This is a genomic window from Pseudorhizobium halotolerans (genome assembly GCF_902153235.2).
GTDB classification, from domain to species: Bacteria; Pseudomonadota; Alphaproteobacteria; order Rhizobiales; family Rhizobiaceae; genus Neorhizobium; species Neorhizobium flavum.
Window position 1 is genome coordinate 1 of record NZ_CABFWE030000004.1, and the last position, 57671, is coordinate 57671.

Genomic DNA, 57671 nt, shown 5'->3' on the forward strand with positions numbered 1-57671 from the left:
ATTGAGTTCGAGCGCTTGCAGAAAACATAGACCCGAGGGGGTCTACGAAACTCGGGGCTACTCAGTCGAGACTTTGGGCCAAGGCCTAGAAGGTTTAAAATTGACTATCTTCAACTAGTCATGCTCTAGGTTAGAAGGCGGATGAGAAAATGAGGTCTAAATGAACTCTCTTACGGCAGCATCTTTGTTCGTCCTGCTTATGATATTCTTCAGAGGAGCACATAAGTTTTCGCCAATGAGACTGTGGTTATTCACGTGGCTTATTGCCTTTACAGCCAATGCGATGCTTGGGTGGGATTACATATTCAACGACGAGATCATGCTCCTCGTCGTTGCCTCTGTCTTCATGTTTGTTCTTGGCGGTTTCTCCTTCGGTATCAGGGCGTCAACGCGACAATCCCCGGATCTAAATAGGGCCTCTGTTCTACTCATCTCAGTGAGCGGGAGGTGGGCCAATTTTTTGGTTCTTCTATCGCTAGTCACCTGCTTTCCGCTTCTAGATCACGGTCTGCGCTCGTTCTCGTCGCTGTCGCTCTTAGACTTCGTGGGAAGTGGTGACAGGTTGTTCTCTATAATGAAACAAAATCAGGCTACTTTATATGAGAGCGCGTTCCCCGTTTCATTCAAGCTAGTTACTATGTTATTGGTCATCGCATCATTTTTTGTCCCTATTAGCTTCATCTCGCCGCAGCGAGTGCCATATCGAAAAAGAAATCTGCTGCTACTTGTGACGGTGTCGTTACTGTTCAGCGCAGTTTCCAATGTGAGATCTATGCTGCTGGTGCCACTGCTAGTCGGATGGTTCTCCTTTATGGCTAGTTGTGTGGTAGCCGGCAACACACGATTGCTTACGTCCCCGAGGGTTATTGCTCTTGGTTTGATAGCTGCGTCGTCCTTCATAGCTTGGGTAGTAATCGCTCAGAGCGCTAGACTGGAGGATGCGAACTTTGAGAGGGTGGGTAGAACCTTGAACCATATTCGCCCGTGGTTTGCAGGCTACATCCCGGCATTATCGGTATGGTATGAAAGCAGCTTTACGGACATCGACTTAACTATCGGATCTAGTTTGCTTAGGGGCATTCTTGGGCCGTTGGGTCTAGTTAGCGGGGAGGGGTTTGACGAAAGGATTGGCGCCTACGACATCGGTAACGGACAGGTGTCCAATGCCATGACCATCTTTCGCGTCTTAATACTGGACTTTGGCCTCGTAGGAACTGTGATAGCCTGCTACCTTTGGGGATGGAGCGCGGAGTTTACCTATTACAAGGCTCTTACAAGAGCAGGGTCATGGGTTGTGGCACTAGCTGCCCAATACTGCGCCGTGTTCTTCTCACTTAATTATTGGTTCTTTGCATACGGCGCCCGAGTTTTCGGCTTTTTAATGGCTCTGATTTTTGTCACCATCTTGGTGAAATGGGCAAGAAAAACTGCGGCAGGGAAGGTCTACCCTCTGAATAGCCCCTAGAATTGTAGACGCCTTCTTCCCTAAAACTGAGGCAAGAAGGCCTTCATGGGCAAAGGCAATTTCAAGGAAGATGGCCCAAGTTATATCCAGTTGTGAGTTCGCTCCGGCGGCTTTTTGAAGTGCACCCCAATTTTGGGCTAGCGGGAGCTGGAATTTTCCGGGGTCATGGCTTAGTTCGGCGGGGGTGCAGATGAGCCGTTCATGAGCGATATCGGCACCTTGTTGCCGATCGCGCTGTGTGGCCCGAACTCGTTATAATCTCTACGAAACTCAAGGCTACTCAGTGCGGGGTAGTGGATTGCCTCTATTTAGGTTACACCACTTGCATGATGACGATATTCTCCCGGCTTTTGCATTCAGTGTTACATCTAGGGCACTGGATTTTGCACCGCGCAACCTTGGCAGCGGTGGTCGTGATTTTTGACAATGATAATGTGCTGCTCGTCCGCTCGCGCTATCGGCATGGCTGGCACTTGCCGGGTGGCTTCCTTGATCCGCCAGAAACGTTTGAGGCCGGCGCACGCAGGGAAGCTCTTGAGGAGCTCGGTTACGAGCTGCTTGATGTGAAGCTCGTAAATATAGACGTCTCCCGAACTAGCCTCATCTGTAACAACTACTGTGGCGTGTTCTTATGTTCAGCCTTCCGCAAGGCTCGTGACAGAGCGCCCAATTGGGAAATCCAAGAAGCCCGTTGGTTCAATGTCTCGACCCTTCCTGATGCCATAGATGCATTTGCCTGGAAATGTGTTTTCCAAGCTTATGATTTGTCCAAGGGAGGTTCGGGTTAGCTGCACAGCCTCTAGATCAGCAGTCCAGTTAATCAAATAATGCCGCCCCACATCAAGAGGGAAACCTGCATCGCGACCAATCGCCATTTTGCGCGGTGACAATATTCTCTCCCGACACAAGGTTGAGCCAGGCGGCTTTCCCGAAGCTGGACGAGTTAGTCGCGGAGTTTGGCCGACCCGCGCCGCCTTCGCAATCGGATCACTAGCGAGGATAGCAACTGTGGACGAGGTCATAAACCCATGCACACGCGAACCTCATGTTAGCGTGCCAGAAACTCATGCCCTAGGAACTCAGCCGCGCCAGTTCCTCATTTCGTAACCGGGATCGCCAAGACGGCTCACCATCGGGTACGCGATAGCCAATGTACCACGTTTTCTAATGGGTCTAATGGCCTCAGCCGCGACCAAACTCATCGACGATGCGGATGATGTCGTCCTCGCCGAGATAGGAACCGGTCTGCACCTCGATCATCTCGAGCAGGATCTTGCCCGGGTTGGCGAGGCGATGGACCTCTCCCTGCGGGATGTAGACGCTTTCGTTCTCCCGCACTGTCTTCACCTCGTCGCCAATCGTGACCTCCGCCGTGCCCTTTACACAGATCCAGTGCTCGGAACGGTGGTGATGCTTCTGCAGAGACAGCTTCTTGCCCGGCGAGACGAACAGGCGCTTCACCTGGAAGCGGTCGCCGTTGAGAATGGAGGTATAGCCGCCCCAGGGCCGGTAGGAGGTCGGGTGGGTTTCGGTGAATGGCGACGTCGCCTTGTCGGCGGCGAGCTTCCTGACCATGCGGCCGACATTCTGGCTCTCCTCCAGCCGCCCGACATAGACCGCATCCTCGCTGGCGATGACGACGACATTCTCCAGTCCCTGCACCGCAAGGTGGCTGGTCCGCGACATGACGAGGGAGTTTTTCGTATCCATCAGCGTCGCGTTGCCGGAAACCATGTTGCCGGCCTCGTCCCGCGTGCCGAGCTTCCATACCGCATCCCAGCTGCCGAGATCGGACCATGTGAAGGACGAAGGAACGACGGCGGCGTTCGAGGTCTTCTCCATGACGGCGTAGTCGATCGAGATGTCCGGGCTCCTGGCGAAGGCTGCAGCATCGAGACGGATGAAATCGAGGTCCGTGACCGCGTTCGCGACGGCTTCGCGAGCCGCTTCGGCCACCTCCGGTGCGTGAGCCTCCATTTCCTCCATCAACTTGCCGGCCGTGAACATGAAGATGCCTGAGTTCCAGTAGAAACCCCTATCCGCCAGCATGCGCTCCGCTTCCTCAAGCGGCGGCTTTTCGACGAAGCGCCTGACGGCATGGGCGCCGCCTCCAAGTGATTCGCCGGCTTCGATATAGCCATAGCCGGTGGCGGGCTCGCTCGGAGTGATGCCGAAGGTCACGAGCCTGCCGGCGACCGCGGCGTCCCGTGCAGACCGGATGGCATCGAAATAGAGCTGATCGGCAAGGATCTCGTGGTCCGATGCGAGCACCTGCATGACGGCATCAGGACCATGGCGATCAAGGATCAGGGCGGCAGCGGCGGCGATTGCGGCGGCCGTGTTGCGGGCGACCGGCTCCAGCAGCGTGCCCGCCAGTTCGACGCCGGCTTCGCGGGCCTGCTCCGCAACGAGGAAGCGGAAATCCTCGTTGGTGACGACAATCGGCGGCTCGCAGAGTGTGGCGTCTGCCAGGCGCGCCAAAGTCGCCTGATAGAGCGTCCGGTCACCCACGAACTGGATGAACTGCTTGGGAGCACTTGCGCGCGACAGTGGCCACAGGCGCGTCCCCTTGCCACCCGCCATGATCACGGGGATGATTTTTACCATGTCGATCTCGTGGGATTTCCTGCTGATAAGCTTGCCCTAGTCTCTCTTTGCTCGACTTGGCTATCCTCGTGTTCTGCCTATCATGCAATTTGTAGCCTAAGACGCCCGAATTTAGTTTTTGTTAGGAGATTCCAGCTTCTATTGAGAGATCGCAGGCAGGACCATGACATGCGCGTGTTGAAGATGGAGAATAAAATCGACTGTGTGTGGGAAACTCCCAGTTGGGCACTTCGGATCATAGCTATCTTGTTCTGCTTTATATCCTGGACGATCATCGCAGTTGCCCTGACTTCAGCCTGAATGGTCGGCACGGCCCGTGAGTACGATCCAAATCGTTCTCAAGATGATCTTTGCATCCACAGATGCGCCGACATGGTCCTTATGTATCGCACGTCTAATCCCACGCGTTCAAGATAACTTAGCGAGTTACGCCTGCAAACTTACCACAGGTGGCGGACCTGGCTGACGAATTCTGATCCCATCACTCCGACTGTTGATTTGGTCGGAGGCGATATGACCCGAGCTTTCAGCGATGATCTGCGTAGTCGCGTTCTGGCTGCTTCATGGGACGGGATGTCGGCGCGCTCTGCAGCGGACCGATTGGGGATTGGTATTTCAACGGCCATCGCTGGATCGCGAGTGCGCGGGCTGGACGGTTGACACCTTCGAAACTGGGCCGACGCGGAGGCTCACGCCTCGATGCCCAAGAGGGCGATCCTCCAGCTTCTTCACTTCCGAGTTGCCGAGAACCGGCTCGTCAGACGGCTGCAGCACCTCCCTTGCTTAAGAACCTGTGTACCGGCAGAGCAGATTTGACGTACGGCCAGGGCGGCGAGCGGTCCAAGATACCGTCTCGCATGGTTCGGACTCTGCTCAGTGATTGTCAGCTTCTGCTCGTTGTTCACCGCCTGCGGCGGACGTCATCCGACTGCAATTCAATGGGTCGGTACTCGTTAGACATAAGCATATGCCTAAGCCTATACTTGAGCCTTTCTGCTTACGCCAATTGTTTGGGCGACTGGATGGCACGATTATTGGTCCACACCTGATGCGCTCTGGTTAAGACAGCCGGTTAACCCCTTTTTCCTAAGTACATTCGGAGAAAGATGAATCAATACACTAGCTTGCTAGAAATTGTGCGAGAAAGACGCATTTACCATGTCAAGGACATTTGTGGACTCTTTGGCCGCACTGTGTTAATCGAGAATTAACTTATTTAACACCCCCGCCCAGGTCTGAAGTATGACACTCCAGCTTAATACGCTCACAGAAGACGATATTGGTAGTGGTAGCGACGAGAGGTCAGTGGGAGCACGCCTTAGTACTGCCCGAAACCTGTGGGTGCGTCGATACAGCCGTAAAGCTTATCGGTCCATTAAGCGCGTTTTAGATGTGGTGCTTGCTCTGACAGCAATCGGATTTCTGTTGCCTTTGTTTGCTATAATATGCCTTGGCATATTAATTCTGGATGGTCGGCCTGTATTGTATGGACAGGCCAGAATTGGCCATAGGGGACATACCTTCAAATGCTGGAAATTCCGCTCCATGGTTCGGGATGCCGATGCTCGCCTGACAGAACTTCTGGAGTCTTGCCCGAAGAGCCGCCAAGAGTGGTCCACGCTACAAAAGCTCTCGAACGACCCACGGATAACGTTGCTTGGCACCTTCCTGCGAAAGAGTAGTCTGGATGAACTACCTCAGCTATTCAACATCGTGCGGGGGGATATGAGCATTGTGGGGCCGCGGCCAATCGTGCATTCCGAGATCAGGCGCTACGGTCGGAGTATTCGGCTCTATCTTGCGACCCGTCCGGGGCTGACAGGGTTGTGGCAGGTCAGCGGGCGCAATTCGCTTAGCTATCAAGAGCGCGTGGCACTGGATGTACGTTATATTCGGACGATGTCGGCGCAACTGGATGCAGAGATCATCTTTAGAACGGCAGCCATCGTCCTTACGGGCCGTGGCGACCATTCAGGCTGAAGTCGGAGCTACTGCGTTCATTGTCCAGGACAGGGGCGAGGCTAGGAACGCCGCTACCTGGAGAACGCAAACGGGTGTCCGACCTGGGGTCAATTTGAATCGCCTTGTCGGATATGCACATGATGCGGGACCGATCTTCAGCTTTCTCCTTAGAAATTCAACTCTCCCAACGAAACCTAAACCGGCAATGCCCCGCATCGGATCGGTCATTGGTATCATTTGCATTGCAAGTCTCGGCGCAACCTTGATTTGTACCTTCGGCTGCGGCCGTGTTAGCGGATGAAGTCAAGGTAATTCAGTCTCGATTGCTACGCTCGCTGAATGACACTTGATATCCTGCATAGCTTTTTCTCAAGAGGACTGCTTTATGTCACTCGTTTTAGAAATCACAATCACGATCACACTGGTTTGCGTGATCCTCGTCATCTATCCCTACGGAATCTACCCTCTTCTTCTCCGCTTACTGAAGACACAGGCCGTTGCAGCACAACAGGGTTACAAACTTTCTACTACCCTTGTCTTCTGCGCGTATAATGAAGCCAAGGCCATGCCAGATAAGATCGCCAATATCGCCTCGCTCAAGGACAGACATCCGGACTTGGAGGTGCTTGTTTTCGATGACGGATCAGACGACTCAACTTACCTGCAACTGGCCGCACATCCGGAGCTTTTGACGGTGATCCGAGGCGACGGACGTAATGGGAAGGCGCACGGAATGAAGCTTTTGGCAGCGCGGGCACAAGGTGAGATTATGATCTTTACCGACGCCAATGTGACGATCAAGGAGGACGCGATCGATCACTTGATGGCCTATTATGCTGATCCGAAGGTGGGGGGGGTTTGTGGCTCGCTGCTCTACCTGGGCGAAGACAGTTCGGCCACGGCGGCAGTAGGCTCACTTTACTGGCGGCTAGAAGAATATCTGAAGAAGGAAGAGTCCCGCACCGGTAACGTGATGGGCGCGGACGGATCAATATTTTCTCTCCGTCGTAAGCTATATCCGAGCTTCCCCGACACGGTACTTGATGATCTGACAGTGTCCATGGCTGCGGTTTTTTCGGGCTACCGGCTCATTAAGGCGGAGGACGTGATCGGCTATGAAAGCCTTGTCACTAGACGCGGCGAGGAGTTCTCCCGCAAGGCCCGCATTGCCGCCCGCGCCTTTCACACCCATCTCTTTCTCGCGCCGCAACTGGCGCGGATGACCGGCCTCGACAAGTTCAAGTATCGCTCCCGCAAGATGGTGCGCTGGTTGGGCGGGATCTTTCTCACAGTTGGTGCCATCGCCGCAGCAATTGCCGCGGCCCTCATCTCGCCGTTGCTATTAATGATCGGTCTGGTTGCCACGCTCGCACTCGTCTTCATCGGGCTGCGGGCTCAGAAAGGACCGCTTGCCTCGGTGATGGAGATAGTCATCGCGCTCTACGCCACCGTCCTTGGCGTTTTCCGTGCCCTGCAGGGGCAGACTTTTGCGGTTTGGAACCCTGCAAAGTCGCGGTGATGGACTGAGACCTTTAGGAGCAAGCCATTAGCAGGAGTGTATCCACTGCTTCTGATCCCGCCGCTTTGATCGTCTCCGCAGAGCGAGTGGCCGACGCGTCCGTGAATCTAAGAAAGTTACGATTCAGCTCATGCAATATGTTGCCGCAATATCCGCACGTTATGGCGCTCTTGCCATCCAGTTCCTGCTCGTGCTCCTTGTGACGGATGCACTGCCCCAAGATGAAGCCGGCAAGTATTTTGTTGCCTTCGGCCTCGCAACCACGCTCTACTGCTTACCAGGTTTGGGGCTGCCGGATGGCTTGATCAAGACTGTAGGTCTGCAGCTGTCAAACGGTTCACGATTTTCGATCAAAACAACGCTATGGCGCACCATTTCTTACAGTTTTATCAGTGGGGCTGCTCTGCTTGCGACCGGTTTTTATTTAGGAATTGTACTTGGAATCGATCCACAATACGCTCTTCTGACTACTATTTGGTGCCTTTCATTTGGTTTCCTCTTTGTTGTGACGCAATGCCTTGTTTCTCTTCGTCGTGCCGGACTTGCAGCTTTCTTTTTCTACACTTCGACCAATATCTTCAGTTTCTTTACGTCAATACCCTACCTAATCCTTAAAGCCGATCCGCAACTCAGCGTTCTACTGGCGCTAAATGTCGTTGCCGCGAGCCTTTCCCTTGTGTTTGCGCTGGGTGCACTGTGGCGGCATACACGGCGACTGCCACACACCAGCGGCAGCGCTGAGCTGCGTTCCGTTCTGCAGGCTGGATGGTTCATCGCCGTCTCCCGATTTCTTCAGAGTGCCCTCTTCTGGATACCCGTCTGGGTCGCAACACTCTGTCTCGGTGAGGCCGAAGCTGCGGTGATCGGGACCGCTGGACGTCTGGTGGTCGCGGTGGCTGCGGTAGTGGCCGCTCTAAGGTTCTCGGTTCGCCCCGCCATTGTCGCAGCTGCGGCCGCCAATGATTGGCGGGCGATCGAAAACACTGGCCGGAAGATTGCGCTGTTCGCTTCTGCCTCAACCGTCGCCGCGATCGTTGGCACCTGGTTCTCGGGACAGTGGGCCATTGCGCTTCTATTCGGTTCAGATTATGAGGCTGTCTGGCCGGTGTTGATGGTGCTTCTTTTCGGGTCGCTGGGAGAAACCATCGGTGGCCCCGTCGACGAAGTGCTTAAGTTGACAAGTCATGGAAAGATCGTCGTCTTCGGTCTGGTCGCGACGGCCGCCACCGAAGCGGTGCTTGCTGTTCTGCTGTCGCCGCTCGGACTGCTAGGTATTGCCTCTGCGCAAGCCGCGGCTTTCTGGTTGATGTATTCCTTCCAGATTTTCTACCTGAACCGAGTTGAACGCGTGCTGATATTACCATTCTACCGCAGCTAGAAATGAGCCGCGAGCCGAGGGCGTTCAGGCTGTGTAGTTCGGCGGCAAGGTGGTTGCGAGCGGCTAGTGAGGAATACCTTTGCACCCGCGGGGGATCATACCGAACGCACTGGCTGGATCACGCGACACAGATGCGTTTCGCCGACATCCGCGCCACCGTACGCCGCCTCGATGCCTGTGAGCCTGCTCTTCGACCAACTGTCATTGATAATGAGATCGAGCGCCTAACTGACGAGATCAAGGAAAACTAGAGCGGGTCCTGTGATCGATGAATCGATTGTGAGGTGACTGGCCGAGCGGAAGCTGATTCAGCATCCACAGCAGAGAGGTGGATGATGCTCAGGCATTGAGCGATGATCTTCGGATGGGTTTGTTGAAAGCGTCTGCGGCGGGCATTTCCGCTCGATAGGCGGCCGCCCGGTTCGGAGTTGAGATTTCGACGGCGATCCGCTGGATCGCACGAGCCAAGGAAGGTGAGCCCACCCCGGCCGCAAGGCTGAAGGCGACCGTCGGCGCTTGACGCACAGGAGGCATTGCTCGTCGCACTAATAGAAAAAGAATAAGGACGTAACGCTCGATAAAATGGTCGAGCGCTTGTCCGTACCTTCACCGGAGCACTGCCTTACCGAAATGACCGCACCGTTCATACTACGGTGCGTGGCCGCTGTTATGACCCGGATTGAACAGGATTTGCTCTAGGAGCAAAGCGAGACAAGTCAGCGTCTGGCGATGATCCCAGGTGTGGGTGTCCTGTCGGCGAAGATCATCGTGGCGACTACGCCGGATGTCGACAACTTCGACTGAGCAAGGGATTATGCTACCTAGCTCGGGCTCACGCCCATACAGCACTCCACCGGAAGCAACCACAGGGTGGGCGGGATCTCGAAGATGGGCAATCGATACATCCGGCGCTTGCTATCTCGGCGCGATGGCGCAGAACATGCTCAGAACGTCGGCTCAAGCGCGCTCCGGGATTGGACTGGCTGTCCAGCATGCTGATGCGCAGAAACTAAGGTTGTCGCCATCGGCTTGGCGTGTCCTGGTTCTTCGCTTTCATTGTTCGCCATCACCTCACTTTGCCCTGACCATTCCTTAAGCCTGTCAGGCGGGACTGCGGTTCGTAGCGAGACCCGTCCCTGAGGCAAGGGCCTCGACACGGCTTACAAAAACTTTGCATTATCCGGTACATATATTATCAATCGGCCCGTGCCAATTGTGGAGCATTTTTCGCGTCGTGCTGAAGCAACTTGCGTCAACTAACCTTGGGTTCAAGTCACGCAAGGGATGTCCTCTAGTGAAAATCGTTTACGTTTCTGTCCTGTCCCGCGAGCAGATGAAACAAAGAGTGCGCCATGTCGATCAAAGTCCTCGTCGCTGCAAAAGCTTTTCCTCCGGTCGTTGGAGGAGTGGAAAGCTATAGTGAGTTCATCGCACGTGCCTACAAACGTGCCGGCCTGACACCGGTGGTTCTAACGGCTTTCGGGGGCCGTGTCGGCTGGCATGAGCGCGACTATCCAGAAGGTCGCATTCGCGTACTCAACGTGGGGATGGGGCCGCAGCCGATCGTGTTCCTCAAGATGCTGATGGCCTCCGCATCGCTGCGCCTAACGCAGGATTTCGATTTTCTCCACGCGACAACTTGGCGGGCGGCACTGACAATTCTACCCGTTCGGAAGAGGATACCTTTCGTTTTAACCGTCCACGGGCAAGAGGTTTTGAACTATCCCTCCTTCCTAAGGAGACCGATGATCTGGGCGCTGGTAGCCGCAGATCTCGTTGTCACTGTGTCTCATGTGAGTATGGAAGCGGCACAGAGCGCCCTCTTCGGAGCCCGGCCCAAGGGCGTCTGGCAGGTAAATTTCAACGGTCTGTCCTACCTTGACGAGGCGGCCACTTTTGTAAGGACGCCGGCGGACCCTAGCCGGATCCGTATCACCTCTTTCGCTCGGCTTGCAGCGCGAAAGAACATAGAAGGGTGTCTTTACGCGCTTGCCCGATTAAAGGCCGAAGGCATCGACAATTTCCACTACACGATTGGCGGGACCGGCCCCTTGAAGGCGAAGATCGAGCTGCTGATCGAGGAACTTGAGCTAGGCAACCTTGTGACCATGATCGGTTATGTCAAGGAAGAGGACATCCCGGATCTATATCGAGAGACGGACGTCTTTCTGCACCCTCAGACCGCATCTGTGACTGGGCGCGACCTGGAAGGGTTTGGGCTCGCTATCGCGGATTCGATTTCATTCGGTGCAGCGGCCGTGGTCGGCAAGGATGGGGGGCCGAGAGATTTCGTCGCTCATGGGGAGCGTGGTCTGGTCGTCGATGGGAATGATACTTCAAATATTGCCGACGCACTGCGCTCGCTTCTGATGGACACTTATCTGTTGGAGCGGTTGTCCTCCAACGGACGTGATTGGTGCCTCAACAATCTTTCCTGGGACCGGCATGTGACACAGCTTCTTTCATCTTTGCCTTTTAAGGAGTATTCACAGGCTATGAAGGAAGAAGAAGTTGATAAAATCGGACCGCAATGTTGATTTGCACTTCTATAGTGCGTAACTCAGTCGTGCTGCATTACTCAATTTCTTATGTTAATGGGATGGAAACGTTTTAATCGCCTTGCAGAGAGGCAGGAATAGCTGCTTTATAAGCTGCTATATTTGCCATGCCTATCGTAGCCCGGAATATTGTGGATAGTGAGCGTCAGGTGAACTGTTTTTGCTGATCGGGCAAATCGGGCGATGTTCTGGCATTCGAGCCAGCATCAATGCTGACTTTAATGCTCGTTCTCGTCGTTCAGCTTAGCGCTGTAACGATAACAAGTCTCGCTGGCCTCGAAGGTACGGCAGGCAAGTGCGATGCTCACCCCGCGCGATGCCACTGCTTTCCCAGCCATCTCTCGGCGTTGAAACGGCCGTGTATTTTTTCCGAGAGCCTCCTTCAGCAGTTCTGCCTGTATGCTCATCTCGGCATACATCTTCTTCAGCCGCCGGTTCTCATCCTCCAGAGCCTTCATCTGGCTGATCATCGAAGCGTCCATGCCGCCATACTTCGAACGCCACTTAATGGGATGGACTGTTCCCCCAACCCGCAGTCACACTGGTCGCGCCAACAAGGGAGGTTGTCATGGCAACGTTGCGGTTCTGGGAATCGATATCGCCAAGAATGTGTTCCAGCTTCCCGGCGTAGACGCCGATGGTCAGGTTGTCCTGAGACGACGAGTGATGCGCGATCAGCTGCTACAGGTGACCGAGGCTATTCCACCATGCCTAATCGGGATCGAATCTTGCACGGGTGCCTTTCACTGGCAGCGGCATTTTGAGACCCAAGGTCACACGGTGAAGATCATCGCTCCTCAGTATGTGAAGCCCTTCGTGAAAGGCCAGAAGAATGACGGCAACGATGCCCAGGCAATCTACATTGCCGTTCAACAGCCGCATATGCGCTTCGTGCCGAAGAAATCGATCATCCAGCAGGACATCCAGGGCCTCCACCGCGCCAGGCAGAGGTTGGTCAATCATCGTGTCGCCCTAATCTCGCAGATACGGGCCTGCTCCTCGAGCGCGGTGTGGCGATCGCGAAGTCGGCATCGATCGCCCAGCGAACGATACCGGAGATCATCAATAATCCAATGATCGGTATCACCGAGCTGACACGCGATATCATCGGCACCCTCTATGCCTTCCTTCTGCAGCTCAACCAAAAGATCAGATACTTCGACAAGCAGATCGATGCCGTCTTCCGCGAGAGCGACGTTTGCCAGCGTATAGCGAAGATACGTGGCGTCGGCCCAAGACTGCAACGGCAGTCGTTACCGCTTTTGGGGATAGGCCCGACTTCAAGAATGGCAGGCACCTGGCGGCATGGATGGGCCTTGTGCCGCGACAACATTCCAGCGGGGATCGGCGTGTACTGCTTGGCATCAGCAAGCGAGGCACTCAGCATCTGCAAACACTCCTGGTCCATGGCGGGAGGTCAGTGGTGCGAACGGCACAACGGAAATCGGACCCTGCTAGCCGATAGGTCAACGAGCTTAGGGAAAGGCGTGGTTACAACCGTGCAGCGGTTGCCGTCGCCAACAAGAACGCAAGGGTAATCTGGGCCTTGCTTTACAACGGCGGCGAGTACCGAGCCTCTCCTTGAGAACAGGCATGCGAAGTGCAGGCTGAAGGTTGAAATGGAATGAACGGTCGGACCGGCACATACGGAACCTTTCTTCTATAATGGCCGACAAGGTCTCCCATTTGTTGAGGCGTATGTGTGCGGATGTCCCATTTGGGCGCTTCGGAAACGATGACGCCGTATAGATGTTTGCAATCGACCAGAGTCAGACCGCTTCAACGTCAAGCTTGCAACGGAGGAACAGTCCATAGATGTAAAAGCTAGCAGTGCTCATCCCGTGCTCTCGGCACAACTCTGGCACAGGAACGCCGCCTTCTACGTGGCGCAGGATGGCAAGGATTTGGGGTTCGCTGAATCTGCTCGTCTTCATCAAAGTCTCCCCGATCATAAAGCCCGAGAAAATTCTACTTTTGAAGCCCGTTAATTACCGGGGGGATTACCCGCGCCCTAGCGCTTGCGCTCAACGCGTGAAAAGGTTAGTAGAGTACGAAATTTCTTCTGGAGCTAAACTACATGACTTTCGTGTCTCGGGCCGCAGCGTTCCTCAAAAATAACGCAAGTCCAACTGTTTTTGGCGCCACAAAAGCCGTATATAATACTCTTTTTCGTCCCGAAAAATACTCTGGAGAATTAAACTTTTGGAGAATGCAGTACCTTCGGGAGGGGGGGGTGCTAACAAATGGTAAGTACGAAACTATCATGCTGCAGATGGCAAAACCTCTCACCATTGACGACTTATCTGGAAAAGTTGTGTGTGATTTCGGATGTGGCCCGCGCGGAACGCTTACTTGGCTAAGCAGTCGGTCACACTGTGTCGGCATCGACGTTCTTTCCGATAGGTATTACGATACTTTTCCTGAGGTTATTGCCAACAATAATATGACATATATTAAATGCCACGAAGATTTTATTCCAATGCAGTCAGAGGTCGTTGATGTCTTATTCACAATGAATGCTCTAGACCATGTTAAATACCTTGATACTACCTGTGGCGAGATTGCACGTATATTGAAGCCGGGCGGATATTTAATTGGATCCTTCAACCTTTATGAGGAGGAAACTGTGACGGAGCCGCAAACATTAGATGAGGGCATTCTTAATAAACTTCTGTTCGTTCACTTTGACCAATTAAACGTCAGATTGGCTCCTAAATTCGAGGTAGATTTCTATGATGGTTTTTTCGATCGCCCTGTGCCGCCTAACTATTCCGGTCCAATGATCTTGTGGTATGTGGGAAGAAAGAAGTTATAGTCCCTTGCTGCGCGGGCTAGGCCTAAATGAGGTATGGTGTTCGGAAAAGGCCCGGTAAGCTAATGTGTCACAACCTAAGCTGCGTCGAAATCAGGCCGCTGGCTACAGCTGTTATAGCGGCGGGGGACGGTTAGCGGCTGGGAGTATTTCTCACGGAACGTCAGTTACACAGCCACCGGGGAGAGCATTCCCATGAAATCGAATCGTGAATTCGGCCGGACCGGGCTTATCGTTTCACCTATTGGCTTAGGCTGTAGCCGCCTGGGTTCCGTTCTTGGGGCGTCTGCCGAGGAGGCCGAAAATGTCCTCAGGACGGCACTTGACGCTGGCATAACCTTTTTCGACACTTCAAATGTCTATGCGCAGGGAGGGAGCGAGCGTCTCGTTGGGCAAGCGGTAAAGGGACGCAGCGACATTCTCATCTGCACCAAGGTGGGAAAGTACTTGCCGATGACCACACGCCTGCTACTGCCTTTGAAGTCTCTCATCAAAAGCGCCGTCGGCGGTAACAAATTCTTGCGCGAAGGGGTCCGCCAGACCCGCTCGAAGGGCCTGCCAAGCACCTGGGAACCGGCGCATCTACGTCGGTCGGTGGAAGCCAGTCTACAACGTCTGCAGCGAGATGTGATCGACGTCGTCATGCTACATAGCCCTGGGACCGATACGATCCGGAAGGGCGAGGCCCTCGGTGCACTGGCTGATCTCCAGCTTGCGGGCAAGGTCCGCGTCATAGGCGTCGCGGTAGATGACGTCGATACAGCCCTAGCCGCGTTGAGCGATAAGCGGATAGAAGCACTGCAGATCCCGCTACACCCCGGCCGGTCAGACTATGATCAAGTGCTCGCCGCCGCGTCAGCGCGAGGAGTAGCCATTGTGGCACGTGAGGTTCTAGGTGGACCCAAAGCGGTCAACAAACAGTTACTCGATGGCGCGCGCGTCAGCACGCGAATGGTCGAAGCCGTTGCGACGCCGGGGGTCGCGCTGGCTCTTGTGGGAACGACCAAGCCACACCATTTGACCGAAGCGATCTCAGGCATTTAAGAAAGCTTCAACGCCTACGCTCCCATCTTCTTCCAGTTGATTTGAGGCCAGCCCCATGAAGATTGCCGTCGTCGGCTGCGGATATGTTTTCGACATATACATGCGTACTCTACGCGCCCATCCGGAGCTTACCATCATCGGCGTGTTTGACATCAATTCCGAAAGGAGCCGGCGGGTTGGCAATTTCTACAAGCTCCGCATCTATGGTAGCTATGAGGCAATGCTTGCCGATAGCGAGGTGGACGCCGTCATTAACCTAACCTCGATCCAAGCTCACTTCGCGGTCACAAAACAGGCCTTGGAAGCGGGTAAACATGTCTATTCGGAAAAGCCGCTTACAAAGAGCCTTAACGATTCCGCTCAACTGTTCGACATAGCGCGTGAGCATTGTGTTCGTCTCTATGCGGCACCGTGCAACATCTACAGCGACATGATACGCACGATTTACGAGGCGGTAGGAAGTGGTGCAATAGGTAAACCGAGGCTTATTTATGCCGAACTTGATGATAATCCGATCCATTTGCTTGACTTCGACAGGGTCATCAGCCCCACGGGCGCCCCGTGGCCACTTGAAGAGGAGCTGCGCGAAGGTTGCACCTACGAACACCTCGGCTATCATTTGGTGTGGATCTGTGGCCTGCTTGGCCCTGCTGTAGCCGTAACGGCTTATTCAAGCGAACTGGTAGAGAGCAAGGTTTCGACGTTGCCACCATACCTGGGTACCCCAGATTACTCGGTCGCCTGTCTCCATTTCCGGAATGGTGAAAGCGCGCGAATAACGTGCAGCTTTGTCGCTCCGCGCGACCACCGACTGCGCGTGATCGGCGACAAGGGTGAACTGGCCGGCGACAGCTACCGTCACTACCGGTCTCCGGTATACCTAGAACAATATACCAAAATGAGCCTCAATGCGCGGAAGTTTCAGACCTTACGTGCTCACCCCATGTTGGGTCGCTTGTTTGGCGTCGGCGGCAAGCGGCTCCCATTGGTACACAACTGGAAGTCGCATGCGGTTTTGAAGGACCAGGCTCAGTCAGCCACGTTCAAACAACGGCTTCTAGAATGGGTTCGACGCAGGGAAATCTATGCACAAGATAAATTTATTGGAATCGCCGAAATGGCTCGGGAAATACGAGAGGACAAGCCTCAGTTCCTGTCACCGGATTTCCTACTCCATGTCAACGAACTGACACTTATTGTTCAAGCGGCAGGACCAGGTGGCATCGCCACCAAACCAACCACTACCTTTGCGCCGCTAGGCGATATCCCAGGGACTCTCACGTCACCGGCAGGACATGACGCATCCTGTTGGGTACATCTGGCCTTGTGTTAATCCGAGGGTAACTCTAGTTGTCGAGAAGGCAGCCAAGTCTCTCACAGTCTAAAAGATCCCCCGCATCCTAAAGGATCCATGAAGCGGACGCAACTGCACACGAGCTTAGCGCAAAGGCTTAGGGTTTAGACTCAATCATAGCCAGAACGCGACGAGGGTGGCCAAGGCGACTGCGGAGAGGAAGTTTCTGGCAAGCTTGTCGTAACGCGTTGCGACGCGTCGGAAGTCTTTCAGTCGGCAGAAGGCGTTCTCGATGAGGTGGCGGCTCTTATAGCGTTCGGCGTCGTATCGGATCGGCCTTGTGCGATTTGAACGGCCAGGTATCACGGGGACGATTGCGGACTGGCGCAGTCGCTTTCGCAGACTGTTGGCGTCATATCCCTTGTCCGCAAGGAGATATCGCGCACCCTTCAGACCAGCCAGCAGGTGTGGCGCGACCGGGCTGTCTGCCGCATTGCCACCGGTCAGCATGAATGCGAAAGGGCGACCGATCACGTCGGTGAGGACGTGGATTTTGGTGGTTTGCCCGCCGCGCGAAGGTCCGATAGCCTGATTTTTCGCCCCCCTTTGCCGCCATGGGCCGAGCGGTGCGCCTTGACGTAGGTGCTGTCGATGGAGGTGCTTTTGGTGACCGCGCCAGACGTCGCGAGCGCCTCGACCAATTCAGTCCAGAACCGTTTGCGAGACCAACGATTGAAGCGGTTGTAGACCGTGGTCGAAGGGCCATAGTCGTCCGGGCAATCGCACCACCGGCAGCCGACCTTGAGAACGTGGATGATGCCGGAGATCACTCGACGATCATCGACCCGGCGAGCCCCACCCTTGTTCCTCGGCAACAGGGGCTCAATGACCGCCCATTGCTCGTCCGACAGCCAAAACAAGCGACCCATTCAAGCCTCCAATCCATTGATTGGGAATCCTGAATCTGATTTGCCGCAGCAAATCAACATGATCAATGGGTTTCGACCCTAGGCAGCTCCTCTAATTAGAATAGGGGTTGATTTCTTCGGCTACCGATGGCTTGCTTGCCTCTCAGTTCACAACCTAGTCCGAAAGGTTAGGCTCATGATCTCTAGGTCTTTGGGAGTATCACTCCTAGTAATATCGCTCGCAGCATGCACCACTGTGAAGAACGCAGGCTTTCGCACGAAGCCAATAAGCCCCGGATGCGTTGCTCTCTTCGATGGCGATGAACCAGTTCTCTTGGAACGCGAAGATGACGACCATAGCCTTTGGGCTGTTGGCAAACGTTGCCCGAATACGTTACCCGGTGACGATAGAGTTCACCTATGGAAAAAACGCGGTATCACTATTGACGGATCAGTTGCTACCATTACCAGCGATCCCGATAAGAATGGTGTTATTCGCACTGATGTCATTCGTCCTAACGCGGGCCAGCGAGTTTCCCCTCATCGAGGGAAGTACATTAGGTTCCGATCGGACAGGCCTGCATGAATAGTGACTGAGCCGTTTTGTTTTGGGATGCCACAGCACGATCGTTCACCGGACATATCGGCTAGTTTGATGTAGCCTGACCTGCCACTGATTTTTTTCCTCCACCTGGAGTTGGAGTCCGGCCTCGATTTGAAGGACGGACAGATGAAGCGGAAGCGGTTTACGGAAAAGCAGATCATCGGGGTTCTGCGTGAGCACGAGGCGGCGCGAAGGCGGGCGATCTGGGCCGTAAGCACGGCCTCAGCGAGGCGATGCGGTATATTTGGAAGGCGAAGTATGGCGGGATGGACGTGTCCGACGCCAAGCGTCTGAAGGCTCTGGAAGACGAGAACGCAAAGCTGAAGAAGCTGCTCGCGGCCCAAAGTCTCGACTGAGTAGCCCCGAGTTTCGTAGACCCCCTCGGGTCTATGTTTTCTGCAAGCGCTCGAACTCAATGGGCGACAGCATTCCGTTTCTGACGTGCTTGCGTTTCGGCTTGTAGAACATTTCGATGTAGTCGAACACGTCCTGACGAGCTTCGTCGCGTGAACGGTAGGTCCTGCGACGTATCCGCTCCCTCTTCAGAAGATTGAAGAAGCTCTCAGCCACTGCGTTGTCATGGCAATTGTCCCGGCGGCTCATCGAGTGAACCAGATTGTGGTTTAAGAAAGGAGGCCCAGTCCATGCTGGTGAACTGCGAGCTCTGATCCGAATGGACCAGAACCTGATCTTTTTTGGCTTGCGTCGCCAAACCGCCATGAGCAAGGCCTGCAGCACGACGTCCGGGGTTTGACGGCTCTGCATTGACCAGCCGATCACCCGACGCGAATAAAGATCGATGACGACGGAAGGCCTGCCGCCATAGATGCCGGGACGGCGCTTGTAGCCAATCTGCGCCTTGATCCCGGCAAGCCTTATCAGACGCGCGACGCGGTTCGGGCTGAAGCAGGAGATCGGTCTGTTGCTTGTCCTCGGTGGCCCGTTTGCTCAACGGGTTCTTCAGCCAAGCGTAGAAGCCGCCCGGGTGTACATGGAGAAGCCGACACATCGTCCGCACGAGAAGCTCAGGCGATGCAGAGCAATGAATGCGTACTTCACTTTGCACCCCTGGCGAAGTACGCGGCCGCTTTTTTTTGGATGTCGCGCTCCTCGGTGACGCGATCAGTTCCTTCTTCAGTCGCCTGATCTCATCGGCTTCGTCGCCGCCCTTCCCGTTAGATGCGCCAAATTTCTTCTTCCACTCATAGAGCGAATGCTGGCTGACCCCGAGCCGCTGCGAAACCTCCGCTACGGGGTAGCCGCGCTCGGTGATCTGACGCACCGCATCACGCTTGAACTCTTCCTTGAAATTGCCTTTGCCCATGAAGGCCTCCTTGCCTCAGTTCTAGGGAAGAAGGCGTCTACAAATCTAGGGGCTAGTCAGAGTTTTGTTGACCGTAGGAAAGAAATCCATGCCATTCCACGCTCAAAATGGAGCCGACATGTCCGGTGAGATGGGGGCACTCCAAGAGGAGAACGTGAGATTAGTATCTAGCCACCTATGCAGATTCCATCAATAGTACTTCTTGGGTGACCTAGCATTCATGGGAGCTACAGTGTCTTTCACAGTACTGAGATGGAGCGACTGGATCTCTTGAGGATGTTAGGGCAACCAGTGATAAGAGCAGTGCGGGAAGGGCGCGTGATAGAGGATATGTTCCGGGAGTGTTCCTTTTTTGGGCATGGGCCCCTTGCTTGGGAACATCAAATATGAGAGAGAAGAACTGTCTTCCTGTTCGTGAAGACTTAAGCGGCCCCCGCCCAGTGTTGACGCACCGAACGAGGGCCTAACCCGCAACCTTGGTAAGAAGGAATTGGGCTATGAGTACATCTACTCTCTCCCCCGCTTTATGGAAAGTTCGGCGCTCTGGCTGTGAACAGCTGAGTGCATCGGCGGCATGCGTGCTGCCGCTTGCTCTCCCCCAGGCATCCGCCTGATCCCCAAATCCCTGGTTTTATTTGCTGACTGACACGCCCTCCTGAGCGCCTCATATCGTCTTGGCATCCGCGATGGCTGCCTGGGCGCTGCATGGGCTCCGTATGTTCGTCACACCGCCGCCTGATCCCGTCGACAGGCGGGTGGAGCAGCGTGCGTCCGCGGCAATGAACGCAGGGAATGGTCAACCAGTTTCCATAAAGGCTATCCCATGACATCCAGACACGACCAGCGCACCGCAACCATCGTCGAGCTAACCTCGGCGCCGACAAGGCGCAAACGCGGGCGACCGTCGAAGGCGTCGCTTGTTGCTGCAGCTGCAGACACCACCCGTCCGCCGGACCAGGCGATGCCTGTCGAATCGTCTTCGCGCTCCCGCAGTCCCAAGTCTCATCCCACGGTTCCCGATCTGAGCGGTGAGCATGTGTCGTTTGACTGCTTGATCAATGATGCAATGACGGCAATCGAAAAGGGTCCGTACATTCCGGACCAGATCCTGGGGCGATATGCTCCGCTGGCGTCACTGCTTCGCTCCGTCAGCTTCCATGAGGGCAGGTTGCTGGAGAGGGGGCTGGCCGTGGTTGCGGCCCTGCATCCCGATCTTCAGGTGCTGGGCAAGCCCCTGAAGCTGCCACTGGTGGAGGCAGCCGTGCAGGCGATCTCGACCAATTCATGGGACGTCCTCGAGGGTGTCTGCTTCGATTGCGACATTGGGACGGAGCGCACGTACAAGCCCGACCTGATCATCTTGAACAGGAAGACACGCAAGGCGCTGGTCATCGACCTGAAGCGGTCGCTGGCGGCTTACAGCGATTCCACGCTTGCCGATCTTACGAGCCGCATGATGGCGACAGGCCTGATACTGCCTGACTTTCTCTATAAACGACACAAGCGCCTCAGCATCACGGATGTCGACATCGCGGTGATCGACGGAGCAAGTCGCAAGAGCAATCATGACCAGGGTATCTGGAAACTCACCGAAGTGGACGAACTGCTCGATCTTCCCGGCGCGGCCGCAGCCATGGAACGCCTGCGCTCGACATTCGGCGAGAGAGCGAGGGCATTGATAGAAAGCCAAGCGCTAGGAGCCCTTGGCCTGCAAAAGCCACCGCGGACCACGTCCGCCACCACGTCCCACCGTCCGGGCAAGCCTGATGGTCCGCAGGTGGAAAAGGCGGGCAGGGCCGAGGATGGCCGGAGGGGCAGTGAAGCGCCCATTGCCCGCATCGTGGTCGGTTTTGCGCGATCAGCCTCCGGATCCGGCTGATCGCCGATTGCTACCCCGCGGTCTTCGATCCTGATCGGGGCCGCGGAACCCTCGAGCCTCATTCATAAAGTTCAATCCAGTTCGACGTGGAGCCCCCGGGCTCCGCGAATGGAGTAACACATGCCAAATCCCGCCAAACCAGCGGTTCCACCGCCCGCCCTGGGCGACAATGCACTCACCCATCCCGAACTATCCGGCACATCGGCCGACCGGATTGCAAATCATCTCATGCGACGCATTCGGCACGGGCAATTGTGGAAAAGGGTCGAGGTGGCCCGGTCCCTTGAGTTGTTGGTGCCAATCCGGGTCAGCGTCAACGGCTACAGCCTGCGTCGCTATGTTGTCGCACGAGATCATGGGCTTTCGGGCAAGCCGATTGCCGACCTCGCCGTGCTGCGGCGGATGTTCCTGAGCGGACGCCGGGCCCTCGGGCAGCAACTGGAAATTTCCGGGGAAGGACTGACCTCCGCTGGCGAAGCGGAGGCGCTCGCCGCTGAGCGATGCAGGAATATCGAATGGCCGTATCTGCTGGCGCTGCTGGACGCTCTCTCCAGCGTCGATGATACCGCCAACCTGGCGATCGTGCGCTTGTTGAGCCGGGCGCTTGCCGAATGCGGGCTTCCAAGGTCATCGGTGCTGTCTCGTCTCAACCAACCCGGCAGCCTCATTCTCATTCGGTCTGAAGTGGAGGGATTTGGAGAGAAGCTGGTGGAGTTACTGAAGGCGGATGTTCTCTTCGAGCGCAGGACCAGGATCGAACGCCAGGGCAGCCCCGCTTCCACCGGTCGCAACCTGGGGATCAGGCCGGACCGGACGATGCGGCTGATCAATGACGAGGATCTTGGCGACACGGACCATCGCGAACTGGAGCAGCAGGCGGCAGAGGCGCTTTCAAGGGGCAGCCAGGTCCTGGTTCTTCATGGAGCGGACATTATCGTTCCACCCGCGCTGCTTGCAGCGGCCGATCTGGAATTGACCATCCGTCCAATCGACTGGAATCTTATCCAACCTCTCCTGGCCATGCTCCAAGGGGGCGAGGGCGGCGAGGTATCCTTGACCACCTCAGGTGAACTCGTCCTTCGCCGCTTCGACCACCTGATACTTGCCCTGCGACCATCCCGCAGTCGTGAAGATGCCGTCCGTCTGCTCGGCGAACTCACTCGGCTCGAGCTGGCATCGGGAGCCGAAAGCGATGGTGGATCGTCCGGCCAGTCAGGGGCTGGCCTGGGCTCACGGAGGGGAGGGCGCAGCACGTCCCGGGTGAAGTCGACCGGATCGCGCCTGATCCAGCCAGAGACCCTCGTCGACGCCTGCACCACCAACTCCTCCTCTTCAGTTTCCCCACCAGCCAAGCCTCGTCACCTTCCGCTGACTGTCGAAACCCTGAGCGGCTACGGCGAAGCCAGGTCCTGGGCCCTCGACCTCAGGAGCGACCTCAAGCTCTGGAGGGACGGGGCGATCGAGTGGGAGGAGATGAGCACGCGGCTGCTTCTGTCCGGGCCACCTGGGACTGGCAAGACCACCTTCGCGCGGGCCTTGTGCAACAGCCTGCAACTGCCCATGCTGGCAACGTCCGTCGCGACATGGCTGCAGCCGAGTTACCTCGGCGATGTCCTGAAGCGCATGTCCAGGGCTTTCGAGGAAGCACAACGGAACGCACCCTCGATCCTGTTCATCGATGAATGTGATGCGATCGGCAGCCGACAGGACAATGCAAGAGATCACGCCGACTACTGGAATACGGTCATCGCCCGGCTGCTGGAGTTGCTGGATGGCGCTGCCAGGACCAGCGGCGTCATCATCGTCGGCGCGACGAACAGGCCTGAGTTCATCGACAGGGCCCTGACGCGCTCCGGCCGCCTGGAGAAGCATGTCGTCATCCCGAAACCCGATGTCGATGCGCTCTGCGGCATCCTTGCCCACCATGTCGGCAGCGACCTCGCATCGGTGCTGGAAACTGCGCCCCAGGCGTGGACGAGCCAGGGGGAAGCGGAGGTCAACCGATGAGCGAACGGGATCTCGCCATTCAGAATGCAGGTCATGGTGCGGATGCCTTTCGGCGACTTGCGCTGCTGGCGGCCGGTCGCACCGGAGCCGACATCGAGCGACTGGTTCGCGAGGCCCGCCAGCGGGCGCGTCGCCAGCGCCGGTCAATGACATGGGATGATCTGGAGCGGGCTATCCGCGAACGGCAGCCCCGTCTCCCGAGCGATCTCCGCTGGCGCGTCGCTGTCCATGAGTGCGGCCATTGCATTGCAAGCGTGCGCCTCAAGCTGGGGCGGGTCCGGCAGCTCTCCATCGAGGCCTCCGAGACTGCCCTTGGCTTCCTTGCCGCCGAGGCAGAGATCCGGATCCTGACGGAGGCCAGGGCCCTCGACATCTTGTGCCTGCATCTGGCCGGGCGGGCCGCCGAAGAGGTGATCCTCGGCAGCATATCGCTGGGCTCGGGGGGACATGCAGCAAGCGACCTTGCGAACGCCACCGATCTTGCTCTTGCGATGGAGACCAGGGTCGGTTGCGGCAAGGCCTGGCCACTCCTCTATCGCGACGCGACCACCATTCCGGCTCTTCTGTTCGTGGAGCCCGGCCTTGCTGATCGTGTCAGCGCCAGGCTGGACGAAGCCTTCGACAGGGCCCGGTGTCTCCTTGCGGATCACAAAGGCGAGCTGTTGGCGCTGGCCAATGCGCTTGTCGAAAGAGACACGCTGGAAGGCCCCGAGATTGCCGCGTTGATGGCCGCCCCGTCGTCTGCTGGCCCCTCGTCATAGCGGCACAATCCTGACGCCGGGGCCTTCGCAGCCCCGGGCACCATTCCCAACACAACCATGCTGCCGGTCGGCAGCCAAACCTGAAGGAGAAGAAGATGATCATATATGGTGACGGTCCGCGCGAGATCCGCCAACTTGAGCGGATGATACAGAAGCTGCAGGCGCTACTCGACGACCTGGTTGCCATCGGGGAAGGGGATCTGCCAGGCCAGGACCGCCTCGAAGATGCACCGCTGATCGACAACTGGCACCTGTCAACACGGGAAATCGTCTGCCTGCGGGGTGAGATCTCCGGTCATCCGCGGCTGGGATACGCCCCACACGGAATAACATCCGATCTCTGGCTGCTTGCGCCGCAACGTGGCTTTGCCCGGACGATCTCACGCTACTATCGGCTGGGTTCACAAACGAAAGGGTTCGACGGCTAAGGCCACAGGCGGTCCTGGCGGGGCACCCGGCGGTTCGACGGAGTTCGGCATCAAATCACGGTGATGTGCAGGCAAAGCACTCTGCCTTGCGGCAAATTCCCTGCACATCATCCTGATTTGAGATGATTTGTGGTTCTGCGATTCAAACATGCTGGCAAACGATTCAAGGATCGAGATCGGCGTTACAGAACTCGACATCTCCGATTCCGGCGCGAACGACGTTTGCCCCGCCTGACTGTGATGACCGGTAGCGTTGCGCAGCGCTTCTCGTCCTGAAGCGACCATCCGGGCGTCGTCATTGCTGCGAGAGATGAACCGCATCACACCCACAGGCGGCCAGTGAGATAAATTGGATTGAGTTGAAACGCCTTGCCTGCACCTCAGGTCGATTGGCGATGATTTGCGGAAATCCGATTCATCTCCCTGAAAGAGCGATTCCGATATCCAGATCAGTGTTGCTGATGTCGCGAAATGCGATTCACATCCAAACGACGTTTGCGTGATAGAGGAGAGGGGGCGAACAGGTGGCCAAACGGGGTGACAAACGGGGTGACAAGCGCCTGGCGGAACAGCGCGAGCGTCAGCAGGTTTATCGCAAGCGCATAAAGTCCGAGCGGCGGCCGTCACGTGACGATATTGCCCGGGTACTGCTGCACGTGGTCATCACCAGGAGTGCTGCCAGGGACAAGCTCGATGAGCTGGAGAAGTTCGGCGACCTGATCGTCGACAGGCTCGTGGAGCAGGGCTTCGACAAGCGTGTTTCCTATGACGCCTTCGATCAACTGGTCGACAAGTACGTGAAGCAGGGCTGGGAGTTCCGCAAGAAGACCCATATCGGGCGCAGTGTGCCGAACAATGCCGATGAGCGGGACTGACGCCAGTGCCTTCATGGTGCAGATGTGCACGGTTTACGCTCGGATCACCAGCGCATGGATTCTGGCCTCCTGCCTCAGAAGCAGTCGACGTCAAGGTTCGTGAGCTGACGTCATATCCGCGGAGTTTTGATAACGTCGTTCGATCAGTTCTCCTGTATTCCCCCCGTTACTCCATCAAACGGCGTTTGCGGTTGAATCGCAGATCCAGAGACTTCGTTTCAAGGATGAGCCTGCGATGATGCTTGATGCCGATGAGCATTGTCGGCCGACGGCAGAGACAGGGGGCGCTTGGTGATCCGCTCTGGTGTCCGCATTGGTCACCTTCACGACGAGACGGCGAGCCAGCGTCCTCGACGGGGGCATGTCGGGTTGATCGGGAGCCGGAGCTTGAAGGAAGGCTCACGTAGGCAAGCCCGCAGTTCAACCACCACCAACGAGGGTGGCAAGGCTCCAACAAAGAAAGTATGTGCAGTCCGGCTTCACCAGCGTCATCGCCGGAAAGTCAAGCTGTCGGACGGCAGCCTTTTGCTCCGCAAGAACCCGTATAGTGGCAAAAGCTAGCTTGGAGCCGCACTTACGCTAGCATGACGCCTGCGATCAGTTTCCGTGACGGTTAGGTTCGAAAGGTGTCGCAAACGGTGTTCGTCTCGAGCTTTGCGACTGGGTGATGCACTGGCATCTCAAAGATGTTAATCGGCATTTGTGAGCGATCGCTGGGCGACACCTCCCATTCCATTTGCAACTACTGCCACGAAAAGATAGGCGACACCTTGAATTTCCAGGCTGAAATCAACCGCCGAATGGACGGCGCAGACGACCAGCGCGCCAATGGCCGCGATGGCTGCAGATTCGTCTTTCCTTTCGGGGCGCAACAGCTTCAAGAGTGTGACGAAACACATTGCCAGGATTGCCAACGGAATAGTCCCGAAGAAGACGCCGTAACTGACCCACATTTCAAGATAAGTGTTATGGGTCTTGTCCCACGCCAGATCGAAGCTGACCGGGGCGGCATGATAAAGAGGGTAAGCATAGTCGAAGCTGCTGCCTCCAAATCCAAGCAGTAAGCGATCGACGATCATTGTCCAAACCTGCCGGTAGAGATCAGCCCGAACATTTGCCGCGCTTTCCACGGATCCGAGGCGCTCCACTAGGACGTTACCGTAGAGAACGAGCAGAGTTGAGGAGACAATCAGTCCGACTATGACAATTGTCGCGATGGCCACCATACTCACGCCTTTGTTAGCGCGGAGGAAGCTGATTGCAAAGGCGGACACTGAGCCACACATAGCCGCGAAGAATCCCATCCTCGACGCGGTGAGAACCAGTGCGGCCGCTATGAAGAGCAGGCCAACCAGGATGAAGATGAAGAGGCCTCTTCGCTTCTCGAGAAGGTCGAGCCAGCGGTTTGCCTCTCCAATAAGGCCGCCAATCAGAGCAGAGCCTATCGTGGCGCCGATCGCCAGGAAGGTCGCATAGGAGTTGCGGTTGACGAAGCCTCCAGTTGCGAAGCCTCGATAAGCCCATTTCTCGGCGAAGAGGATGCTATCGTCGAACTCGAAGTAGAGCACCAGTCCATAGATCGCATGGGCCACAACGATCCCAAACAGAACCTTCAGAAACAAAGACGATCGCGAACGGTTGGCCCCTATCTGCAGGCAAAGGTAGAATATGACTCCATAGCTAAGCCACCGTAGCAAGGCGAGAGCCGTGTCGCCTGGAGCAACGGAAATGGAGCGACCGGGTTCGGCCTCATTCGGCAAGGCCAGCCACGAACGGGGCAGAAAATCGGCGATTGGCAGGATTTGCAGCAGCATGAATGCCGCCACCAGCCAGAAAAGTGCATTTATCGTTCGGAAATGGCGAGTAGTGGCTCGTAAGGAGACATCTTCAAAGCCGAGACGCCCGAAGTAGATGGCGCTCCAGGCAAACAGGAAAGCGGCTGAGAAACCCCATATGGCCGGGCGGTTACCGCCCAGGGCCAACGGCGTCAGAAAGACCGACGTAGCCACCACACCAGCGGTCCAATTGTTGAGGCGATACCTCACTTGGGAATTGCTTCTCGCAACCATGCTGTGTTCGTCCCCAGTGCCTTCAGTTCGGCCGCTTTGCCTGAGCCCAATTTCCCTTCAGCTTCGAAAGGCTTGGGAGCTTCTATTTGGCCTTTTGCGCCGCCTTTTTCCATTCATATCTTCATCGAGAGTTCGAGGACTATGGTGCTTCGCGACGAGCCCACGCCTGTTTCTCGATCGAGTTTAATCGCACGTAATGTCCTGCCAGAGGTCATCGATCGTCACAATGCACTCCGCATAGGCCACAATGAAGCAAGCCCTTGCATGGGTGGGATCACACTCATGAAGAAGCGCAGAGATACATGCGTTGATCGCGTCCCGATAGGTCTGCCCGAAGCGTAAGGGAAAGCGCTCCTGCAGGCATCTGAGGGCGTCGCGGGGCCCCATGATCGGTTGGTCCAGCAGATCGCCCTCGCCAACGAAGACAGGGCGTTCCCACTCGACCCTGAATGCAATCTCGATCACCGAACCCATATTGGATCGCTCTCCGACAACCCAGTTGAAGGGGCCAGCCGGTAACGGAACCCCAAGCCACAGACGAAACGATCGTAGATTGCGCCCATGACAATAACGTGTCTGGAACATCAAGACTTGCCAACTCACCCTAACCTCCTGAGTGCGGTCGCGCTCGAACAGCGCGCCGAGATCAGGACCCTAATCATGGCGGGACTAGCGGCTGCCCATTGGAACATGCTCGATTGCGTCGGAGAGCGTTAAGGACAATCAACGGCCCTTACTACGCACACCTGCGTCGAAGCACGTATGGCCTTCGAGCGGAGCTAAGATGAACAAACGCAAAGAGCTCCAGGGAAAGAATCCGGTGCACGCCGAATTGTCTGGCCTTGCCCGTACCTCACGCCGATTTTCCATTATTTGTGATAATCTGATTCATGTCACTGGAGGCGTGATTCCGTTCACTAGAAGGACGTTGCTGACTTCCGAAAGCCTGATTCAGATCCAAACGGCGTTTGCGAGAAACGGGAGGGGACGAAGATTGTGACCGAGTCAGGGACACCCGCTTGGCGGAGCAGCGCGAAGGTCAGCAGGGTGTAGCAAGCGTGTGGAGGCGATGCGTGGTCCGTCAACGGGAGACTGTTACCGTGCTTCTTTGCCTAGTTTCGCCCGGAGCGTCGTCGGGGACGTACCGAGAGAGTTGAGAAAGATGGGTGGCCCGAGTGCCGGTGCGCTGGTGGAGCAGGTCTTCGACTGATTGATATTGGGCTGACGGCAATGAACTCTTCAGAGCGATCCCAAGAAGTCGCGAATTGTCGCCACACTTGTGTCCCGACGCCTAAGGAGCAGTTGGGGGGGCCAACTTCAACGGGGAGGATATCACCTTACCACCGCGCAAACGTCGTTATTTGACCGTTACCGTCTTCCCCCCGTTACTCCATCAAACGACGTTTCCATTTGAATCGCCCTTCTTGAACGCCGGTGGGGGAAAGCTGAAACTGAAACGAGGGACGCGAGAGGCTTGGGAATGAAGCCAGACCAAGAAAGGTGCGCCTCGCCGGTTAAGACACTAAGCATGTTTGCCGCCCCAAGGTGGGCGGCGGCTGCTGGTAACGCCATAGATCGTCCATCCGCCAGTGCGAAATAGGATAGCGAGCCCCACCTTTAACAAGCTCTGCGGCCCCACCAGCGGTCGCAGAACCGGAGTGGTCGCCGCATCCAGCAAATCTGACCGTTCCGCATAGCGCAGCCTTCGACCGAGCGTCCTTATAAGCTTTATCGGATGCCAAACCTCGACACGCGACCGCAGGTCGCATTCTTGAACTCGCACCCCCTTCCTCTCCCATGCGTCAGCAATCAGCCGAGGACGGTGATTAGGTTTGAAGTGGAGTGATCGTGTCCACTCGGATGTCGCCTTGAAGCATCCCCCTTTGTAGGTCGCGTCGACCGCGTTCTACTTCTATGACCGTATAGGCCTTCTCGTCGCGGAAGATGCTGGCATGCCGGGTCGTGACATCCTCACCGGGTAAAGCCTCGACCTCCATGTAATCCAGCTCGCTTCCGGCCGCCACGATCCGGGCGTCTCCGGCCGTTCGGGCGGCAACGGTGATCTCTCGCGGTTCCGGCGCATTGTCCCAACGTGCGTCATTGGCCGGCGCGACCGGGACGAGGCGGTAGATATTGAGAAGCTCGCCATCGCTTGTCGCTGTGGCCGCCGCCTCGGCGTCAGCAATCTGCGCCTGGCTCTCTACGGAGCTGCCGAAGTTCGTGGAGCTTGTACCGGTGTTGAACGGTTCGTTGCCGATGCCGTCATTTCTTGCGTTGGACATGGTCCGACCTTTCCGTCTTGTACTGTCCTCCAAAAACGCCCCGTTCGGCAGCCTTGTTCCGGCAGAATCGGACGCACTGCGTTTCCGCGCAGAGAATCGCTGACGGATCGCGAATCGAGTCACCGTGAGTGGTGTCGGTGGAGGACGGGCCGTGACGAGCATGCGCGTCATGTACCTGAGCGCCACCGTCTCTTTATGGCGCGAATCGGGCCGGATTCCGCAGAATCTGCCCCCGGCGCTGCCGATCAGAGCGACGTAAGTGCCTGTGACGCCTGCCATTTCTTAAGAGAGTGTAAACCTTTCAGGGGCCCGCCCGCCACATTTGTGTCCTTTCAGCAACAGGGCTGCCGTAAGCGGGTTCAGGAATGTGGAATGGCTGAAGTTCCGGATTGCATGGCGGACCGCCTCTTGTATTTTCACTCTCGGAAGCGAGGCGGTGGATCGTCCGTCTTCTGGCAATCGACGGGGATGGGGCAGGGAACGCTGTCCTTCAGCAAAAGAACCCAGACCCATACGAAACTTTGACTGGAGGTCAAAAATGAACATCAAGAGCCTTCTTCTCGGCTCCGCTGCTGCCCTCGCAGCAGTCTCCGGCGCACAGGCAGCCGACGCTATCATCGCTGCCGAGCCCGAGCCCATGGAATACGTTCGCGTTTGCGACGCATTCGGCACCGGCTACTTCTACATCCCGGGCACCGAAACCTGCCTCAAGATCGGCGGTTACGTCCGTTTCCAGGTTGATTTCGACAGCCGCGATGGCGCCTACGCCGACGACAACTGGGATGCATTCACCCGCGGTCGTCTGGAAGTTACCGCCAAGAGCGACACCGAACTCGGCGAGCTGACCAGCTTCATCGCTCTGCAGGCTGATGCTTCGGACTATCCGGCTGGCACCGGCTCCACGGGTGACTTCTACTTCGACGAAGTCTACCTGCAGCTCGGCGGCTTCAAGGCTGGTACCTACCTCAACTGGTGGGATAAGGGCATCAACGGCGAAACCGATTCGCTCGGCTCGCTGACCCGCGCCACCTCGATCGCCTACATCTACACGGGCGACGCGTTCACGGCTGGCCTTCAGCTCGACGAGCTGACCAACGTTGAACTCGGCGGCGGCGGCGGTCAGGACTTCGGTCTTGAAGCTATCGTAACCGCTTCGCTCGGCGCGGCTTCGGTCGACCTGCTTGGTTCCTACGACTTTGCAAACGAAGACGGCGCAATCCGCGCTCTCGTTTCCGCTGAGATCGGTCCGGGCGCCCTTCAGCTCGCTGGTATCTGGGCATCGGGCTACAACGTCTACTACAACGCTTCCGAGTGGACGATTGCTGCTTCGTACTCCTTCAAGGCAACCGACAAGTTCACGATCACCCCTGGTGTTCAGTACTTCTCGAATGTCGATCTTGACGGTGACGACTTCGACGGTGACGATGCATGGCGCGCTGGTCTGACTGTTGACTACGCGATCACTTCTGGCCTGGCCATGAAGGTATCCGCGCAGTGGAACGACGGCAACCGTCGCGGTGCCGGCGACGAAGACTACTGGGATGGCTTCGTCCGTCTTCAGCGCTCGTTCTAATATCAAGGAGCTCCCCCGACATTCGGGGGAGCTCTCTTAAATGAGAGGGTGGCCCAAAGAAGGTCATTCGGTTGGGAGATGCCCTGGGAGTGAAGTCGCCGTCGTGCGGCTTTTTTGGTTTCCGTGGATGGTCCACGGGGGCCCGATCCTTTCCTGACTGGAGTCAACATGACGATCAAGAGCCTTCTCCTCGGCTCCGCTGCTGCACTTGCAACAGTCTCCGGCGCACAGGCCGCCGATGCTATCATCGCTGCCGAACCCGAACCCATGGAATATGTCCGCGTTTGCGACGCATTCGGCACTGGCTACTTCTACATCCCAGGGACCGAAACCTGCCTCAAGATCGGCGGCTATGTCCGCTTCGAGGTGAGCTGGAACAGCGAAGACACTTACGGCGGCGACAACTGGGATGCCTACACCCGCGGTCGCATTGAAGTTACCGCCAAGAGCGACACCGAACTGGGCGAACTGACCAGTTACATCGCTATGCAGGCTGAAACCTCCGAATACCCGGCCGCTACCGGCGCAACCGACGACGCCTTCTACTTCGATGAAGTCTATCTGCAGCTCGGCGGCTTCAAGGCCGGTACCTACCTCAATTGGTGGGATGCCAATGACCTGCCGGGCGAACTGGACGCTCTCGGCTCCAATCGCGTGACCGCGATTGCCTATATCTATGAGGGCGACGCCTGGACCGCCGGTATTCAGCTCGATGAACTGACGGGCGAAGAGTACCTCGGCACCTTCACCGGCGACGATCCCGATCTTGGTGGTGGTCAGAGCGTCGGTCTGGAAGCTGTCGTCCAGGGAACGTTCGGTCCGATTTCGGCGGAGTTGCTCGGTTCCTATGACTTCGCGAACGACGATGGTGCGGTCCGTGTGATCGCATCGGCAAACCTCGGCCCCGGCACCTTCTACCTGGCCGGCGTCTACTCCTCCGGTTATAACTTCTACTATGGCGGCGCCGAGTGGACCCTCGCCACGGCCTATGCGTTCAATGCGACCGAAAAGCTCCAGATCATCCCGGAGTTCCAGTACTTCTGGAACACGGCTATCGATGCTGAAGGCGACTTCAGTGGCCCGGACTACTGGACGGCTGGCGCGACGGTGAATTACGCAATCACCGACGGCCTGGCGTCGAAAGTTTCTGTTGCCTATGACGACTCGTCGGAAGCATGGGGCGGCATCGTCCGACTGCAGCGTAACTTCTGATCGCTGCACTGACCGTCGCAAAAGAGAAAGCCCGGCAATTGCCGGGCTTTTTTGCATATCAAAGGGCGGCGATCATGTGCGGCTTCGAAGATCAGTTCTCCGCCAGGCTGACATCGGTGATCTGCACGGTCGCATCCGGATGCTGCCGTCCGTCGCGCAGATCTCCGACGATATCCGTCGTCTGTCCCAGCCGCGCCTTGTAGACCTGATAGTTCTCCATGATCCGCTGAACGTAATTGCGGGTCTCGGGGAAGGGGATGCGCTCGATCCAGTCGATCACCTCGTCAATCGGCTTCCCGCGCGGGTCGCCGTAGCGCGCGATCCATTCGCCCACGCGCCGCGGACCCGCATTATAAGCTATGAAGGTGAGGATGTAGGATCCGCCGAAGGAGTCGATCTGTTCGCCGAGATAGTGGGCGCCCAGGGTGGCATTGAAGCCGGGGTCGCTTGTCAGCTTCTCAGGTGCATAGGCTAGTCCGTGTCGCTTGGCCACAGCCCTCGCAGTGCTCGGCAGCAACTGCAGCAGTCCGCGTGCATTGGCGGGCGATACGGCCGTCGGGTTGAAGGCGCTTTCCTGCCTAGCAATCGAATAGGCAAGCGCCTTGCCGGAACCCGAAATATTGGCGCCGGCGGGAATGGCGCCGGTCGGAAAGGCAAGGGCCGCGACATCCCGTCCCTCGTAGAAGGCGGACTTGCCGATCTGGAGCGCCAGGTTGTGGTCTTTCCTGCGTTCGGCCCGCTCGGCGAGCAGGGCAAGCTCTCCCGGGCTTTCGATCTGCCTTGCGAGTGCCTGCAGCAGTGCAGCAGTACGCTTTTCATGGCCGGCAGCCTCCAGCCGGTCGAGGGCCGCTACTGGCGGCCGCTGCTTGAAATTCCGGCGGTCGTCCTCGGTGGGCGAGGGCGGTTGCACGGAAAGGGCCGACATGTTCAGGCGTGCCGCGGCGAGTTGGCCGTAAAAGCTCCCGGTATGGGCTGCCGCGCTGCGATAGTGCGCTTCGGCCTCTTCGGATTGCGCTGCCTCCGCGGCGCGCCCCAGCCAGTAGAAGGCGCGCGAGGCCGAGATCGGCCTGCTGGAGGCTTCGAGGATGCGCCGGAAATGGCCGGCGGCCTTCTGCGGATCGTTCAGGTTGCGGAGTGCATACCACCCCGCATGGAACTCGGCATCGGCAATGTCCGTCGGCTGCGTTGCAGCATGTGCGGAAACGATCGCATAGGCGGCCTTGTAGTCTCCCTGGTCCGCAAGCCCGCGGGCGATGATGCGCTGCTCGTCCCACCACTCGGACGTATTGATCAGCCGCAACGAATCCCGCGGCGCCTTTGCAAGAAGCGCAGCCGCCTCGCGATACTTGTCCTTGCGCCGGAGCGCCTCGATCTGAAGGAACAGGAAGGCCGGATCGTCTTTCCAAGAAGGGTCCACGGCCTTCAGCAGTGCCTCGGCGTTTCGCGCCCCGTTGATCCGGGCAGCCCAGGCCTTGTAAAGCGATTGCGCCTCGCCGAGTTGCGAGAAGCGTTTCGCCTGGCTGACGCGGCCTCGATACATGAGATAATCCATCCGCGCCTTGTGGTCACGAACCGTCAGGGTGGAGGAGAATTCCTTGAGGATGCGGTTCTCGAGCGCCGTGTACAGGGCGTCGGAGGTCCAGAGGCGACGGATTGTTGCAGCCGCCTCACTCTTCCCGAAGTCCTTCCGTGCCTTCGCCAGCAGGTAGAGCCCTTCGGCGGTCTGCGGTTCGGCATCGCTAAATGCCGCCATCACCTTGTCAGCGCCCGGGTTCTCGCGAAAGAGCGCGCGTTCGTAGCGCAGGCGGAGATCGTCCAGCCCCGGCCAGTCCTTCAATTCCTGGCGTGCTGCTTCGATTTGCTGCGACGAGACGGAGGCAAGGCCGGACATGGCGAGCGCCCAGGTGAGTGCCTGGCGCTCGACCGAGCCCTCCGGCAGGCTGTCACGCACGACGAACGCCCGCTTCGCATCATCGTCGGACAATGCGTCGAGGCCGGCTTTCAGGACTGGAGCCGGGGCAAGCCTGCTGCCTCGTGAAGGCGCTATGACATCCAGTGCCATCGGAAAGGCTGCGTTGGCGCCGGCAGGTTCGGCATAGGGAAGGGGTGCCGGACCCTTGGCGAGGGGATCGGCCATGGCGCCGGGTCCCGAAAGACCGAGACCGATGGCGGTCAGCAACAGGGCAGGCTTCTTCATGCGGCGACTCGCGACAAGAAAGCGATTCCTCTTATTACATTAGCTGCTTCGTAGATTAACGAAAGCTTACCAGCATCATTGAAACTGCGCCGGTTTGGCGCCGCGGTTCACCATCAGAAATCGCGTCAGCATCCGCTTGTCGTCGCATTCCCACCGCTCTATTGTGCGCCACCTTAGTCACGGAATGCGGCCGAAGCGTGAACTGCCGGCCGGTGGGAGCTTATGCATGTTCAAGGGATCGATGCCCGCACTCGTCACGCCTTTCACGGCAGAGGGTGCGGTGGATGAAGCCGCCTTTGCCGATCATGTCGAGTGGCAGATCGCCGAGGGCAGCAGCGGTCTGGTGCCGGTCGGCACGACCGGCGAATCTCCGACCCTTTCCCATGCCGAACACAAACGGGTCGTCGAACTCTGCATCGAGGTTGCGGCGGGGCGCGTTCCTGTCATTGCAGGTGCAGGATCGAACAACACCCGCGAAGCGATCGAGCTTGCAACCCATGCGGAACAGGCAGGGGCGGATGCGCTTCTGGTGGTGACACCCTATTACAACAAGCCCACCCAGAAGGGTCTGTTCGCGCATTTTTCGGCCGTCGCCGAGGCTGTGAAGCTGCCGATCATCATCTACAATATCCCCGGACGCTCAGTGATCGACATGACGCCGGAGACGATGGGGGCGCTGGCCAAGGCCCATTCCAACATCGCCGGCGTCAAGGATGCGACCGGCAAGCTGGAGCGTGTCTCCGAGCAGCGGATCACCTGTGGCAAGGACTTCATCCAGCTTTCCGGCGAAGATGCGACGGCGCTCGGCTTCAACGCCCATGGCGGCGTCGGATGCATTTCGGTGACGGCAAACGTCGCGCCGCGCCTCTGTGCCGACTTCCAGGCGGCGACCCTTGCGGGTGACTACGCCAAGGCGCTGGATTACCAGGACAGGCTGATGCCGTTGCACAAGGCGATCTTCCTCGAGCCGGGCGTCTGCGGCGCCAAGTACGGATTGTGGCGGACGCGAGGCCTGAGCCGGGCGGTGCGTTCGCCGCTGATGTCGTCGCTGGAAGCTTCGACTGAGGCTGCAATCGATGCAGCGCTTCGGCACGCGGGCCTGCTCAACTAGTCCGGACTGCTTCACTTTCCCCGCCGCCCGCATTACATGACACGTGGTCCGCGGGAATGCCCTCCCGCGGTGGCATTCCGGTATCGAAGGGCGTGGTGGAGACAGATGGCCCCCAAAGGCAGCCAGAGGACGGTGAACAAGATTGTCGCGGAGAACCGCAAGGCCCGCTTCAACTATGAGATCATGGACACCTATGAGGCCGGCCTCGTTCTCACCGGGACCGAGGTCAAGTCCCTGCGCGAAGGCAAAGCGAACATCGCCGAATCCTACGCGTCCGACGAGGGCGACGAGATCTGGCTGATCAATTCGCATCTGCCGGAATATCTGCAGGCAAACCGCTTCAACCACGAGCCGCGCCGACGTCGCAAGCTGCTCCTCAGCAAGCGCGAGATCAGCCGCCTGCGGGCCGGGATCAACCGCGAAGGCATGACCCTCGTGCCGCTGAAGATCTATTTCAACGACCGCGGTAGGGCCAAGCTGGAACTGGCGCTCGCCAAGGGCAAGAAGCTCCACGACAAGCGCGAGACGGAGAAGGAACGCGACTGGAACCGTCAGAAGAGCCGGCTGCTGAAGGACAACTGAAATTGCAGGCTGGTCGCGCGGCTCGTCCAGGTGAACTTATGCGACGCTGCATGCGTTCTGTGCCATGCCAGTTAGCCGCAGCAACACCTTCCAGCCGCTGATCGAAACCGCGATAACCGACCGGCTGATCATCTTCCTCCGCTACCATGGTGCCGACAGGACGGTCTTGCCTCATATCCTCGGCAAGGATCGGCAGGGCCATCTTGCGCTGAGTGCGTGGCAGGTTTCGGGCACCGGGTAAGGCTGGCGGCTGTTCCACCTCGACCAGGTCGAGGAGTTGCAGCAGACGAATAGTCGCTTCCTTCTCAATGCACCGGGTTACAATCCCGCCGATCCCTCTTTCACCGCGGTGCTGCACCGCGTGTAATGCGCCGGAGGTCGGAACAAAAGCCTGCTCCTGCCGTTGTCGGCGACATCCTCACATGAGCCGGTTCATGAAGCGCAAAACGATACTGACCTACGGTACCCTCGTCCTGGGTCTCGGCCTCGCAGGTTATCTCCTCTGGAATATCTTCAGCGAATACACCTGGTCGGACATCGTCCAGTCCGTGTCGGAGATCCCGACCGCAAATCTTGTTGCCGCGCTCGGCTACTGTGCCGCATCCTATGTCTGTCTTACCGGCTTCGACTGGGCGGGCGTGCGATACGTGAAGAACGACCTCGCCTATCCTAAGATCGCGCTTGCCTCCTTCGTCAGCCTCTCCATCGGCCAGAGCGTCGGGCTGGCTGGCTTGAGTAGCGGCGGCCTTCGGTATCGCTACTACGCCCACTGGGGGATGAATACCGAGGACGTAGCAAAGATCGTGCTGCTTTCCGGCGTCACCGTCGGCATTGGCCTCGCCATGCTGACGGGCATCGTCATGATCATCAATCCGGCGGATGGCGCGGAAGTCCTGCGGGTTAACGAGGCGACCGTTCTGGCGATCGGCGTCGCGTGTCTTGCGACAGTCGCCGGCTATCTCGCCCTGGCGAAGTTCGCGAGGGCACCGGTCCGAGTTCGCAAGTGGACGTTCCAGATGCCGCCGCTGCGTCTGGCCCTTGCCCAGGTGGTGATCGGAACGGTGAATTTCGCGCTGGTCGCCGCAGCACTGCGAGAGGTGATGGCTGCGGCGTCCGACGTCAGCTATCTGAAGGCGGCGACTGCCTACGTGCTGGCGAATGTCGCAATCATCGTCACCCACGCTCCGGGCGGCCTCGGCGTGCTAGAGGCGACCGTCCGCCATGTGATGGGGGATCAGGCCTCCATCGGATCGCTTGTGGCCTTCAGGGTGATCTACTTCTTCATCCCGCTGGCGATCGGCATCCCCGTCGCGCTGGTGACCGAAGCGATTTTTCGTGCCCGCAAGGCATCTGCTGCCTCCCTGCCCAAGGCCGGGACGGCAGCCTGACGGCCGCCGAACTTTCCTAGTCTGCTTGCGGCTCGGCGGGCTCCACGGCCCTCTGGGGGCGCTCCGAAGGATCGCGGCCGATCTCGGATCGCAGCGACGCGAGATCGATAAAATGGTCGGACTGGCGGCGCAGGTCGTCTGCGATCATCGGCGGTTGCGTCGCCATCGTCGACACGACGGAGACCTTGCGGCCCCTGCGCTGCAGGGCCTCCACCAGCGTCGTGAAGTCGCCGTCACCGGAGAAGATCACTAGATGGTCGACCGTCTCCGATTGCTCCATGGCATCGATGGCAAGCTCGATGTCCATGTTGCCCTTGATCTTCCGGCGGCCCATGGAGTCGGTGAATTCCTTTGCCGGCTTTGTGATGACCTTGTAGCCGTTGTAGTCGAGCCAATCGATCAGCGGCCGGATGGAGGAGTATTCCTGATCCTCGATGAGGGCGGTGTAATAATAGGCCCGCAGGAGATATCCGCGCTTCTGGAAGGCCTTCAGCAGCTTGCGATAATCGATGTCGAAGCCGAGGCTCTTGGAAGCAGCGTAGAGATTTGCACCATCAATGAAGAGTGCAATCTTCTCTCTGGGGTCAAACATTTTTCCTCCATCCCGTTTATTATTGCCTGCTTGTGCAGGTTACATCGCTCCGCCTCGCTCGACCGTGCGATGGATCAACATCCCGGTAAATTACCAATCGTTGATGTAAGCGCATTTATGTCACGATTCGCATTTCTCCAAGGACTTTAAGGGGTAAAACCTTGCACTGCGGCTCGGTGGAGGCGACGCGACGGCTTGCTGATCAGGAAAAACTTGAATTCGACCGTCAATCCCTGTATCGGGCGTCTGAATTCCCGAGATAACGACCGCAAAGGACAGGCAATGGCCCGTGTCACCGTAGAAGATTGCATCGATAAAGTCGACAACCGCTTTGAGCTCGTGCTTCTGGCCAGCCATCGTGCACGTCAGATCTCCCAGGGTGCGTCGATCACGGTGGACCGCGACAACGACAAGAACCCTGTCGTTGCGTTGCGCGAGATTGCCGACGAGACCCTGTCTCCGGATGATCTCAAGGAAGATCTCATCCACTCCCTGCAGAAGCATGTCGAGGTGGACGAGCCCGAGCCCGATCCGTCGTCGCTGCTCGCCACCAATGCAGGCGCAGTGACGGCAGCTGATCGCGGCGAGGAAGAGGAAGACCTGCCCGAAGCCGTAACCTTCGACCAGATGTCGGAGGAGGAGCTTCTTGCCGGCATCGAGGGGCTTGTTCCGCCGGAAAAGAGCGACGATTACTAATCGTTCATCTTCTGGCCTCAAAGAAGACTATCTGCATTAAGATGGCCGCGCCGGCTTCAACCCCCGGCGCGCCTTTTTCGTTTTTCTAGTCTAGGATCGTTTCCGGCATGATGCGGCAATATGAGCTTGTTGAGCGGGTTCAGAAGTACAAGCCCGATGCCAACGAAGCTCTGCTCAACAAGGCCTATGTCTACGCCATGCAGAAGCATGGGCAGCAGAGGCGGGCCAGCGGCGACCCCTATATCTCCCACCCGCTGGAAGTCGCGGCGATCCTGACGGACATGCATCTCGATGAGTCGACCATCGCGGTCGCGCTCCTGCACGACACGATCGAGGACACGACGGCAACCCGCGCCGAGATCGACGAGCTTTTTGGCGAGGATATCGGCCGGCTGGTCGAGGGGCTGACCAAGCTCAAGCGGCTCGATCTCGTCACGAAGAAGGCCAAGCAGGCGGAGAACCTTCGCAAGCTGCTGCTTGCCATCTCAGACGACGTGCGCGTCCTGCTCGTCAAACTGGCCGACCGGCTCCACAACATGCGTACGCTGGAGCACATGAACCCGGAGAAGCGGGCGAGGATCTCCGAAGAGACCATGGACATCTATGCGCCGCTTGCCGGGCGCATGGGCATGCAGGATGTCCGCGACGAGCTGGAGGACCTCTCCTTCCGCTATCTCAACCCCGAAGCCTACGAGACGGTCACGAACCGCCTCGCGGAGCTTTCGACGCGCAACGAAGGACTGATCAGCAAGATCGAGGATGAGCTTCGGGATCTCTTGGTCGCGAACGGTCTGACCGATGCCGTCGTGAAGGGACGCCAGAAGAAGCCGTACTCGGTCTTCCGAAAGATGCAGTCGAAGTCGCTGTCGTTCGAGCAGCTCTCCGACGTCTACGGCTTTCGCATCCTCGTCAGTGACATCCCCGCCTGCTATCGGGCACTCGGTATCGTCCATACCCGCTGGCGCGTCGTTCCGGGCCGCTTCAAGGACTATATCTCGACCCCGAAGCAGAACGACTACCGTTCGATCCACACCACCATCGTCGGTCCATCACGACAGCGCATCGAGCTGCAGATCCGCACCAGGCGCATGCACGAGATCGCCGAATACGGTATCGCCGCGCACGCTCTCTACAAGGACGGTGGCGCCAATGAACTCCTCTCCAAGGAGTCCAACGCCTATTCCTGGCTGAGACACACGATCGAGGCGCTGTCGGAGGGCGACAATCCGGAGGAATTCCTCGAGCACACGAAGCTCGAGCTGTTCCAGGACCAGGTCTTCTGCTTCACACCGAAGGGCAAGCTGATCGCCCTGCCGCGCGGCGCGACCCCGATCGATTTCGCCTATGCCGTGCATACGAACATCGGCGATACCACGGTCGGGGCCAAGATCAACGGCCGGATCATGCCGCTCGTCACCCGGTTGAACAATGGCGACGAGGTGGAGATCATCCGCTCCGGCGTACAGGTGCCGCCGGCGGCTTGGGAGGAGATCGTCGTCACCGGAAAGGCCCGCGCAGCCATCCGCCGTGCGACCCGCATGGCGATCCGCAAGCAGTATGCCGGCCTTGGCTATCGGATACTCGAACGCACCTTCGAACGCGCCGGCAAAATCTTCTCGCGCGAGAGCCTGAAACCCGCCCTTCATCGCCTTGGCCAGAAGGACGTGGAGGACGCCATTGCGGCAGTCGGCCGCGGCGAGCTTTCGTCGCTCGATGTGATGCGCGCCGTCTACCCGGATTACAAGGACGAACGCGTCACCGTGAAACCTTCGACTGACGAAGGCTGGTTCAATGTCCGCAGCGTCTCCGGCATGATGTTCCGTGTTCCCGGCCGCTCGGCGGAGGAAGCTGGAGCCGAAGGTCAAGATCGTTCTCCGGTTCCTATCCGCGGGCTCTCCAGCAGCATGCACGTCAAGTTTGCGCCGAGTGGTGCCGTGCCGGGCGACCGCATCGTCGGCATTATGGAAGAGGGAAGCGGGATCACCATCTATCCCATCCAGGCGCCGGCATTGCAGCATTTCGACGAACAGCCGGAGCGCTGGATCGACGTGCGCTGGGACCTCGATGACAGCAACAAGTCGCGCTTTGCAGCCCGGATCTTCATGAACGCGCTGAATGAGCCCGGCACTCTAGCCACGGTCGCACAGACCATCGCCGGGCTCGACATCAATATCCGCAACCTCGACATGGGACGGGTTGCCGCCGACTTCTCCGAGATCGTTCTAGATGTCGAGGTCTGGGATCTTCGCCAGCTCAACCAGTTGCTGACGCAGCTGAAGGACCTGGATTGCATCTCGACCGTCAAGCGTCTCTACGACTGATCGCCTGCAGTTCTTCCGGCATGCCGGGAGAGCAGGGCAGGCGCACCATGTCTGCATTGGTGGAAACACATTCTGACCCCTATATTGTTGCGGTGCAGCATAAGTGGAAAGAGAGAAGCAGATGTTTGGTTCAGTCCGGAAGATGGCTCGCGCATTGCGCGGCCCGACAATCGAAGAGCGGGAACTTGCCTATCTGAATGACTCGATCGATCGCGTGGAACTGGAATATCGCCAGCGCCAGGTCGAGCGTGGCCTTTTCCGCAAGAGTTTCTAGGAACGGCTCTAGGTCATCGTTGCGGTCGATTTGCCCAGTGAGGCAATCCGAATGTGAGGACGCGCTTGACGCGGCCTTCCTCAATGCTCAATTCATGAGCGTGAAGCATCCGAAGACGCCGGGACCCTCCCGGAAGGAGGGGCCGTGATCATTGGTATGGGCAGTGACCTGATCGACATCCGTCGCATCGAGAAATCGCTGGAACGCTTCGGGGAGCGCTTCACCCAGCGCTGCTTTACCGAAATCGAACGAACGAAATCCGACCGGCGGCGCAATCGCGCGGCGTCCTATGCGAAGCGGTTTGCCGCGAAGGAGGCCTGTTCGAAGGCTCTCGGCACCGGTCTGGCGCAGGGCGTATTCTGGAAGGACATGGGCGTCGTGAACCTGCCGGGCGGAAAGCCGACCATGGCCCTTACCGGAGGTGCTGCCGCCATCCTCGCAGGCCTGACACCGCCCGGCCACGACGCCTTTGTTCACGTCACCATCACGGATGAATACCCCTATGCGCAAGCCTTCGTCGTCATCGAAGCCCGGCCGGCGACCGATTGAACCATTGCCGCCGCTTGACTAAGGGGCTAGAGAATGCCGCACACCCGCACCAAGTGACTGAAGAGAAAGACCGCCAGTGTCCGACAGAGCCGACAAGAAGCAACAAAGCGCCCTCTGGGAAAACATCAAGGTCATCATCCAGGCGCTTTTGCTGGCGATGGTCATCCGGACCGTCTTCTTTCAGCCCTTCACCATTCCGTCGGGCTCGATGATGCCGACACTGCTCGTCGGTGACTACATCTTCGTCAACAAGTTTGCCTACGGCTATTCCAAGTATTCGCTGCCCTTTTCGCCGGACCTCTTCGACGGCCGCATCTTCGGCAGCGAGCCTGACCGCGGCGACGTGATCGTCTTCCGCCTGCCGACGGACACGGATGTGGACTACATCAAGCGCGTCGTCGGCCTGCCCGGTGACCGTATCCAGGTGACGAACGGGGTTCTCCACATCAATGGAGAGGCTGTTCCGCGCCAGCCGAACGGTGGCTTCACGTCCGACTACCGGCTCGATCCTGGTTCCGACGTCCCGATTTTCCGCGAGACCCTGGACAATGGTGTGAGTTACGACACGCTGGACCAGGTGCCGAACTCGCGCGGTGACGACACCCGGGAGTTCATTGTCCCTGAAGGCCACTACTTCTTTATGGGCGACAATCGCGACAACTCGCTGGACAGCCGCTTCGACGTCGGGTTCGTGCCGGCCGAGAACCTGATCGGCCGAGCCAGCGTCATCTTCTTCTCCGTCGGCAACGACACTTCTTTCCGAGAGTTCTGGAAGTGGCCGGCCAACATGCGCTGGGATCGTCTCTTCAAGGGTGTCGAGTGAATGAAGGCGAAGGCGCTGTCGGCTGAGGACAGGTCGAAGCTCGAGGAACTGATCGGCCATCACTTCGCCGACAAGCAGCGGCTGGACCGCGCGCTGACGCATGCAAGCACCGGTTCGGCCAAGGTATCGAACTACGAGCGGCTTGAGTTCCTGGGGGACCGGGTGCTCGGCCTGTGTGTTGCAGAGCTGCTGTTCCAGTCCTTCCCGGCGGCGGCCGAAGGAGAGCTGTCCGTCAGGCTCAACCAGCTCGTCAGCGCCGAAAGCTGCGCGCAGGTGGCCGACGAGCTCGAGCTCCACCGCTACATCCGCACCGGCGCCGACGTAAAGAAGCTGACCGGCAAGCGGATGCTGAATGTTCGGGCCGACGTGGTGGAAAGCCTGATCGCCGCACTTTATCTCGATGGCGGACTGGAGGCTGCGCGGCAGTTCATCCTGCGCAACTGGACGGAGCGCGCGACACGCGCAGACGGTGCCAGGCGTGACGCCAAGACCGAATTGCAGGAATGGGCGCATGCGAATTTCGCCGTGACGCCCTCCTACCGAGTCGAGGACCGTAGCGGACCGGATCACGATCCCCGTTTCACCGTCACTGTGGAAGTGAAGGGCGTGGCACCGGAGACCGGCGTCGACCGGTCCAAGCGTGCTGCCGAACAGGTGGCCGCCACGAAAATGCTTGAACGCGAAGGCGTATGGCAGAAGAATTCTGCCGAAGGTTGATTGGAACCATGACAGACAACGAGAACACCCCCACTGCCGAAACCGAGGCAGTCCAGACGCGATCTGGTTTCGTGGCCCTGATAGGGCCGACGAACGCCGGCAAGTCGACGCTGCTCAATCGCCTCGTCGGCGCGAAAGTGTCGATCGTCAGCCATAAGGTGCAGACGACGCGCGCCATCGTCCGCGGCATCGCGATCCATGGCAATGCGCAGATCGTTTTCATGGACACGCCCGGCATCTTCAAGCCGCGCCGGCGGCTGGACCGCGCCATGGTTACGTCCGCATGGGGCGGTGCAAAGGATGCCGATGTCATCATGCTCCTCATTGACAGCGAGCGCGGGCTGCGGGGCGATGCGGAGGCGATCCTGGAAAGCCTGAAGGAGGTCAAACAGCCGAAGATCCTCGTGCTGAACAAGATCGACCGGGTGAAGGCTGAGGATCTGCTGAAGCTTGCGGCCGCTGCAAACGAAGCGGTCGAGTTCGAGCGCACTTTCATGATCTCCGCAACCACCGGATCGGGCTGCGAGGACCTGATGAATTTCCTGGCGGAGCGCCTTCCGGAGGGGCCGTGGTACTATCCCGAGGACCAGATTTCCGACCTGCCGATGCGCCAGCTCGCAGCCGAGATCACTCGCGAGAAGCTCTTCCTGCGCCTTCACCAGGAACTTCCCTATGCCTCCCACGTGGAAACGGAGAAGTGGGAAGAGCGCAAGGACGGCTCGGTTCGCATCGAGCAGGTGATATATGTGGAGCGCGAGAGCCAGAAGAAGATCGCTCTCGGCAAGGGGGGCGAGGCCATCAAGGCAATCTCGACGGCCGCGCGCAAGGAACTGTCGGAAATCCTCGAGCAGCCCGTCCACCTCTTCCTGTTCGTCAAGGTGCGCGAGAACTGGGGTGACGATCCGGCTCGATTCCGCGAAATGGGGCTGGAATTCCCGAAGGGCTGACGTCGGCTATTTCTGCCGGTCCATCAGCGCCTTCACCTCCAGGTACCGGCGGCGGTTCTCAGGCTCCTGCTCGTTTTCCGAATAGCATGTATCGGAGATGCAGAAGCGGGTGAGGGTGAGCGGAGGGGTCGCGCTCATGAACTCGCACTCGATCTCGTTCGTGAAGTCGCTCGGCTTCGGGTCGTCGCGGGTCGTATAGGTCAGCCTTGCCCCAGGCGGCTCCAGTTCAGGGAAAGATTGCACTACGCCGGTTTTGATTGCCGGAACGAGGAGGAAGTTCTGGGCCACTGCAACGCAGGCCTCCTCCAGTTCCGGAGACTGGGCCATGGCGGGGGAGGCGGCGAGAACAAGGACGAGCGGAAGATATCGCATGGAAGCTCCTGAGGTCGAATGTCGCCGGGGCAATTCCGTGGGCGGGCAATTTGTTCCCGGAGATCCTCGATAATGTGGCGCCGAAAAGTGATTCAGCGGCGCGGACTTATCGGCTAGACTTGATGCCATACGGAAAGTGGTTGAGACATCGATGCAATGGCAGGATGAGGCGATCATCATCGGGGTGAAGCGTCACGGCGAAACCAGCGTCGTCGCCGAAGTAATGACGCGTTCACGCGGGCGCCATCTGGGCCTCGTCCGTTCCGGCCGATCGCGGAGCATGCAGCCCGTCCTCCAGCCCGGCAACAGGGTGGAGGCTGTCTGGCGGGCGCGTCTTGACGAGCATCTCGGTGAATTCAAGCTGGAGCCGCTTCGCCTGCGGGCCGCCCGGCTGATGGAAAAGGCGACGTCCGTCTATGCTGTCCAGGCGATGGGCGCTCTCCTGCGCCTGCTTCCGGAGCGCGATCCGCATCCACATCTCTACGAGGCGCTCGACGTGATCCTGGAAACGATGGAGGACCCGACAGATGCCGGTGAATTGTTCATCCGCTTCGAGCTCGCGATCCTGAACGACCTCGGATACGGCCTTGACCTCACGGAGTGCGCGGCGACCGGCTCGCAGCAGGATCTGAAATATGTCTCGCCCAAGTCGGGGCGCGCCGTCTGTGCCGAGGCTGGCGCTCCCTATGCGGATCGACTTCTTGCCCTGCCGGCCTTCCTCCGCGATGGAGCAACGGCTGCGGCCGACGCCGCAAGCATGGCGGCGGCCTTTCGGCTCACCGGCTTCTTCCTCCATCGACACATCTACGAACCGCGCGGCATCTCGGACAACGCCGCGCGCGATGGCTTCGTCCAGGCCGCGCTCAAGGCGCTGGCGCTTGAGGAGGAGCGGAGGGCCGGCTGATCAGGCGGGCTGCGCGGCCACCAGCGGACGCTCGACGGGTTTCTCCCGGATCGGCCAGTGGACGATTGCAGCGAAGATGCCCAGAGCGACGCCCAGCCACCAGACCGGATCGTAGGATCCGAAACGGTCGTAGAGGAAGCCGCCCATCCACACGCCGAGGAACGACCCGACCTGGTGGGAAAGGAACACGACTCCGCCCAGCATGCCGAGATGGCGTGTGCCAAACATGATCGCGACCAGCGCATTCGTCGGCGGCACGGTGGAAAGCCACAGCAGTCCCATGACGATCGCAAACACGATCACCGAAAGTGGCGACTGCGGCAGGAGAAGAAAGGCCGTTACCGCGATCGACCGGGCGATATAGATATAGGCGAGGAAATAGGGCTTCGAGTAGCGCTGGCCGATCACCCCGGCGGCCAGTGACCCGATGATGTTGAAGAAACCGATCAGCGCCATGGCAATCACGGCGTAGCTGGCTTCGATGCCGATGTCGCCGAGATAGGCGGGGAAATGGGCCGTGATGAAAGCAACCTGGAAGCCGCAGACGAAGAAGCCGCTGACGAGCAGGAGGTAGCTCCTGTGTGCGAAGGCTTCCCGCAGCGCCTCGCCGACGGTCTGCTTGAACTCCGCCTGCGACTGGGTGCCGGAGGAGGCATTCCCGCGCAACGGATAGGCGAGCAGCGGCACGATGAGCATCAGGACTGCCATGATCACGAGGCTGTCTGACCAGCCATAGGCCGAGATGAGGCCCTGGCTCAACGGCGCAAACAGGAACATGCCGGCGGAACCAGCGGCGGTACCGATACCGAAGGCGAACGATCGCTGCTGTGGCGTGACGTTGCGGGCGAATGCGGACAGGATGACCCCGAAGGAGCCGGCTGCAACCGCAAGCCCCACCAGAACACCACCGCCGACATGAAGTGCCGTCACCGACGCCCCGGTGGACATCAGGATCAGGCCTGCCGCGTAGAGGATGCCGGACAGGGCAAGCATGCGGCCCGTCCCGTACTTGTCGGCGAGCGCCCCGAAGATCGGCTGGCCGAGACCCCAGCTCAGGTTCTGGATCGCCATGGCGAGCCCGAAGGTGGAGCGGTCCCAGCCGGTGTCGGCCAGCATCGGAAGCTGGAAGAAGCCCATCGCCGAGCGTGGCCCAAAGGTCAGGACGGCGATCAGCGAGCCGGCGATGATGATCAGCCAGGGCATCGGGTTACGGGTAGCGGCAGCCTGGGTCATCGATGATGCCTCCTCAGTCACTCAAGCGTGGCATCATATCGCCGCTGCCGACATTCCCAAAATCAGTTTTTCACCAGCCAATGATCATCGGAATTGATAGAAGCCGCTACAACTCGCCCGACGGATCCATTGGCAGGAGCTTCCGGCCCGTGCGTGCCTCGCGGTAGATGGTGAACAACCCGGCGGCGACGACGATCAGCGAGCCGACGATCATGTTGAAGCCGAGCGTTTCGCCGTAGATGAACACGCCGATCAGCGTCACGAGCACCAGTTGCAGGTAGGACATCGACTGCACGATGACAGCGTCGATGTGATCGAAGGCGCGGATGAGCAGGTAGTGCCCGGAAATGCCGAGGACACAGAGCAGGAGCATCCACCAGCCGTCATTGCCCTCGAAGCTCGTCCAGTAGAAGGGGCCGACGAGGGAAATCGCCACAGCGCCGGCGACGCCAGTATAGAAGAAGCTGGTATTGGCGCTGTCGGTACGGCTCGCCAGCCGGGTAGTGATGGAATAGAGGCTGTAGAGGAAGGCGCAGGCGACCGGCAGCAGCAGGCCGAGGTCGAAGCCGCCTGCTTCCGGCTTCAGGATCAACAGAACCCCCACGAAACCTACGGCAATCGCCGTCCAACGTCGCCATCCGACGCGCTCGCCGAGGAGAGGCATCGAGAGCAGCGCGACGATCAGCGGCGCGGACTGCAGGATCGCCTGGCTCTGCGCCAGGCCAACCACCGCAAACGAAGTGATCGCGACGACGATCTGCAGGGCGAGGAGAACGCCCCGGAAGGCCTGGAGCCATGGCCGCGGTGTCGCCGCCGTGCCGCTGACGCCTGCTTGTGATCGGCTGGCAAGGGCGACTGCGAAGGCGGCGAAGGCCCAGTAGCGCATCATGGCGATGAAGACTGCCGGATAATTGTCGGCAAGATGCTTGGAAACACCGTCCTGGATGGAGAAGATCGTTACCGCCATCAGCGCGAAGACGAGGCCGGTCGCCCGAGATGTCATGTGGAATGCAGTCCCTGAAGATCTGCCCGGGCACATGTCCCGCTGCAGCCATGAACGGAGCCGGCAGGTTGTCTGACAACTTCCGCGTCGAAAATAGCGATCATCAACTCGCTGGCAAGGGCAGAATCAGCGTCTTTTGATCGGCCAGGGCATTTCCCGTCGCGACGTCACGCGCACCTCGTCGCCGAGATGAATACGCCCGGTCTGGCGTGGGACGGCGTTCCAGCCGAAAAGCGGCCCGGGCACCCGGCGGTCCGCTGACATCCGGATTCGTCCCATCGCCCGCATTGGGCTGGCAACGTCGCGTGAGCCGGTCGTCTGGTCCTGCGTCGTCATGATGCAGCGGGCACAGGGCTTCACCAGGTCGAAGGTGATGCCGCCAATCTCGACGGATTCCCAGCTGTCCTCCACCCAGGCTTCATCTGTCTCGACGACGATGTTCGGCCTGAAGCGCTCCATCCCGATCTCGCCTTCGCCGTGCGCGCGCATGTCGGCATTGATGGCCGCCAGGGATGCCGTCGTCGTGATCAACACCTGGTATCCGTCCGCGAAGATGACCGGCGTATCCTCGCCGGCCCATTCGCTGCTGGCGGTCCGATGGGATCGACGATCGAAGAAAACGAGCCGGACGTCCCGGCCGAGCCATTCGGAAAGCGTCCTGTTCACCTCGTCGCCGGCAACGGCGGCGGAAAGCGCGGATTTCCAGACCACCACATCCATACGCTGCTGCACATCGGGATGCTCCACCGTGAGCTTCCCCGAACCCTCCATGCCGATTTCCACCGATGAGGCCTGCGGCGTAACGCCGATCCGCGCCAGAGCCGGCAGGTCACGCTGGGTGATGAACATGCCGTCCGGATCCGTCACCATCATCTGCCGGTCGCCCGGTATCCCTGCAGGGCCGATCTCCGCCTCGGTCAGCGCGATCCCGCGGCCGCTCTTCAGGGGGTAGACGTTAAGTTCGCTGACCTTCATGGATAACCTTCAGATTTCGTCGAGAAAGAGATCGAGCACATGCTTCAGCCGCTCGTGCCGCTCCTGCGCCAGATGACGCCCGGTCGCGGTCTGGAAACCGTCTGCGAGCCGGAACAGCTTCGTCTCGAAATGGTCGATGGCGAAGCGCCGGTCGTCGAGCGGCCTGTTCTCGGCACGCGGGTCGGCGGGATCGTAGAGGCCGGAACCCATGCGGCCGGCGATATAGAAGCAGCGTGCGGCGCCGATCATGCCGATCGCATCCAGACGGTCGGCATCCTGCAGGATCTTTGCTTCGATCGTCTCCGGCTGAACCTTTGCAGAGAAGCTGTGGGCGGTGATGGCGTGAGCCACGGCGGCAATATAAGCTGCCTCCCATCCCAGTTCTTCGAGTACCGTTGATGCCTTCGTGGCGGCCATGCGAGAGGCCCTTGCGCGGAGTGGCGAATTCTTCTCGACGGCCACGCAATCATGCAGCAGCACCGCTGCCGCCAGTACCCGCTCGTCGCCGCCCTCATGCGCTTGGATCCGCATGGCATTGCGGAAGACCCGCAAAATGTGCGCGGTATCGTGGGAGCCGTCATCGCCTTCGGTAGCCTGCGGCAGAAGGGCCTCCGCCAGTGCCTCATGGGGCGAAAAGGCCGTCACGAGATCTCCGGTCACGCCTTTGCCTCGGGAACGGGAGGCAGTTCAGGCGGAGAGGAGGGGCGTCGGGCGAGGATCCTCTGGTAGAACAGCCCGATACCCATCAGCACGATGCCCAGTCCGATGAAGGACAGCGCGCGCAAGATGCCTTCCAGGTTGGACATGTCGATCAGGAAGACCTTCAGCACCGTGATGATGACCAGGCCCGCCGAGGCCAGCCGAAGGCTCCTGGCATCGAGACGCGAGCCGAGCACCAGCAGCGCAACCCCGATCAGAAGCCAGACGACGGAATAGGTGTAGGTCTCGTTCTGCAGGAAGCCTTTCCAGTCCGCGATGTTCTCGCCATGCCAGAAGCGGCGGACTGAAAGGGTCGCCCACAGGAAACCGAGCAGCGCACCGGCAAGCGCCAGCATCATGACATAGAGGCGGGGGCGCTTGTCGCGGGCGTAGTAGGCAAGGCCGGCATAAGAGAGGGCGGGGAGGAGATATCCGATCAGCAGCAGGTTCACGAATGGCCATGCTCCCGTGCTTTCTCCGCTGAGATAGGGGTTGAGCACGAAGACATGCAACGAGAGGACGTTTGCGGTGGCGAGAACACCGGCGATCATGGAGCCATAGCGGAAGACCGGGCTCGGAGCCCGCGTGTCCAGCGTCATCAGCGTCGCCGAAAGTCCGATCGTCAGCAGCGTGTAGATCGACTGCTCGCCAAGCGTTGCAACGCTGTCGTCAAGGACGCCACCGTTCATCGCATGGCGCACGAGGACGACGAGGGCCATCATTCCCATCAAAGCGGCGACTGCCTGGAGGAAGTTTCGCGCCCGGTGGTCCTGCCAGTTGCGCAGCTGATAGGCCGCGAGCACGGCGAGCAGTGCAGGAATTACGTAGCCCGGCAGCAGGGCGTTCCAGAAGGGCGTTGTTCCGAGCTGGTTTGCGCCCACCAGCGTCGGCTCCCAGGCGATGCGGGCGAAGACGACGACAATTGCCGCGCCCATTGCCCAGGGGAATGCCGGCCATGGCCGCCAGCGTGTGGCAAGGACATAGGCAAAGCCGATGACCGCGATCAGGATTGTTGTCGTGATGCCTGTGGTCAGCGCGTGAAGCGCAAAGGCAAGGCCGGCAAACGAGCCGAGAGCAACGAGATTAGCCGCCCGGTCCGCTTCGCCCGCCTCGCTCCGGAGGATGCGCCACTGGGCGATCCCGAGCAGAATGGCGCCCAGCGCCAGCCCGTAAAGTCCATGGATCCAGTCTGCGGCGAGCGTGCCGAAGTTCAGGAAGCTGATTGTCGCAAGGGCGACCGGCACGGCTGACATGGACAGCGCCCAGAGGGCTCCGAGCTTCGGCTCCAGGGTGCCCGTTCTACGAAGGAAGGCGAAGCCGAGGAAGGTGAAGACGCCGCCGAGCCCCAGGCTGATTGCGATCTCGAGGCCGAAGGAAAGCGGAGGCGCGGTTCCTCCCTCGGTGACCGGCACAGGAGTCTGATCGAGAAGGATGAGCGCCATCAAACTGATGCAGGCGACCGCACCGACGGCCGAAAGGAGGGTGGGCCAGACGGCGTAGGATCGGCCAGCGCCCAGGGCCGCGAGTGCGGCGACGAGTGATGCGGCGGCAAAAATGGGCATGATGGAATAGCCCTCGTCGACGGCAAGCATCGCCAATGCGGCAAGCAGAAGCACGAGCGACAGGGAAAGAGTGATGCCGAGGGGAGGGCGTCGCAGGAAGCGCCACCAGGTCTCGGTGGAGGCAGGTGGTTCCACTGTCCGGTGCCCGGGCCAGATGAAGCCAGTGCCGGCGATCGCAACGAGCAGGGCAAGTGTCGGCGGAGTGATGTCGGGGGTGAAGGCCTCGAACAGATAGGCCAGCACCCATCCGCCCAGACCGAGGTTTGCCAGTACCGGCACCAGGGTCCAGCGGCGCAGCCGCGCGGCGCCGGCAGATGCAAGCCAGGTGACGGCAAGAAAGGTGAAGAGGACCCAGGGACTGGGCGCGGTGGTGGAAACGAGAGCGGGCGTCACCAGCGAGCCCGCAAGTCCGAGGCCGGCGAGTGCCTGTCCGTGCAGCAGCGACAGGGAAACGGTGCCAAGCGAGATCACGCCGAGCAGCACGAAGGCAGGGGTCGCGCCGATGAAGCCATAATAGCCATGCGCGGCGTAGGTAGCGCCGAGCAGCGTGATCGCACCGGCGGCGGTCAGGGCGCCAGGGATCATGGCATTGCCATAGCGGTCGGCGATCGGCTCGATCATCCGGCGCCGAATGGCCTCACCAGTGCCGATCAGGAGGAGGCCGAATACCCCTGCCAGGATGAGGCGCGTCTCGGGCCCGATCAGGCCGCTTTCAATCGAATACCGGATGAGGAAGATCCCGCCGAGGGCAAGCGCTACGCCGCCAACCCACACGGCCCAGCGCGCCCCGAGATTGCTCTCCAGCGTGTCGCTGGTCTCTGCCTTGTCGTTGAGAGGCTTCAGGTCATGGACAGCGTCCTCTCGCGCTGCAATCGCAACGGCAGCGTCTGCTGCGGCTTCTGCCGTGTCCTCCGCTGGCGGCGCCAAGGTTTCGGCCTCCGTCTCGGCGATCGCAGCGTCCGGCGGGGCCGTGGAGGTAAGGGTGTCGATCCGCTGCCTCATGGCGAGGAGTTCGTCTTCGACCCTGGCCAGCCTGTGCGAGGTCTTTCTTTGCCAGGCGATTGCCAGCACGATGGCGATGAGCAGCAGAAGATCCATGAAGGTCGCCCGGTCCCGAGAATGCTCCGCTTATACATGCCACCGGCGAAAACCAAAACCGGGGAGCGTCGTTGGCAGCGCGGCGTTGCCAATGCTCCCTTTCTGGGCAAGCTGCCTTCGTCACGGCCTCTGCTGGACTAGTTATTGTGCATCGCAAAATTTGGTGAATTTCTAGGCAGATATCGCTTGCGCACCGTCCCTCTTGCTGGTTTGAATGGGGCATCAAAAACCAGCAGGGGAACGACAATAACAATGTTCACGCGTCGATACTTCACCAAGCTCACAGCTGCGGCAGCCGTTGCCGTCGGCATCGGACTGCCCTCAGTCGCTCTGGCAGAGACGGCCATCAAGTTCACGCTCGACTGGAAATTCGAGGGGCCGGCTGCAGGTTTCCTGCTTGCAGCCGATAAGGGCTACTTCAAGGAGGAAGGACTCGACGTTACCATCGACACCGGCAACGGCTCGGTTGAGGCAATCCCGCGCGTCGCCACCGGCACCTACCAAATGGGTTTCGGCGACATCAATTCGCTGATCAAGTTCCTTGACGAGGACCCGTCCCAGAAGGTCAAGGCGGTCATGATGGTCTATGAGCGTCCAACGTTTGCGGTCGTCGGCCGCAAGTCGCTCGGCGTCACCGAAGATCCGAAGTCGCTCGAGGGAAAGAAGCTCGGTGCTCCGCCGCCGGATGGCGCCTTTGCCCAATGGAAGGCCTTTAAGGAAGCTGCGGACATCGACGACAGCAACATCACCATCGAGTCTATCGGCTTCCCGGTTCGCGAGCCTATGCTCGCCAAGGGCGACGTAGATGCGGTCTTCGGCTTCGCCTTCTCCGTGATCCTCAACCTCAAGGCCCAGGGGATCACAGACGACGACATCGCCACCATCCTGATGGCCGAGAATGGCCTCAACCTCTATGGCAACGCCGTACTGGTGAACACGGACTTCGCCGCGGAAAACCCTGAGGCGGTGAAGGGCTTCCTGAGGGCGCTGGCCAAGGGATTTGCCGATGCCGTCGCCAACCCCGAGGAAGGGGTCGCCGCAGTCCTCAAGCGCAACGAGACGCTCAATACCGACATTGAGGTCGAGCGCCTCAACATGGCCAACGCCATGAACATCAAGACACCTTATGTCGTCGAAAACGGCTTCGGCGATATCGACATGGAGCGCCTCGGAGCCTCGATCGAGACCCTCAAGGTCTCGATGGGTCTGAAAGGCAATGTGAAGGCCGACCAGGTCTTTGACCCGAGCTTCCTGCCTGCCAAGGAAGAGCGGATGCTGCCCTAAGAGCGGCGCGCCCTGCATCGATCACCGTGACCTTCCCCCGGTCTCGCGGGGGAAGTGTCAGACTACGGCGGGCAAGAGGCGCCCAAGCGCCCTGACGAAAAGAAGAAGACAATGTCCCATCTCGTATCCATCGACGACGTCGACATGCGCTATGGCGGCGCCGACGGCACGCTCGCCGTGTCCGGTCTCACCATGCGCGTTGCCAAGGGCGAGTTTGCCGCCGTCGTCGGTCCCTCCGGCTGTGGCAAGTCGACCCTGATGAAACTAGTCACCGGCCTGCATATTCCGCAGAAGGGCACGGTGATCGTCGCCGGTCAGCAGGTGACGAAGCCGGTTTCCATCGTAGGAATGGCGTTCCAGAACCCGACCATGCTGCCCTGGCGCACCACGCTGGAGAACATCCTCCTGCCGCTGGAGATCGTCGAGAAGCACCGCCATCGCCTGCGGGCGAACAAGAAGGAATACGTCGCCAAGGCGGAGCATCTCCTGGAACTTGTAGGCCTCAAGGGCTTCGGCTCAAAGTTTCCTTGGCAGTTGTCCGGCGGCATGCAGCAGCGCGCCAACCTCTGTCGCGCGTTGATCCACGAGCCGGAACTCCTGATGCTCGACGAGCCCTTCGGAGCGCTCGACGCCTTCACCCGCGAGGAGCTCTGGTGCGTGATCCGCGACCTTCACGCGGCCCAGGGTGTCACCATCGTGCTCGTCACCCATGACCTGCGCGAAGCGGCCTTCCTCGCCGACAAGATCTTCGTGATGAGCGCGCGCCCAGGCCGCATCCTTCGGGAGCACCAGGTCCCCTTCGAGCGTCCGCGCGATCTTGAGGTCATGTACGAGGCCCGCTTCACCGATCTGGTTCATGAGCTTCACGGCGAGATCGCCCATGCGAGGGTTGCTGCATGACCCTCCTCAACGAATCCGTCTCGCCAACACCCGAGACCAAAGCGCCATTCCGCATCAACTGGGTGCGTGCTGCCCCCTGGCTCTACACGCTCGGCCTCTTCTTGGGCTGGGAACTGCTGGTGATTCTCCTTGATACGCCGGTGACGGTGCTGCCCGCGCCGAGCCGCGTCTTCCAGGCGGTTGTGCAGTACTGGTCGGCAATCTGGAAGAACTCGCTGCAGACGCTGTTTACGACCACGCTCGGTTTTGGCCTTGCAGTCGTCGGCGGGCTGGCGCTCGGCCTCTTCATCGGCTGGTCGAAGACGATTTACGCCGGTCTCTACCCACTGATGATCGGCTTCAATGCCATCCCAAAGGTCGCGGTCGTCCCGATTCTCGTCATCTGGTTCGGGATCGGCACGATGCCGGCGGTCATCACCGCCTTCCTGATCTCCTTCTTCCCCATCGTCGTCAACGTCGCGACCGGGCTCGCCACTATCGAACCAGAGACGGAAGACGTGCTGCGGGCGCTGGGTGCGCGCAAGATGGACATCATGCTGAAGGTCGGCATCCCTCGTTCGATGCCCTACTTTTTCGGCTCGCTGAAGATCGCCATCACCCTTGCCTTCGTCGGCTCGGTGCTGAGCGAGACGGTTGCCGCCAATTATGGCCTCGGCAACATGATGAGCTCTGCGCAGAGCCAGTTCAATGTGCCCCTGGTATTCGCGGGGCTCCTGGCGCTCGCTGTCGAAGGCATCGCCATGTACGCGCTGATGGCCTGGATCGAGAAGCGGATGACCGGTTGGGCGCACCGCTCCACCATGTCGCACTGAGACGTGAGGAGGCCCGGAATGTCTCCTCCGGGCCCTGTCCTATCAGTTGCGCGTCTGAGGGGCCTGTTCCGATAGCTGCAGCAGCGGCGGCTGCTCTTCGTCGGCCGGGGCACGGTAGGTGACCTGCGGATAAGGAATGGTGATTCCTTGCTGGTCGAAGGCTTCCTTGACCGCTTTCGTGATGTCGCGGCTGGTCGCCCACCAGACGGAGCTATTGGCCCAGTAGCGCATGGCCAGCACGACGGCACTGTCGCCGAGGTCCATGACAAAGGCGGCCGGCGCAGGATTGTCGAGGACGCGCTCGTCGCCTTTTGCAATCTGCAGCATGATGCCGATCGCTTTGTCGATGTCGTCCTCGTAGGCGATCCCCACCTTGAAATCATGCATGCGGGTGGAAAGGCGGCTGTAGTTCGTTACCGGCACGTTCCAGAGCAGCGAGTTGGGCGCGAGGCGGTAGAGCCCGTCATATGTCTTCAGCTCGGTGGCAAACAGCCCGATGTCCTGCACGATACCATTGATGCTTCCCGTATCGATATACTCCCCGACCCGGAAAGGCCGCAGCACAAGAAGCATGATACCCGCGGCAATGTTCTGCAGTGTGCCTTGCAGGGCCAATCCGATCGCCAGACCAATCGCGCCGAGTGCGGCCAGAATGGATGCCGTCTGGACGCCGAACTGGCCGAGCACCATCACGAAGACGATAACCAGGATCGCATAGCGAATGACGTTGGAGAAGAACTGCGCAAGAGTGGCGTCGATGCCGTGAATGCTGGATAACCCGCGATAGGCCCAGCGGCTGAGAACGCCCGAAGCGATCCATCCGATCGCGAGCAGAATGATCGCGCCGAGGATTGAAAAGGAATACTGCACCGCCAGCGCCGAGAGTTGCGCCAGCGCAGCCCGGGTCGCTACGACGAAGTCGGATGCTTGGTCCATGGGTTGAATGCTCCTTTCACGGCCCCGGCCCTAATTGGTGCGGGTGCCGGGGAGGTCAAGGAAGCGTGTGGCTAGGTAGGCAGTCTAGCTCCGCAACGGCAGGAGGAAGGATGCTCGCCCGTCGGTCTCGGCGCCGCGGCCGATCCTCTTGATCGCCGCGATCAGCCGGCCATTACGTCCGAGAAGCCGATCGCCGAATTCGATCAGACGCGGGTTTGGCGTCGCGTGCGGCGCGACCTGCCGGAGCCGAGCTGCCAGTTCGACGTCGTCCTCGTCCGGATCAACGGCGAGCGAGGCGATCACCGCGGCAGCGGGTGAGCGGGAAACGCCCATCCAGCAGTGGATCACCATGGGCGATGCCCGGTCCCACTGCCGTGCGAAGTCGATCAACCGCGCAACATGCTCCTCGGCCGGCGCCACCAGGTCGCCCGTGCCGGCGAAGGCGATGTCATTCATCCGGAGAACGAGGTGACGTTCCGCAGAAATGAGACCGGGGCGGTGGAAGTAATGCTTCTCCGCCATCAGGCTGACCAGATGCGTCGCCCCGTGGCGTGCCGAGAGCTCGGCTGTGCTGGCGAGCGGGCAGACGACGATCCCGCTCAAGCGCGAACCTCCGATGCGCGCTCGGCATCCAGTTCTGCAAAGCGCTTGAGGAAGCGTGACTGTGCTTCCAGGGCCGGCATGGGCTCCAGCATCAGCATGTCCCGCGTAATGCCGCGTGGCTGGCCAAAGAACTTCCGTGCTTCCTCGACCGAGAAACCTGCAAGTTCCGTCGCTTCGAAGAAGGCGGCGACGGTGTCGGCCTTCTTGATCTGTGTCTTCAACTCCTGGCCGGGATGCGCCGGTAGTCCGAACCGCAGGTGGATCGCCGCCTCCAGCCGGTGCTCGACAGTCTTGTAGCCGCCCCCGACCACCGACTTGAACGGCGAGATCATGTCGCCGATCACATATTCCGGCGCGTCATGCAGCAAAGCCATCATCAGGCTCTGGCAGTCACTATCCGTGCATCGCCGGAACACCTCCTCCACCACCAGGCAATGCTGGGCGACGGAAAAGGCGTGGTCGCCGCGGGTCTGGCCGTTCCATCGGGCGACGCGGGCAAGCCCGTGGGCGATGTCAGAAATCTCCACATCGA

47 protein-coding genes and 8 pseudogenes (1 of these 55 running past the window's edge) are annotated in these 57671 nt (G+C 59.1%); 36 read left to right on the plus strand and 19 right to left on the minus strand.

The window, feature by feature from the left end:
• The first annotated feature begins 160 nt into the window (after positions 1-160).
• Positions 161-1465: an oligosaccharide repeat unit polymerase gene (locus tag FN060_RS03280; protein ID WP_142586858.1), complete on the plus strand. Its 1305-nt coding sequence runs from the start codon at positions 161-163 to the stop codon at positions 1463-1465.
• 326 nt (positions 1466-1791) lie between these two features.
• A complete protein-coding gene (locus tag FN060_RS03285; protein WP_142586859.1) occupies positions 1792-2253 on the plus strand; it encodes an NUDIX domain-containing protein in 462 nt (153 codons plus the stop codon).
• 394 nt (positions 2254-2647) lie between these two features.
• Here the strand turns inward: FN060_RS03285 and FN060_RS03290 are convergent, their stop codons facing one another.
• Positions 2648-4072: a mannose-1-phosphate guanylyltransferase/mannose-6-phosphate isomerase gene (locus FN060_RS03290; protein WP_142586860.1), complete on the minus strand. Its 1425-nt coding sequence runs from the start codon at positions 4070-4072 to the stop codon at positions 2648-2650.
• Between the two features lie 513 nt (positions 4073-4585).
• Between FN060_RS03290 and FN060_RS03295 the strand changes: the two are divergent.
• From FN060_RS03295 to FN060_RS03325, 7 genes and pseudogenes are all read left to right on the plus strand, one after another.
• Positions 4586-4782: pseudogene (locus tag FN060_RS03295) on the plus strand (IS630 family transposase); the annotation flags it as partial.
• 532 nt (positions 4783-5314) lie between these two features.
• Positions 5315-6052 (plus strand): sugar transferase, encoded by a 738-nt coding sequence (locus FN060_RS03300; RefSeq protein WP_142586861.1) that lies wholly within the window; start codon positions 5315-5317, stop codon positions 6050-6052.
• Positions 6053-6419: 367 nt separating this feature from the next.
• Positions 6420-7553, plus strand: a complete 1134-nt coding sequence (locus FN060_RS03305; protein ID WP_142586862.1) for a glycosyltransferase — start codon at positions 6420-6422, stop codon at positions 7551-7553.
• Between the two features lie 130 nt (positions 7554-7683).
• Entirely contained in the window at positions 7684-8931 is a 1248-nt protein-coding gene (locus FN060_RS03310; RefSeq protein WP_142586863.1) for a lipopolysaccharide biosynthesis protein, read from the plus strand.
• A 364-nt stretch (positions 8932-9295) separates the two neighbouring features.
• A pseudogene (locus FN060_RS03315) lies at positions 9296-9534 on the plus strand (IS630 family transposase); the annotation flags it as partial.
• A 99-nt stretch (positions 9535-9633) separates the two neighbouring features.
• Positions 9634-9966: pseudogene (locus FN060_RS23050) on the plus strand (transposase); the annotation flags it as partial.
• 317 nt (positions 9967-10283) lie between these two features.
• Positions 10284-11468, plus strand: a complete 1185-nt coding sequence (locus FN060_RS03325; RefSeq protein WP_142586864.1) for a glycosyltransferase family 4 protein — start codon at positions 10284-10286, stop codon at positions 11466-11468.
• Between the two features lie 245 nt (positions 11469-11713).
• On the opposite strand, the pseudogene FN060_RS03330 reads toward FN060_RS03325, so the two are convergent.
• Positions 11714-11995: pseudogene (locus FN060_RS03330) on the minus strand (transposase); the annotation flags it as partial.
• A gap of 79 nt (positions 11996-12074) precedes the next feature.
• On the opposite strand from FN060_RS03330, the pseudogene FN060_RS03335 reads away from it, so the two are divergent.
• Positions 12075-13074 (plus strand): annotated as a pseudogene (locus FN060_RS03335) (IS110 family RNA-guided transposase).
• Between the two features lie 232 nt (positions 13075-13306).
• Here FN060_RS03335 and FN060_RS03340 read toward each other — a convergent pair.
• Positions 13307-13423, minus strand: a pseudogene (locus FN060_RS03340) (transposase); the annotation flags it as partial.
• Between the two features lie 143 nt (positions 13424-13566).
• Between FN060_RS03340 and FN060_RS03345 the strand changes: the two are divergent.
• The 3 genes from FN060_RS03345 (at position 13567) to FN060_RS03355 (ending at position 16678) form a co-directional block, all read left to right on the plus strand.
• Positions 13567-14304: a class I SAM-dependent methyltransferase gene (locus FN060_RS03345; protein WP_142586865.1), complete on the plus strand. Its 738-nt coding sequence runs from the start codon at positions 13567-13569 to the stop codon at positions 14302-14304.
• Positions 14305-14496: 192 nt separating this feature from the next.
• On the plus strand, positions 14497-15345 hold the full coding sequence (locus tag FN060_RS03350; protein WP_142586866.1) for an aldo/keto reductase: 849 nt from the start codon (positions 14497-14499) through the stop codon (positions 15343-15345).
• A 55-nt stretch (positions 15346-15400) separates the two neighbouring features.
• The gene (locus tag FN060_RS03355; protein ID WP_142586867.1) at positions 15401-16678 is read left to right on the plus strand and encodes a Gfo/Idh/MocA family protein; all 1278 of its coding nucleotides are present in this window, start codon (positions 15401-15403) and stop codon (positions 16676-16678) included.
• Between the two features lie 135 nt (positions 16679-16813).
• On the opposite strand, the gene FN060_RS03360 is transcribed toward FN060_RS03355, so the two are convergent.
• Positions 16814-17568, minus strand: a protein-coding gene (locus tag FN060_RS03360) for an IS5 family transposase (RefSeq protein WP_425312134.1) whose coding sequence is annotated in 2 segments (ribosomal slippage) — positions 16814-17233 and positions 17236-17568 — 753 coding nt in all. Because the reading frame shifts where the segments join, the coding sequence is not laid out codon by codon here.
• A 709-nt stretch (positions 17569-18277) separates the two neighbouring features.
• Between FN060_RS03360 and FN060_RS03365 the strand changes: the two are divergent.
• Positions 18278-18504 (plus strand): annotated as a pseudogene (locus FN060_RS03365) (transposase); the annotation flags it as partial.
• A 43-nt stretch (positions 18505-18547) separates the two neighbouring features.
• Here FN060_RS03365 and FN060_RS03370 read toward each other — a convergent pair.
• Positions 18548-19475: pseudogene (locus tag FN060_RS03370) on the minus strand (IS3 family transposase); the annotation flags it as partial.
• 823 nt (positions 19476-20298) lie between these two features.
• Between FN060_RS03370 and FN060_RS03375 the strand changes: the two are divergent.
• The 5 genes from FN060_RS03375 (at position 20299) to FN060_RS03395 (ending at position 25425) form a co-directional block, all read left to right on the plus strand.
• A complete protein-coding gene (locus FN060_RS03375; RefSeq protein WP_142586869.1) occupies positions 20299-21354 on the plus strand; it encodes a hypothetical protein in 1056 nt (351 codons plus the stop codon).
• Positions 21355-21474: 120 nt separating this feature from the next.
• On the plus strand, positions 21475-23361 hold the full coding sequence (locus FN060_RS03380; protein ID WP_142586870.1) for an AAA family ATPase: 1887 nt from the start codon (positions 21475-21477) through the stop codon (positions 23359-23361).
• Positions 23358-24122, plus strand: a complete 765-nt coding sequence (locus tag FN060_RS03385; RefSeq protein WP_142586871.1) for an ATP-dependent metallopeptidase FtsH/Yme1/Tma family protein — start codon at positions 23358-23360, stop codon at positions 24120-24122. The genes FN060_RS03380 and FN060_RS03385 overlap by 4 nt, the downstream gene beginning before the upstream one ends.
• A 95-nt stretch (positions 24123-24217) precedes the next feature.
• Positions 24218-24550, plus strand: a complete 333-nt coding sequence (locus FN060_RS03390; protein WP_142586872.1) for a DUF6634 family protein — start codon at positions 24218-24220, stop codon at positions 24548-24550.
• A 524-nt stretch (positions 24551-25074) separates the two neighbouring features.
• The gene (locus FN060_RS03395; RefSeq protein ID WP_142586873.1) at positions 25075-25425 is read left to right on the plus strand and encodes a hypothetical protein; all 351 of its coding nucleotides are present in this window, start codon (positions 25075-25077) and stop codon (positions 25423-25425) included.
• A gap of 689 nt (positions 25426-26114) precedes the next feature.
• Here the strand turns inward: FN060_RS03395 and FN060_RS03400 are convergent.
• The 3 genes from FN060_RS03400 to FN060_RS03410 all read right to left on the minus strand — a co-directional run bounded on the left by FN060_RS03400 (position 26115) and on the right by FN060_RS03410 (position 29776).
• Entirely contained in the window at positions 26115-27494 is a 1380-nt protein-coding gene (locus FN060_RS03400; RefSeq protein WP_142586874.1) for an O-antigen ligase family protein, read from the minus strand.
• Between the two features lie 183 nt (positions 27495-27677).
• Entirely contained in the window at positions 27678-27968 is a 291-nt protein-coding gene (locus tag FN060_RS03405) for a DUF982 domain-containing protein (protein WP_183949820.1), read from the minus strand.
• A 1352-nt stretch (positions 27969-29320) separates the two neighbouring features.
• Positions 29321-29776, minus strand: a complete 456-nt coding sequence (locus tag FN060_RS03410; protein WP_142586876.1) for a hypothetical protein — start codon at positions 29774-29776, stop codon at positions 29321-29323.
• A 538-nt stretch (positions 29777-30314) separates the two neighbouring features.
• On the opposite strand from FN060_RS03410, the gene FN060_RS03415 reads away from it, so the two are divergent.
• Positions 30315-31349: a porin gene (locus FN060_RS03415; RefSeq protein WP_142586877.1), complete on the plus strand. Its 1035-nt coding sequence runs from the start codon at positions 30315-30317 to the stop codon at positions 31347-31349.
• 168 nt (positions 31350-31517) lie between these two features.
• A complete protein-coding gene (locus FN060_RS03420; RefSeq protein WP_142586878.1) occupies positions 31518-32561 on the plus strand; it encodes a porin in 1044 nt (347 codons plus the stop codon).
• A gap of 91 nt (positions 32562-32652) precedes the next feature.
• Here the strand turns inward: FN060_RS03420 and FN060_RS03425 are convergent, their stop codons facing one another.
• Positions 32653-34758, minus strand: coding sequence for a lytic transglycosylase domain-containing protein (locus FN060_RS03425; RefSeq protein WP_142586879.1), 2106 nt, complete (start codon positions 34756-34758; stop codon positions 32653-32655).
• Positions 34759-34984: 226 nt separating this feature from the next.
• Between FN060_RS03425 and dapA the strand changes: the two genes are divergently transcribed.
• The 4 genes from dapA (at position 34985) to FN060_RS03445 (ending at position 37839) form a co-directional block, all read left to right on the plus strand.
• On the plus strand, positions 34985-35869 hold the full coding sequence (gene dapA / locus FN060_RS03430) for a 4-hydroxy-tetrahydrodipicolinate synthase (protein WP_077547010.1): 885 nt from the start codon (positions 34985-34987) through the stop codon (positions 35867-35869).
• A 105-nt stretch (positions 35870-35974) separates the two neighbouring features.
• Positions 35975-36451, plus strand: coding sequence for an SsrA-binding protein SmpB (smpB, locus tag FN060_RS03435; protein WP_077547011.1), 477 nt, complete (start codon positions 35975-35977; stop codon positions 36449-36451).
• Positions 36452-36515: 64 nt separating this feature from the next.
• Positions 36516-36692, plus strand: coding sequence for a hypothetical protein (locus tag FN060_RS03440; protein WP_183949822.1), 177 nt, complete (start codon positions 36516-36518; stop codon positions 36690-36692).
• 193 nt (positions 36693-36885) lie between these two features.
• Positions 36886-37839 carry a lysylphosphatidylglycerol synthase transmembrane domain-containing protein gene (locus FN060_RS03445; protein ID WP_142586880.1) on the plus strand — a complete coding sequence of 318 codons (954 nt, stop codon included), beginning with the start codon at positions 36886-36888 and terminating at the stop codon, positions 37837-37839.
• Positions 37840-37855: 16 nt separating this feature from the next.
• Here FN060_RS03445 and FN060_RS03450 read toward each other — a convergent pair whose 3' ends face one another.
• Positions 37856-38431 (minus strand): LabA-like NYN domain-containing protein, encoded by a 576-nt coding sequence (locus FN060_RS03450; protein WP_052637733.1) that lies wholly within the window; start codon positions 38429-38431, stop codon positions 37856-37858.
• A gap of 282 nt (positions 38432-38713) precedes the next feature.
• Between FN060_RS03450 and rpoZ the strand changes: the two genes are divergently transcribed.
• The 7 genes from rpoZ (at position 38714) to era (ending at position 44758) form a co-directional block, all read left to right on the plus strand.
• Positions 38714-39127, plus strand: coding sequence for a DNA-directed RNA polymerase subunit omega (gene rpoZ, locus FN060_RS03455; RefSeq protein ID WP_052637734.1), 414 nt, complete (start codon positions 38714-38716; stop codon positions 39125-39127).
• Between the two features lie 107 nt (positions 39128-39234).
• Entirely contained in the window at positions 39235-41448 is a 2214-nt protein-coding gene (locus FN060_RS03460; RefSeq protein WP_142586881.1) for a RelA/SpoT family protein, read from the plus strand.
• A gap of 121 nt (positions 41449-41569) precedes the next feature.
• Positions 41570-41722, plus strand: a complete 153-nt coding sequence (locus FN060_RS03465; protein WP_065814515.1) for a DUF3563 domain-containing protein — start codon at positions 41570-41572, stop codon at positions 41720-41722.
• 144 nt (positions 41723-41866) lie between these two features.
• Positions 41867-42271: a holo-ACP synthase gene (gene acpS, locus FN060_RS03470; RefSeq protein WP_142586882.1), complete on the plus strand. Its 405-nt coding sequence runs from the start codon at positions 41867-41869 to the stop codon at positions 42269-42271.
• A gap of 76 nt (positions 42272-42347) precedes the next feature.
• Positions 42348-43094: a signal peptidase I gene (lepB, locus tag FN060_RS03475; RefSeq protein WP_052637737.1), complete on the plus strand. Its 747-nt coding sequence runs from the start codon at positions 42348-42350 to the stop codon at positions 43092-43094.
• Positions 43095-43811: a ribonuclease III gene (gene rnc, locus FN060_RS03480; RefSeq protein ID WP_142586883.1), complete on the plus strand. Its 717-nt coding sequence runs from the start codon at positions 43095-43097 to the stop codon at positions 43809-43811.
• 8 nt (positions 43812-43819) lie between these two features.
• Positions 43820-44758 (plus strand): GTPase Era, encoded by a 939-nt coding sequence (gene era, locus FN060_RS03485; RefSeq protein WP_142586884.1) that lies wholly within the window; start codon positions 43820-43822, stop codon positions 44756-44758.
• Positions 44759-44764: 6 nt separating this feature from the next.
• Here the strand turns inward: era and FN060_RS03490 are convergent, their stop codons facing one another.
• The gene (locus FN060_RS03490) at positions 44765-45130 is read right to left on the minus strand and encodes a hypothetical protein (protein ID WP_142586885.1); all 366 of its coding nucleotides are present in this window, start codon (positions 45128-45130) and stop codon (positions 44765-44767) included.
• 151 nt (positions 45131-45281) lie between these two features.
• Between FN060_RS03490 and recO the strand changes: the two genes are divergently transcribed.
• Entirely contained in the window at positions 45282-46034 is a 753-nt protein-coding gene (gene recO / locus FN060_RS03495) for a DNA repair protein RecO (RefSeq protein WP_142586886.1), read from the plus strand.
• Here recO and FN060_RS03500 read toward each other — a convergent pair whose 3' ends face one another.
• The 5 genes from FN060_RS03500 to FN060_RS03520 form a co-directional block, all read right to left on the minus strand.
• Positions 46035-47267, minus strand: a complete 1233-nt coding sequence (locus FN060_RS03500; RefSeq protein ID WP_142586887.1) for an MFS transporter — start codon at positions 47265-47267, stop codon at positions 46035-46037.
• 106 nt (positions 47268-47373) lie between these two features.
• Complete coding sequence (locus FN060_RS03505) at positions 47374-48270, minus strand: DMT family transporter (protein WP_142586888.1); 897 nt, start codon at positions 48268-48270, stop codon at positions 47374-47376.
• A gap of 126 nt (positions 48271-48396) precedes the next feature.
• Positions 48397-49245, minus strand: coding sequence for an MOSC domain-containing protein (locus FN060_RS03510; RefSeq protein ID WP_142586889.1), 849 nt, complete (start codon positions 49243-49245; stop codon positions 48397-48399).
• A 9-nt stretch (positions 49246-49254) separates the two neighbouring features.
• A complete protein-coding gene (locus FN060_RS03515) occupies positions 49255-49905 on the minus strand; it encodes an HD domain-containing protein (RefSeq protein ID WP_183949824.1) in 651 nt (216 codons plus the stop codon).
• Positions 49902-52604, minus strand: coding sequence for a DUF2339 domain-containing protein (locus tag FN060_RS03520; RefSeq protein ID WP_142586890.1), 2703 nt, complete (start codon positions 52602-52604; stop codon positions 49902-49904). The genes FN060_RS03515 and FN060_RS03520 overlap by 4 nt, the downstream gene beginning before the upstream one ends.
• 252 nt (positions 52605-52856) lie before the next feature.
• Between FN060_RS03520 and FN060_RS03525 the strand changes: the two genes are divergently transcribed.
• From FN060_RS03525 to FN060_RS03535, 3 genes are all read left to right on the plus strand, one after another.
• On the plus strand, positions 52857-53888 hold the full coding sequence (locus FN060_RS03525) for an ABC transporter substrate-binding protein (RefSeq protein ID WP_142586891.1): 1032 nt from the start codon (positions 52857-52859) through the stop codon (positions 53886-53888).
• Between the two features lie 111 nt (positions 53889-53999).
• A complete protein-coding gene (locus FN060_RS03530; protein ID WP_183949826.1) occupies positions 54000-54788 on the plus strand; it encodes an ABC transporter ATP-binding protein in 789 nt (262 codons plus the stop codon).
• Positions 54785-55600, plus strand: coding sequence for an ABC transporter permease (locus tag FN060_RS03535; RefSeq protein WP_142586892.1), 816 nt, complete (start codon positions 54785-54787; stop codon positions 55598-55600). Before FN060_RS03530 ends, FN060_RS03535 begins: the two co-directional genes overlap by 4 nt.
• A 42-nt stretch (positions 55601-55642) precedes the next feature.
• Here the strand turns inward: FN060_RS03535 and FN060_RS03540 are convergent, their stop codons facing one another.
• From FN060_RS03540 to FN060_RS03550, 3 genes are all read right to left on the minus strand, one after another.
• Positions 55643-56536 (minus strand): mechanosensitive ion channel family protein, encoded by an 894-nt coding sequence (locus FN060_RS03540; RefSeq protein ID WP_142586893.1) that lies wholly within the window; start codon positions 56534-56536, stop codon positions 55643-55645.
• Between the two features lie 84 nt (positions 56537-56620).
• Complete coding sequence (locus FN060_RS03545; protein ID WP_142586894.1) at positions 56621-57139, minus strand: tyrosine phosphatase family protein; 519 nt, start codon at positions 57137-57139, stop codon at positions 56621-56623.
• Positions 57136-57671, minus strand: the 3' portion of a protein-coding gene (locus FN060_RS03550) for a YfbR-like 5'-deoxynucleotidase (protein WP_142587115.1). The gene runs 43 nt beyond the window's last position; 536 of the gene's 579 nt are visible here — the last part of the coding sequence; its start codon lies off the right edge, out of view; the stop codon is at positions 57136-57138. The genes FN060_RS03545 and FN060_RS03550 overlap by 4 nt, the downstream gene beginning before the upstream one ends.

What these genes read in the sequence shown, in the direction of transcription:
- FN060_RS03280 (WP_142586858.1), top strand. Translation starts at nt 161, where the DNA reads ATGAACTCTCTTACGGCAGCATCTTTGTTCGTCCTGCTTATGATATTC.
- FN060_RS03285 (WP_142586859.1), top strand. Translation starts at nt 1,792, where the DNA reads ATGATGACGATATTCTCCCGGCTTTTGCATTCAGTGTTACATCTAGGG.
- FN060_RS03290 (WP_142586860.1), bottom strand. Translation starts at nt 4,072, where the DNA reads ATGGTAAAAATCATCCCCGTGATCATGGCGGGTGGCAAGGGGACGCGC.
- FN060_RS03300 (WP_142586861.1), top strand. Translation starts at nt 5,315, where the DNA reads ATGACACTCCAGCTTAATACGCTCACAGAAGACGATATTGGTAGTGGT.
- FN060_RS03305 (WP_142586862.1), top strand. Translation starts at nt 6,420, where the DNA reads ATGTCACTCGTTTTAGAAATCACAATCACGATCACACTGGTTTGCGTG.
- FN060_RS03310 (WP_142586863.1), top strand. Translation starts at nt 7,684, where the DNA reads ATGCAATATGTTGCCGCAATATCCGCACGTTATGGCGCTCTTGCCATC.
- FN060_RS03325 (WP_142586864.1), top strand. Translation starts at nt 10,284, where the DNA reads ATGTCGATCAAAGTCCTCGTCGCTGCAAAAGCTTTTCCTCCGGTCGTT.
- FN060_RS03345 (WP_142586865.1), top strand. Translation starts at nt 13,567, where the DNA reads ATGACTTTCGTGTCTCGGGCCGCAGCGTTCCTCAAAAATAACGCAAGT.
- FN060_RS03350 (WP_142586866.1), top strand. Translation starts at nt 14,497, where the DNA reads ATGAAATCGAATCGTGAATTCGGCCGGACCGGGCTTATCGTTTCACCT.
- FN060_RS03355 (WP_142586867.1), top strand. Translation starts at nt 15,401, where the DNA reads ATGAAGATTGCCGTCGTCGGCTGCGGATATGTTTTCGACATATACATG.
- FN060_RS03375 (WP_142586869.1), top strand. Translation starts at nt 20,299, where the DNA reads ATGACATCCAGACACGACCAGCGCACCGCAACCATCGTCGAGCTAACC.
- FN060_RS03380 (WP_142586870.1), top strand. Translation starts at nt 21,475, where the DNA reads ATGCCAAATCCCGCCAAACCAGCGGTTCCACCGCCCGCCCTGGGCGAC.
- FN060_RS03385 (WP_142586871.1), top strand. Translation starts at nt 23,358, where the DNA reads ATGAGCGAACGGGATCTCGCCATTCAGAATGCAGGTCATGGTGCGGAT.
- FN060_RS03390 (WP_142586872.1), top strand. Translation starts at nt 24,218, where the DNA reads ATGATCATATATGGTGACGGTCCGCGCGAGATCCGCCAACTTGAGCGG.
- FN060_RS03400 (WP_142586874.1), bottom strand. Translation starts at nt 27,494, where the DNA reads ATGGTTGCGAGAAGCAATTCCCAAGTGAGGTATCGCCTCAACAATTGG.
- FN060_RS03405 (WP_183949820.1), bottom strand. Translation starts at nt 27,968, where the DNA reads ATGGGTTCGGTGATCGAGATTGCATTCAGGGTCGAGTGGGAACGCCCT.
- FN060_RS03410 (WP_142586876.1), bottom strand. Translation starts at nt 29,776, where the DNA reads ATGTCCAACGCAAGAAATGACGGCATCGGCAACGAACCGTTCAACACC.
- FN060_RS03415 (WP_142586877.1), top strand. Translation starts at nt 30,315, where the DNA reads ATGAACATCAAGAGCCTTCTTCTCGGCTCCGCTGCTGCCCTCGCAGCA.
- FN060_RS03420 (WP_142586878.1), top strand. Translation starts at nt 31,518, where the DNA reads ATGACGATCAAGAGCCTTCTCCTCGGCTCCGCTGCTGCACTTGCAACA.
- FN060_RS03425 (WP_142586879.1), bottom strand. Translation starts at nt 34,758, where the DNA reads ATGAAGAAGCCTGCCCTGTTGCTGACCGCCATCGGTCTCGGTCTTTCG.
- dapA (WP_077547010.1), top strand. Translation starts at nt 34,985, where the DNA reads ATGTTCAAGGGATCGATGCCCGCACTCGTCACGCCTTTCACGGCAGAG.
- smpB (WP_077547011.1), top strand. Translation starts at nt 35,975, where the DNA reads ATGGCCCCCAAAGGCAGCCAGAGGACGGTGAACAAGATTGTCGCGGAG.
- FN060_RS03440 (WP_183949822.1), top strand. Translation starts at nt 36,516, where the DNA reads ATGCCAGTTAGCCGCAGCAACACCTTCCAGCCGCTGATCGAAACCGCG.
- FN060_RS03445 (WP_142586880.1), top strand. Translation starts at nt 36,886, where the DNA reads ATGAAGCGCAAAACGATACTGACCTACGGTACCCTCGTCCTGGGTCTC.
- FN060_RS03450 (WP_052637733.1), bottom strand. Translation starts at nt 38,431, where the DNA reads ATGTTTGACCCCAGAGAGAAGATTGCACTCTTCATTGATGGTGCAAAT.
- rpoZ (WP_052637734.1), top strand. Translation starts at nt 38,714, where the DNA reads ATGGCCCGTGTCACCGTAGAAGATTGCATCGATAAAGTCGACAACCGC.
- FN060_RS03460 (WP_142586881.1), top strand. Translation starts at nt 39,235, where the DNA reads ATGATGCGGCAATATGAGCTTGTTGAGCGGGTTCAGAAGTACAAGCCC.
- FN060_RS03465 (WP_065814515.1), top strand. Translation starts at nt 41,570, where the DNA reads ATGTTTGGTTCAGTCCGGAAGATGGCTCGCGCATTGCGCGGCCCGACA.
- rnc (WP_142586883.1), top strand. Translation starts at nt 43,095, where the DNA reads ATGAAGGCGAAGGCGCTGTCGGCTGAGGACAGGTCGAAGCTCGAGGAA.
- era (WP_142586884.1), top strand. Translation starts at nt 43,820, where the DNA reads ATGACAGACAACGAGAACACCCCCACTGCCGAAACCGAGGCAGTCCAG.
- FN060_RS03490 (WP_142586885.1), bottom strand. Translation starts at nt 45,130, where the DNA reads ATGCGATATCTTCCGCTCGTCCTTGTTCTCGCCGCCTCCCCCGCCATG.
- recO (WP_142586886.1), top strand. Translation starts at nt 45,282, where the DNA reads ATGCAATGGCAGGATGAGGCGATCATCATCGGGGTGAAGCGTCACGGC.
- FN060_RS03500 (WP_142586887.1), bottom strand. Translation starts at nt 47,267, where the DNA reads ATGACCCAGGCTGCCGCTACCCGTAACCCGATGCCCTGGCTGATCATC.
- FN060_RS03505 (WP_142586888.1), bottom strand. Translation starts at nt 48,270, where the DNA reads ATGACATCTCGGGCGACCGGCCTCGTCTTCGCGCTGATGGCGGTAACG.
- FN060_RS03510 (WP_142586889.1), bottom strand. Translation starts at nt 49,245, where the DNA reads ATGAAGGTCAGCGAACTTAACGTCTACCCCCTGAAGAGCGGCCGCGGG.
- FN060_RS03520 (WP_142586890.1), bottom strand. Translation starts at nt 52,604, where the DNA reads ATGGATCTTCTGCTGCTCATCGCCATCGTGCTGGCAATCGCCTGGCAA.
- FN060_RS03525 (WP_142586891.1), top strand. Translation starts at nt 52,857, where the DNA reads ATGTTCACGCGTCGATACTTCACCAAGCTCACAGCTGCGGCAGCCGTT.
- FN060_RS03530 (WP_183949826.1), top strand. Translation starts at nt 54,000, where the DNA reads ATGTCCCATCTCGTATCCATCGACGACGTCGACATGCGCTATGGCGGC.
- FN060_RS03535 (WP_142586892.1), top strand. Translation starts at nt 54,785, where the DNA reads ATGACCCTCCTCAACGAATCCGTCTCGCCAACACCCGAGACCAAAGCG.
- FN060_RS03540 (WP_142586893.1), bottom strand. Translation starts at nt 56,536, where the DNA reads ATGGACCAAGCATCCGACTTCGTCGTAGCGACCCGGGCTGCGCTGGCG.